The organism is Allobacillus sp. SKP2-8, assembly GCF_007559355.1.
Lineage (GTDB): Bacteria > Bacillota > Bacilli > Bacillales > Alkalibacillaceae > Allobacillus > Allobacillus halotolerans.
This window is the reverse complement of record NZ_VMHF01000011.1, coordinates 34,192-77,289: the sequence shown is the minus strand read 5'-3', so window position 1 is coordinate 77,289 and position 43,098 is coordinate 34,192. Positions and strand designations below refer to the sequence as shown.

The following is a 43,098-nucleotide window of genomic DNA, read 5'->3' as shown; positions in this document are numbered from 1 at the left end:
AGGAGGGCTATTTTTGTGTAATCCCGTATAAGCTTATTTTTAGCTAAATTCTTTTATTACAGGAATGCTCCTTTTATAAATAAAGTATAATATTTGTTTTTTTTTATGTAAATGTCCCAATAATAAAGAAAAGCAACCCTGTAGTTAAACTTGGTTGCTATCTAATAGCTCATCTATGGTTAACTGTTCTACTTGACCTTTTCTATAATCATATTTGTCAGCTGAAAAATATTGTTTTTTTATCTCTTCTGCAATGACTTTTACTAATAATGGAGGAACTGCATTTCCAATTTGCCTCCATTGTATTTTCATATCCCCACTAAATTCATAATCATCATCAAATGTCTGGATTCTTTTTATTTCAGCTATTCGTAAAAATCTGTTTTTCCAGTGAAACGGTCCCATGTTATTGGAAAAACTAGCTTGTATGGTCCAAGAAGGTCTGTTTGGCGATAATTTAAGAAGAAATGACCAGTATCGAGATCTCCATTTAAATTTTGGATTAGGATGGCCTCTCTCTTCTGTGAAGTATAGGTAGTTCTCTCCAGGCGGGACTTCTTTTAATAAATCTTTGTGTTTTGAACCTGCTTGCATTTTTTCATCTTCTGGAAGGTCATAGTCTAAATCACTTAAAACATCTCCACATGTCACCCAAGGATTTTTACCTTTGTCCTTAATAGGATCGTATTTATCTGGAATATAATGCGTTTCTTCTGGAAAAACAAATTTATGTCCTTCTTCATTTTTAACCCCTATACATATAAATCTTTCTCTTGTTTGAGGTATCCCGTATTTAGCCGCGTTAACCACCTTCCATGATATGGTATAACCCAATTCTTCTGCCCTTTCTTTTAGATACGTGAATGCAGCTTGATGTGGCTTATACACAAAACCATGCACATTTTCAAAAAAGAATACTTTAGGTCTTAATTCCTCAACACCTCTAAAGTATTCAAATAATGTAAAAGAGTTTTCATCTTCAAGTGCCCGTTTTTTATCTTTACGATAAAATCTAGATTTAGAATATGCAGGACATGGTGGTCCTCCTACGAAAACATCCAATTGATCAATGTTAAATTTAGATAACAAACCCTTGAAATCTACTTCTCTTATGTCCTTACACTCTACTAGTTGACCTACTTGGTTTTGCTCAAGAGTTTCACAAGCCTCTTTAAAAAAGTCAGTAGAATATAAAATCTCATATCCAGCTTTTTTAAATCCTAAGTCGATACCTCCTCCACCAGAGAAGACACTTACTACACTCAGCATTATATCAAACTCTCCTTAAGAAAATTAATCATTGCTTTAGCCATAAGAGGTGGAACAGCATTTCCGATTTGCTTTTGAATCGATCTTCTACTTCCATAAAATTGATAGTCTTTCGGGAAGGATTGTATTGCAGCAATTTCAGGTACTCGTAGTCTTCTAGAGTTCCAGTGGAAAGGACCAACCCAAGGACCAGGCTGTGCAGTAATAGTCCAAGATGGTTTATCCGGATGTAACTTAAGCAAGAAATTCCAAAAACGCTTATCTGCTACGAATTTCGGGTTAGGGTGACCAGCCCATGCAGTTAAAGCTTTGTAGTTCATACCGGGAGGAACTTCTTTTAAGTCTTCATGATAGGTTCCACCATCTGTCAATTCCTGTTCTTCAAAATATTCATCCGTGTCAAACTCACTAATAACTTCACCAACATTCACAAATGGTTGTAAGTTCTCCTTGCTTGCCTTCTCAGCAGGGAAATGAGTTTTTATTGGTTCATCTGTTTTAAATTCCCCTTTTGTGCCTATAATAAAAAGTCTTTTTCTTTTTTGGGCAACGCCATAGTCTAATGAATTTGCTTTAATAACTTTGGATTTAAATCCTTCTGATTCTACAATTTCTAAGAATGAATCAACTATAATTTTATTCTTAGGATGTAACAAACTTTCTACATTTTCAAAGACGAAGCCATTTGGTTTAAGATCAACGAGAACCCTTAAGAATTCATTTACTAGTTTTGCTCTAGGGTCATCAATTCCCTTTCTTACTTTATGAGTAACCCAATATCCATTTTTTGAAAAAGGCTGACAAGGTGCCCCACCGATTAAAATGGTCTTTCCATTATTGTTATCTTTACCAATCTTATTTTTTATTTCCTCACTACTATACTCGAATAAATCCCCTTGTTCTATTATTGTATCTTTAAATATATCGTTTATTTTTAATGTATTTATTGCATCTTCTTCAATATCAATACTAAAAACTACAGGTATTCCAGCCATTTGGCAACCAATGTCGAATCCGCCTGCACCAGAAAAAAGACTGATAGCTTTAATTTCTTGAGTCATTATTAAACCCCTCTATTCTATTAATCTATTTAAATAATACCAAACATTAGCTCCCTTTAAAAGTAAATAGATTTAATGAGATTTTTAAATAGATTACTTTCGACAATAAATGTCATTATTTCATTGTAATACTTCTTGGATCTTTAATCAATCTCCTTATTTTTACACCGTTTATTACCACCCATCACTTTGCGTGAGACCTCTCTATTTATATAGAATGCCATTATTGAAATTCTATTATGGAACTTTAACAACTAGAAATTAGTGCTGCTTTTTGTTTTAGTGTGAAGTAACTCAATATGTCATCGAAGGTTTTAAGTGGTTTCAATCCCTTGGTTTTTCGATCAAAGTATCTGAGTACTTTCAATTTGGAGTTAATTTTCAATAATTATTTTCGAAAGGTAGATTCATACTTTTCTTTATTGTTTTTCAGATAGTCATTAACACTATCCTCCTCCATTCTGTTATTATACTGATAAACACTATTAAGGTAATATTTCTTCGCACTGTGTGGAGTAACATGACTCATTCCCAGCTTTGCACCAGCTTGACTTACTGCACTTTTAAATTCGCTTATATATAGTAGATATTTTTTTAATTTCATTGTATGACCATTTTTTGTTATCTCTTTTTTAAAATTACCAAATAATTTCCTACCTTTTTTTATCCCAAATAATAATCATCTAGTTTATTTAAGCTAGTGACTATACTTGGAATTCTTAGTGTCTATCACTCGATATGAATTAACCAAACGTGAAGCGAAAAGTCTGAAGAAAAGAATGAAATGGACACGCTTTCCGTTAGATGAGTTTGAGTTGAAAGGACAAAGCGTTTTGATTGCTCGCCAGCTTTCTCAACTGCGAGAACTAAGCTGGCTAGAGCAACAGTACAATTTAATTCTTCTGGGTCCGCCTGGCATTGGAAAAACATATATCACAATTGGGCTAGGACTTGAGGATGTTTACAGAGGATTAAAATGTTTATTCGATGTTAATATGATTGAGCACCGTTCGTATAGGGGATTGATTAAGTGAAGGAATAAGTTTGCCTCACTTTAATCCATGGCCATATACATCAGGTACATTTATGGTAATCAAATCGGCTTCTCGAATACGCTTCAATTTGAGTTGTGATCTTGGAGGTAATCTTCCGATTTCAAAACGAAAATCAATATCGCCTATTGTAATGAATGAAACACACTGTCCTTTATGAATAGCTTCTAACCTAACCCAATTGCTAAATGCGTCTTACCGTTATGTAAAGCTTTACATAACGATAAGACACATATTACAACCGGATTGGGGCGGCAAGCATGTCGAAAAGGCTATGAAGTGCGCTTCTACCGGGTAGCCGATTTAGTGGACCAATTGGAGGAAGCTTGGAACGAGAGTAAACTTCAATGGTTCAGGAACAAGTTCAAGAAGGTGGACCTCATCATTTTGGATGAAATGGGTTATATTCCGTTTAGTAAGGATGGAGTTGAGCTACTGTTCCAGCTAGTTACAGACTGGTACGAGCAGAAGAGCCTTATCATTACTTCCAATCTGGAATTTAGCCAATGGAATCGCATCTTCGTCGATGCAAGACTGACAGCTGCATTGGTGGATCGTGTGATTCACCATGCTCATATACAAATTTTTACCATTGACAGTTATCGTGTTGCACATGCTTTATCGAACTACCCATCATGCTGTCAAAGTTCTCAAATTTTCTCTTGTAAAATACCACAATTAAGTACATCCTTCAGAGATCCAAGTAATCTCGATATGAGAGAAGATATATACCTATTAGTTTTTTAATGGAGAAAAAGTAGTTCAATATTTTGAAGTGGAACGTCAAGGTTCTGACTTCTCAATAGGGGAAAAGAAACACCTTACTCCATCCAATGATGTTATAAGTATTGACAGATATTAAAAACCTTCCTTGTTGTAACGCATTAGATGAACAATACAACTTTACTTGGATATTTAAAATCCAATCGGTTTTGTATATTGTTAATATTATTTTTTACGTTACTAAACATAATGTGCTTTCGTATGTTATCTCATATGTTATTTTTAGATTTTTTGAACGGTATTTGAACTACTTACTACTTAACGAAAGTACTTTTCATAAACAAATCATTTACTAAATATCAAATTTATTAATGATTTATTTAATACTATTGACCTGTTTATTCTCACTTGTTGTACGGTTAATGATAATGGTTTAAAAGCCGAAAACCAGCATTGGAAGTTAAATCTCAATGCTGGCTGGGCTTCTCTATAATACCTATGTTGGGATCGAGATAGATGTTAAAATATTAAACAGAAATCCGGGAGGAAGCAATGTCCAGTATTAAAATCAAAAAGTAGTAAAATAGTAACCATTACGCTATACAAGTTCAATGTGAAAATTTTTGTCTATATCGAATTTTTTAATTAATACTTCTTTTAATATGTCGTCTAATAACAACACGTGTGCAATAAAATCCAATTTAGATGACTATACTCAGAGTAGTCAAATTGAAAAGACTTCATATATTTATCAGCAAACTCATTTGCCTTTTTATTAAAACCTTTAAAATCACCATGACCTATTTTATTTCTCATCTGCCTTAATAATATTGTCGCTTGCTTTGATTCATCACTATAAATTGATTTGATGATAGGAATAATGTATTTATCAATCTCTTTTGTTTCTTGCTTTTTGTGAAGTAAGAGCATCTCAAGTATTGTGAATACCTTTAGAAAATGATAGTGCTTGTAGTCATCATTTTTATTTATAGCTTCGACAATATAATCTAATTTATAGTAATCATCTTCTGTTTGAAGGAAACTATCTAGACATTTGCAGCATTTTCTTAAATCACAAATTGCTTCTTCTTTTGTTCTAAATCCTTTAAATTCAGACCTAATTCTAAAAGATAATGCTGACGTAATCTTCGGGAAAATACTTAAATATTCGTCATTACTTGAATAAACAATATTAAAGTGTGTTCTATCATGCTTTCCAGGATTCATAAAGTTAAAAAGTTTTATTATCTTTTCAGAGTAATCTTCTTCACAAAATCTACCATCAAAACAATTTGTTGTCCAATCAAAAAAAGGCATATCACTATACTCATAATCAAACTCTATACAGATCATATTCTCAACAATACAATCTATACAGTCTTCAAGAGTATTTAAAGGATAATTATTTGTTTCCTCAATAGTCCTTTCCACTGTTCTTTTTGCTGTTGTATAGTCAAAAGCATTAGTGTATGTCTTACCATATTTAATTATTTCTTCATTTCTCTTAAATTCAATTCTATGGATTTCTTCAAAAATATCTTCTTTAATACCTTCTTTCCAATCATCAGGCAGATTATCAATGTATAGTTTTAACTTTTTTGAGATAATTGTTCTTTCAATTTTACCGTAAATATCAAGCACTATTATGGATATCACCTCTTATAAAGTCACTATTTGAATACATAACTGTAGATTCGGTTTGTTATATTTCTAATAGCTATTATTCTCCCTCTAACTCATCCTCGTAACTAACCATATTATCATTCCATAATTTTTCATGATCTGGGAAAATCGAATCATGTGTTTTAAAGTATATTTCTCTAATAACATCAATCCAATTATTAATATACCTCATTGCAACTACATTATCTCCAGATAGATGGATATTAAAAAACATAGCAGTAATTTGCGCAAGGGAAATTGCTGAATGTTCGGCAGCTGTAGTAATGCCAAAATCACTTCTTCCAATCGGAATAATATTTTCAGTTTCTGCATTACTTAAACGAGCAAATGTACCTTGAGGAGAAGCATGAACTATTTTGTTAGCTAGATCATATTGTCGTCGCCAAACTTCAGAATTAATTTCACAATTTTTTTGGAGGTCATTAAAAGTTATGTATCTATTAATGTTTGAAAAAATGCCGCTTGCTTTAGCCCATTCATATCGATCATCCGTTTTAGAAGATTCAATATATTCTCTTGCTACTCTCTCACCATGCAAAGTTATAAAAGAAGATACTATTGTGAGTTCATACAAGGAACGCCATCTAGCAAATGCCCCATCAGCAAATCCATTTTTCATTAATGTGATAATTTCAAGAAATTGCTGTAGCGATCGACCATGTATGTGTAACATCGCGGTAAAGGTGTAATGAGAAGTTTCTAGCACGTCCTGTGGTATTTCATTTACATGCTCAACATACGACTCTGCAGCCTCTGCCACCATAATGTACATAGATTCAGAAGCTACAAATGCTTTACTCCATTTTTGTTCCTGAATGGATAGGAATTCTTGTTCTTTAGCTCGAAATGTCATGACTTGTTCATGCATACTATCTCGCATGAAGCGAGTTGTATCATTTACCATCCTCATGTACATATCTTCAAAAATTCTTGCTAAATCTAACTCGTTAAACTTCTTTGCTATTTCATTAGCTTCTTCTTGAGTCTTAGCCTCTTCCAACTGTTTTTCAAACAACTCCATAAATGTGTCCTGAAGAAATTCACTAGTTTTATCCGCCACTTGATTCACTCCTTAACTGCGCATTCTTATAATATATAAATATTGACACAAAATAACCAAGACATGAATTGTGTTCCCTCATTAATCAGTAAACATTGACTCATTTATTGGGATTATACAGACATTAGCAGAGTCTATGATAGATAATTATTTAAATAAAACGACCTAAAGTTAGCGAGTGTATAAAATAGTTCGTGTAAATGTAATTGTATTTCTTTAACCTTTTATAAGTGTTAGTTTTCTACTCACTTAACTCATAAGACCGAAGACCTTGAATGCTATTACGATTGTTTCTAGTACTTTATCACCTGTACTAAACCAGTTACTTAAAGAGAAAGTTACTCATGCTGAAATATATTTTAGCTTAGTATTATGAGAAAACGAATATATTATATTCATAACAATCACGAAGAAACATATTTATTAATGTTTTATTTAATTAAATTGATCTGTTTAACCTCACTTGTGATAAGGCTCCCCCCGATTAATCCGAAAACCTCGATAAACCTGCTCCAACAACACCAACCGCATTAACTGGTGTGGAAACGTCATTTTTGAAAAGGAGATGGCGAAATCACTTCGTTGCTGGACCGCTTCACTAATCCCTAATGACCCACCGATCACAAAGGCTATCTTGCTCTTCCCGTAGGTCGCAAGCTCGTCCATTTTCTTGGCGAGTTGCTCAGATGAAAGCATCTTCCCTTCAATTTCTAATGTAATGACATATGTATCTGGGGAGATGGCTTGTAGAATTCGCTCTCCCTCTTTATCTTTCACTTGTTTTTCTTCGGCTTCACTTAAGTTTTCTGGCGCTTTTTCATCAGCGACTTCAATGATTTCAACTTTGGCATAGCTACTCAGTCGCTTCAGGTATTCTTGAATGCCTTGCTTTAAGTATTTTTCTTTTAACTTTCCGACAGAAACAATCGTTATTTTCATTTTTAATCACCTAATAAATTATTTTTGGCATGTGTATAACTTAAAGTGTTCTATATCCTGCTTTCATTTTACAACTTGTTGATAATCCGAACAATCACCTCTTTTATCACTGTTTCAAGCTGGCGGTTTATTCACATGTGGATTTGGGTATATGGCGACAGTTTAGTTATTCACACTTATTCACAACGATTTGTGGATACTCGTGCATAAGGTTGTGATTATCTGAATAAGTCTGTGGAATAGTCGAGTTATCCACAGGTTTATCAACATATTAACATATGTTCGTACGTTATTTAGTTAGTTTCACAAAAATGGACTCAATATATGCACATCAGTTATTTTCTTATGCACACTTTGTGGATAAGTAGAGCAATTTTGTGCATAAGCTTTAAAGCGGAACATTGAATGCTTTTTCACCGTTCGTTGTTTGTCTTTCTATAGAAAAAAAGTCCCTGGGAGGATCTATTCCTCAACAGGGACTTCTGCTATTTCATTAAAACTCTTGTGCTGTCAGTGTTGCTTTTGTTGTCTGTTTTTCTCCGTCGCGGTAGAAAGTGATTTCGATTTGTTCGCCCGCTTCAGTCTCGTTGTATAGATATTTGCGTAAGTCTAATGAGTTATTGATCGGTTCACCATCGAATTCGACGATGACGTCATATTGCTCAAGACCTGCTTGTGCTGCTGGTGTGCCATTATCCACATTTGCCACAACGACACCTGCTTCTACATCTTTCGGTAGGTTCAGTGTGTTCTGCCAGTGATATGTCGCAATGTCACTTAAGGAATATGGTGAAATTCCTAAGAAGGCACGAGTGACTGCACCATCTTCTTCTAATTGTTCGATGATCGGGATTGCATGATCAATTGGAATGGCAAAGCCTAATCCTTCTACGTTCGGATTGGAAATTTTCATGGAGTTGATTCCGACTAATTGGCCATCTAAATTGACGAGTGCACCACCGGAGTTCCCTGGGTTGATGGCTGCATCGGTTTGAATGGCTTCTGCTTGCCAGTCGACGACACCGTTTTGGTCAAAATCAACCGGGATGAGTCGTTCTTTCCCACTAATGATTCCTTGAGTGACGGAGCCTGCAAATTGCAGACCGAGTGGGTTCCCGATGGCAATGACGGGCTCTCCGACTTGTAGGCTTTCAGAGCTTCCAAATTCGATTGCGTTTGGTACTTCTCCTGCCGGAACACGTAATACCGCTAGGTCTGTATACATGTCGCTTCCAAGTAGTTCCGCTTCGATTTGTTCCTCGTTGTTCAAGACGATTTCTACATTACTGGCACCTTGGATGACGTGGTGGTTCGTCACGATATAGGCATGGTCACCTTCTTTTTTGTAGATGACACCAGACCCTGTACCGCCTTGCGTCCGTTGGTTGCCGAATATGTTTTGATTTTGGATATTGACGACACCTACGACTGTGTTTTGAACATTACCTACAACTTCGGTCACTTGTGATGTCACATCGACGTTGACGGTTTTGCCTTCGCTGTTTTCGTTTGTACTGTTATTTTCTTCTGAATTTTGTTCTTCACTTGTGTTTTCGGAGTCATCACCAGAGCTTGCGGCGTCATTTCCACCCAGTGGTGAGAATTCAGCAAGCACCAGCCAGGCGATCAAAACACCGATAATAATCCCGATCGCGGCGGGCATGATGACACTTTTTTTGCGCTGCTTATTGTCTACATGCGAGTTATAATACCCCATCTGTCTTCACCTCTTTTTCGATATAATCGATTGGTGTTGGCTTGGTCGGACTGGTATCTTTCAATAGTAAGTCTTCGCCAATCCGATGGCCGTGACTTGTCAGTACTTCTTCTACACTCATCCGGGCCAAATCAACCATGTTGTTATCTTGGCTCAAATGTCCTAAATAAATCCGCTTCGTACGATTTCCGATGACATCACACATGGCAATCGCTGCGTCTTCATTCGAAACGTGACCTAGATCGCTTAGTATCCGTCGTTTTACGTTCCACGGATAACGTCCCATTTGTAACATTCCCACATCATGGTTCGCTTCAAACAAAAATGCATCTGAATTTTCGATTGTTTTTTTCATGCGTTCCGACACATAGCCTGTATCTGTAATCATCGCCACTTTGTTGTTTTGATGACGAAAGACGAAGAACATCGGATCGATCGCATCATGGGACACACCATAGCTTTCGACATCAAGGTCTCCAATTTGTTTGACGGAATGGATTGGAAAGTCGAACTTTTGGTCGAGTGTTATTTTACCAATGGAGTTTTCCATCGCTTTCCATGTTTTTTCATTCGCATAAATCGGCAAGTCGTATTTTCTTGCAGCAATCCCGAGCCCTTTAATGTGATCACTGTGCTCATGGGTGACGAGGATTCCATCCAATTCTGTTGGGTCAACACCGACTTCTTCCAAGCTGCTCGTCAATTTCTTTCCACTTAAACCCGCATCGACCAATAACTTGGTCTGATCGGTTCCTATATAAAAAGCATTCCCCGTACTTCCGGACGCCAGGACACTAAAATGTAAACTCATTCTTCTTTATCACTCCGTATGTGTGTTTCTAGTTGTTGTTCTAACGTTGTTTCGATCTCTTCCATATACACTTCTTCATCTGTTGGAATGGTTTGTCCTTCCATCGCATTCACAAAGGCATAACGCTCTCCATCATTGATTTCAATCACCCATGTCGGTGTAAAGACCTGTTCTTCGCCTTTAAGCGCTAGGAGAGAATGATAAGCGAGCTTCATGTCTGAAATATGATCTTCAGGACGCAAAACTTCATTAGAGTTAAAAACGGATTCGACAGCGTTCATTGGATCGACGACTGTCTGTTCATCTCCTTGTACCCTCACTTCATTCAACAAGGTCTGATAGTAAGAAACCGCTTCTTGATTTTCGTTCAGCTTGACGTATAAAACGCCTGCTTTATTGAATAAAACGGTTCGATCGTTTTGCTTCTGAAAAAATAATAACACATTTTCTTCTTCATCATACTTCCAAAGCTCATACACATCGTCATAAATCACAAACTCGGCTAATGTTTCCATGACTGTTGTTGAATCATCATCCAGCCCAACGGAAACCGGCTCGATGAATTCACTGATGATTGTCTGATTATTGATGATGGCAATATTTTGGTTCGTTAACGACTCCTCAAGTGATTTCTTGTCTTCCTCTGTCAACAAATAGCGCTCTGCCGATACATACGATGCTTTCTTTCCGCTTTCAGGTAGTTCACCGATCGTAATGTCCTCTGCAGCCAGTCCGTCCTCAAAGGTGGTCTGTGACAGTGTCTCGATATTCGTCTCATCTATTTTCTCCAATAGTTGCTGAGCCAAAAAGAAATTCAGGATCATGAAGGCGATGATGAATAACGTTTTGACAGAACCCCATTTCATTATTCATCACCCCTTGTCTGTAACATGTTTTCAAAGTAGCTCATCGGTTGCCATCTGCCGTTATATTTAATATGCCAACTCGGTTTTAAATACATCGCATTGGATGCGTCGCTTATTGTGTTTACTTCATACCCGATCCGCATATCAGAAATGGACTCTGGTAAGAACTGATCGGAGTGCTGCTGGAAAAATTGATAAACGGATAGACCGGAACGGACAGATTCCTGTTCTTCACTTTGAAAATTCGTACTTGTATAGAATAATGGTCGCTCAAACTGATAAATGCGGTTATCTCGCCACGTTTGTTGAATCATCGTATATCCTTCTGTGTCAAATAACGGCATGCCTTCATAATACATCCGAAAAGCGATTTCGTTACTATGTTCATTCAATGAGTCCAAATAGAATGTATCCGTCCATCCAGAATGGTCATTGGTAAATCCGATACTACGATTCATAATGTCATAGCGTGTCATCTCGGGTGCGTTTGTCGAAAATGGATTTATGAATTCCATCGCTTTTTCATTTTGGAGTACACGCTTAATGGTCAATGCCCGTGAACCATCTGTATAATAGCTCTCCTCATTGGAGTTTCCACTTGGCACCTGTCTTCGCACCGTTGTCGGATTGCTGAATAGATTATTGATCAACGGTTGGATATCATAAATTTCTTCCGTCAAGATCGTATAGCCCGGCACATCGAGACGTTCGACAGGGAGATAGAGTGTCGTCTCTTCGTTAATGTCATACGAACCTAGTGAAACATTATTCTCGTTATCAATGAGCTGATTAATTTCATTATAAACGGACGTAGATTGGATCTCGGCATTTAAATAACCTTCATATTCGTCCGATGCAAACGTCACTCGAACAATTTCATTATTGTTTTGGGAAAGTTGGAAATAAACGCGATTAAACGTTTGGTTCCATAGATTGTCCGTTTGATTGACATTCAATAACTGAACGATGTACGCTAGTGGAATTTCTTCCGGAAAAACGACTTCCATATTTCTTGACCAAATCGATACGTCATCGCTCACAAAAGGTTCTACTTCAGCGAATGGCCACTCTTTGATTTCTTCGAATAATTGCTCCATTCCTTTGTAATCCGGAAGCTGGCTATGCTCGTGGAAATTATGAAAATAAATTTGCTTCGGATAAACAACGTCATCGAATTGTCTTGTATCTCCTTCTACTAATCGCGTTTCATCCAAATAAGTTGGTTCACCAAGTTCCTCGTATGCCGGCTGATAGTTCCATAATGCCAGTGTCAGCAATAAGCTTGATACAACCAGAATGAATAAGATTCCTGATTTAATATTTTCGATCATGATTGCCGCCCCCGTTTCTTTCTCATTAACGGCAAACTAAAATGAATGGTCGTTCCTTTTCCTTCGACACTTGAAGCCCAAATGTCCCCATCATGTGCTTCCAGTAACTCTTTTGAAATGGCCAGACCAAGTCCTGTACCACCTAATTTTCTCGTTCTCGCTCGATCGACACGGTAGAAACGATCGAAAATTTGCTCCAAGTTTTCTTGTGGAATTCCCATACCTTGGTCGGAGATTTTCGTGATGACTTGGTTTTTCTCCTGAAGCACTTCGACTTTAATCGTGCCGCCTTCCGGTGAATACTTAATGGCATTGGAAATAATATTATCAATGACTTGTGTTAATTTATCGGTATCGATCCAAACCTCAAACCGCTTGTTCGGCAGGACGCGTTTTAAATCCAATTCTTCTTTTAAATTCAGTTCGAATCGGTCGATAATCGCATTAATGAACTCGATGAATTCTACCCGTTTTTTGTGAATATGGTAATCCTTATTATCCATTTTTGATAATTGCAGCAAGTCATTGACGAGACGAATCATTCGCTCGGTTTCATTTTGTGTGACATTCAGAAACTTCGGTGCGATTTCTTCGTTTTTCAATGTTGACTCATCACTCAACGCTTCAAGGTAGCTACGCATCGTCGTCAGTGGTGTACGAAGCTCATGCGAAACGTTTGCGACAAACTCTCGCCGCTCCCGTTCAATCTTCTCTTGTTCCGTCACATCACTTAAGACGGTTAAGAAACCGTTCATTTCACCCTTTTCATCTTCAATGACCGAAAAGTTTGCTTTTAACAATAAATCTTGTTCTCCTTCAGAGAAATCAATGATCAGACTGTTTTCGTCTTTGATTTCAAAGAGGTCGGAATAGTGTTCGTCCATGCCTAACACAGTCAGTAAGGGTTTGCCATGCAATTCGCTGTAGTCTTTTCGCATCAACTTCATCGCGGGTTCGTTCAATAAAGTGACATCGCCTTTTTTGTCGGTCGCGATAACCCCATCGGTCATATTCCGCAAAACGGAAGAGAGCTTCTTTCGTTCGCCTTCGGTTGCGGCATAGGAAAGTCTTAATTTATCATTCAAATCATTGAACGTGACAGCAAGCTGACCGATTTCATCCGTTCCGTAAACATTAACCTTTTGCGAGAAGTTTCCGGTTGCCATGACCTGCGCTTGTCTTTTCATCTCAGAGATCGGCCTCGTGATTGTCTGTGCCACCAAAATCCCAAGCAAAGCGGAAACCGTAATCGCTAGTATCGTTCCATTGGCGAAAATCCGGTTAATATCTTCCATTTGATCATATACACCTTCAATGGAGGCTTGAAGATAGAGTGCGCCGACGATCTCCGAGTTCGTATTCGATTTAATCGGCTTCGAAATCACCAAAGTTCTGTGACCCGTTTCCCGGTTAAATAAAATGTTCTCTTCCTGATTCCCTGCCGACAAAGCACGCAAAATCCGCAGCTCGGTCGTCCGTTTGCCGACATTCGAGCGATCGAATTGAGCTGTCGTTCCAAGCACACGGCTATTATTGTCCACGACACGAACTTCCGTAAAATCGTCGGAATCAAAGGAGTCAAAGTCATAGATTATTGTACGAATATCACTGGAAAGCGACGTATCATTCTCCGTCCGTTCTTCTGCAAAGGCTTGTTCAAGATTAAATGTCAGTAACTGCACCCGGTCATTCACGGATTCCGTAAAGTTTTCGAGTAGCTGTGTTTCCAACTGCCTTGCGAAGTAAGCTCCAATGATCTGTATCGCAATTAAGATTAATAAAATATATATTAAAATAAATTTTAGGCGGATTGATTTGAAAAATCCCCAAACTTTACTCATCTAATCTACTCCTGCTCAGGGTTTCTCAAGTAATAACCTACTCCTCTTCTTGTCACAATCCAGTTAGGGTTACTTGGATTTTCTTCGATTTTTTCACGGAGACGTCGGACAGTGACATCGACCGTTCGGACATCTCCAAAGTAATCATAGCCCCAAACGGTTTCCAACAAGTGTTCACGCGTCATTACCTGTTCGATATGTTTCGCTAAATAGAGTAGCAATTCAAACTCACGATGTGTCAGATCGACTGGTTCACCGTTTCTCGTGACAGAGTAGTTTTCCCGGTTGATTTCAAGGCCACCAATTTTAATATTGGACAAGCCAGAGCTTGTGCCATTATCTTCGCTTGTTGAGCGGCGTAAATTCGCTTTCACTCGCGCAATCAATTCGCGGTTACTGAATGGCTTTGTGACGTAGTCATCCGCTCCGAGCTCCAGACCTAATACTTTATCGATCTCGGAATCCTTCGCCGTCAGCATAATGATCGGCATCTGGTAGTCCTTTCGAATTTCACGGCACACTTCCATTCCATCTTTCTCCGGAAGCATGATATCAAGAAGCACCAGGTCGGGTTCTTCCGTTCGAACAAGATCGATTGCTTCATTTCCGTCATAAGCGACGAATACATCATAACCTTCTTTATCTAAGTTGAATTCAAGTATATCTGCAATTGGTTTTTCATCATCGACTACTAAAATTTTTGTTTTCATTGCTTTACACCATCCTCTTTCATTTCTTTCATTGTTGAGAATCTGAGGTGCTGTTCGTTTCGTTTTTTTATTCGCTACCTATTTGTTCTATTCACATTTACTTGTTTACATTTTAACGTACATTGCATGAAAAGTCTTATTATAGAAGTGTTCTTCATAGAATTGACAGAATCATCTTTACAATCATCTAACAAGTTACCATCCATTATTGACGGTTCATTCATTTGCTAAAAATGAGCCTAGCCGATTAATATTAGTAGCATTATCTCTACATCTTCCCCCAATCAGACGTCGTAATCCTGAATATCTAATAGATATAGAAAAAAGTAGTTCAATTAGCGTACAAAATATAGCTTTGTACTTCTAAACTGAACTACTTTACATGTAAATCACTTATATTAGCGGCCAACGTAATTAAGTGGGTTGACGAGTCCACCATTTCGGTATACTTCAAAATGTAAATGTACGCCGGTCGATCTTCCTGTCGTTCCCATCTGGCCAATGGATTGTCCCTTTTTAACCGTTTGGCCAGGGCTTACGCTCATACTGCTAAGATGAGAATAAGTTGTTTTGAATCCGTTGTTATGGTTAATGACAACGCGGTTTCCGTACGCACCGTCCCAGCTAGCCTGTACAACCGTTCCGTTGTCTGCCGATTTAATCGTGCGGTTGCCTACACCGGCAATGTCAATTCCTTTATGATATGAACCCCAACGCGAGCCCATTTTACTTGTAATATGTCCACCAACAGCTGGCCATCCGAGCTGCCCAGAACCACGGTTGGAAACTCGCTTTGTTCCTTTTAAGATGATTTTATCTTTCGGTTCTTTAACGACTTCTTCATCCACTTTTTCTTCTTTGATGACTTTTCCGTTTTTCGTCGTCACTTTATACGTAAGTACTTTCTTGCCTTTTTCACCTTGTTGTTGAACTTTCTCATTTCCTTGGTAGATCTCATTTGAATTCTTCGTGATTGTTTCATAATCAATGGATTCTTCTTCTGTCTTTTCTGCAGTATAAACGACATCGATAAATTTCTTCTCTTGTTTTACCTTGACCGTCTCACCTGCTTGGATGATTTCGACGTCATCTAAATCAGGATTCAAGTCGATTAACTCTTTTTTTGAAAGGTTGTTTGTTTTTGCAATCGTTTCGATATCACTTTCATCTTTGACCGGTTTTTCTTTTGCGATGGAAATTCCTCGTTCAATCAATTTCGTCAATTGCTCAACCTCTAGTAATTTTGTTGGGTTGACACGATCTTTTGAGACAACGACGTTCTCTGTAAAACTGACATCAATTTTCGCTGAGTCATTTTCTACGGAAACTGTCTCAGGAAGGATAACCGTTCCCTCTTCTTGTTCCGATTGTTCTAACTCTTCCTTGTTCATATCCTTTAAGATCGGCTTTGGTAAGATCAATTCGTCTTCCTCTTGTTTGACAAAGGTAAACAAATCAGATTGTAGTTCTTTAGGCAATGATTCATTGATCACACCGTTCAACGCTTTGTTGGCCATGTCGATGTTTTTCACATAACCGATGGATTGGTCGTTGACTAACAACTCAACCGCTTGCGTTGCGAACGCCAAGTTTTCTTCCAAATTCGTAACGACTTTTTCAGATTCGACATCTGAATTAAATACAAGTTCACGGACATAATTGATCTCTTCACTCGTTACGAGCTCAATGTCATTATGACGTGCTTGTGCTTCATTCTTTTTGTCTTCTATATATTGGTCGATCTCATCTGGGTCTTCGACAGAACCAATATGATCTTCCCCGTAATAAACATGATAGATTTCATCCAAGCCTAAGCTTTCGGCACTCGTATTCGACGCAGCTAAAGCTACACCGGTAGTTGTACCGGCAACAGCTACCGTCATACCGACAGCAAGCTTACTGGTTCGTTTTATATTTATGATTTGGTTTGATACGTTCCTTGTGAATTTTTTTAAATTATCGAATATATTCCCCAAAATCTACATCCTCCATATAAAAAAGCAGTTTGTGTTCTCTCTCTCTATTTTCTAGTTAGCTAGCAATCTATTTCTCACGATAACAAATCTACCATAAGTCCTACTTGAAAATAAACCCTTTTAATCGATTTGTAACGAACTTGTATCATTCCTTCAAAAATATGGTAATTTAGTCGTGAGCATGATTACGTCTACATCGTTACCTGTTCAATGTGTGAGATTTCATTGGTATCTTCATTAATAAAATCGTTTGGTAATTACCTTTAAGATGGTTTTCCTGTTGAAATAAAATTTTTTGACGAAATGAGATGTTAGGAAGTTCTTTTGGGTGTTTGGATGGGTTCTCGATGACAGTTTGAGTGGATCGTGTACTCATTTGCGTATCAAGACACGCTATCGATGACAATTTGAATGAAGTGAATGCTCATTTACGTGTCGAGACGCGCTGTCGATGACATCTCGAGTGCGTTACGAACTTATTCGGGCGTCGAGAAGCAATCGAGCTGTACATCAACAAACAAAAAAAGTGACTTCAACGAATTGAAGTCACTTTTTTGAGATGGCTTGGGACGGAATCGAACCGCCGACACAAGGATTTTCAGTCCTTTGCTCTACCGACTGAGCTACCAAGCCATAATTTAATTTAAGTTTTCATCCACATCAATATAAAAATTTGGTCGACCCCTGCATCTACTAGCCTATTCAATGATGTTAATGCTTCGGGGTTACTCGTAGCTGATTCGGAAGAAGTAATGCTCGTTGCTCTACCGACTGAGCTACCAAGCCGTCATTTATATTTAATGAATCGGACAGCGTTTATCATAGCACATAAATTTGTGAATTGGAAGTGTGTTGTTAATTAGACGTAATTTTTTAAATAGAAGCAATTTTATTCAACCAACAACATATAATCAAAGTACAATTTACATTAATAGTTTAATGAGGAGGTTTCGTATGGGACCATGGTGGATTCGTATAGCCGCACTATATTTAATTTTTGGTATCTCGGTAGGTATTTTCATGTCTTCTACACTGGCGTTAAATTGGGCAAGTGCTCATGCCCACGTGAATTTAGCAGGTTGGGCAACAACGGGTTTAATTGGGGTGATCTATTCAGTTTTCCCAAATGCAGGCAATAACCGTTTAGGCAAGATTCATTTTTGGTTGCATCAGATTGGATTGCCACTTTTCCTTTTAAGTACGTTTTTAGTTCAAGTACCAAACATGTTAGAAACAGCTCATTTGCTGACCTTTACTGGTGCTGGGTTGTTCGGTCTAGGATTAATCCTCTTCTTGATCAATCTCTTTGTTAATGTCCGGGAAGCAGATGCTGTTACGAAAAATTAATTGTTCTATTTAGAAAGCAAGAGGCTGGAACAAATCTAAGTTATAAACCCAGAAACACGAATGACAATCTAATTTAGCGTAGGAAATATACGGAGACTTCTGCGGGAGCAAAAGCCTAGGTGAGACCCCGCAGTGCGAAGCACGAGGAGGCTCAACAGCTGCCCGCGAAAAGCGCAGTATATTTCCGAAGCGGGTATTTCCGGCACACTAAATTAGATTGTTCGTATCTGAGTCAACTTTAAAGATTTTTTCCCAGGCTCTTTTTAAATAATCGTCTCTCTAATAATTGTCTGTTCACGATCTGGACCAACAGAGAAAATAGCTACTTTCGTTTTCGTCAATTGTTCAATTCGCTCAAGATATGTTTGTGCGTTTTGTGGAAGTTCTTCGAAAGAAGTCACGTTTGTAATATCTTCCTTCCAACCTGGTAGCTCTTCATACACTGGTTGGCATTTCTCAAGCTGTCGTAAGTTTGCTGGGTAATAATTGATTCTTTCACCTTCATAGTCATAACCCACACAAATCTTCAATGTGTCGATACCTGTTAGGACGTCAAGACAATTCAATGAAATCGCCGTCATACCACTTGTTCTGCGTGAATGATTGACAACAACAGCATCAAACCAGCCGACTCTACGTGGACGTCCTGTTGTCGTACCGTACTCACGACCGACCTCACGAATTTGGTGAGCGATATCTCCGCTGAGTTCTGTTGGAAATGGACCGTCTCCTACGCGTGTCGTATAGGCTTTTGAGACACCGATAACCTGTTCAATCATGTTTGGTCCAATACCGCTACCTGTCGCAACACCTGCAGCTGATGTGCTGGAAGAAGTGACATACGGATACGTACCATGATCGATGTCTAACATGACGCCTTGAGCACCTTCAAATAATATTTTATTACCCTTCTCCACTTCTTCTTCTAAAACAATCGAAGTGTCTGTTACATAAGGAGCAAGTGTTTCTCCGTACGCTTTATATTCTTCATAAATCGCATCAATATCTAATGGCTCTCCACCAAAGTGTTTCATCCAATGATTTTTCTCTTCAACGATATCTTCTAGCTTCTCTTTTAAAGTTTCAGGGTCGATCAATTCAGCCATACGGATTCCGATACGGTTAACTTTATCCGCATAAGCAGGACCGATTCCTTTTTTCGTCGTTCCGATTTGTTTGTCGGCACCTTTGCTCTCTTCTTGCAAGCGATCCAGTTCCATATGATAAGGCAATATGACATGCGCGCGGTTACTAATTTTCAAATGTGAAAGGTCGGCACCGTGGCTTTTAACATAATCCATTTCTTTTAGTAATGATTTTGGATTAATCACCATGCCGTTTCCTAAAATACAAATCTTATCATCGTTAAAAATCCCTGAAGGAATTAAGTGTAGTTTATATGTTTGGCCTGCAAATTGAATGGTATGGCCAGCATTGTCGCCTCCTTGGAATCGAGCAACCACATCAGATTGCTGCGCAAGAAAGTCCGTAATTTTTCCTTTTCCTTCGTCTCCCCATTGAGTACCTACTACAACAGTCGTTGCCATATAGACAACCTCCTAAAGTTAAGATATTAAACAACCATTGATTATTCTAGCAGTATTTATCAATTAAAACAATGATAATACGAATATTGTTATGTAAAATCGTTTAAATGTACGCTTTTTGCCACTTTTCGTCATGAGTTAACTTTCCCTTAAAAAATATATTTCCTGGGAAATAACGAATTTTGTCGAAGAAAAATAATTATCAAACATGAGTGGTAACTAAAATATCTTAACCTATGAAAGCGATAATATAATTAAAAAAAGCCCCTAAAGAAAATCGCAGTATTCAGCACGATTCTTCTTTAGGGACTTTCATATAAAAAATTAATTATCTGTACTAACCTTTTTCAAACAGATGAATGTAAATATGGCAGCAGCGATTACCCATATGGCAACGATACCGATTGCCGTCCATGAATTCGTTTCATGCATATCAATCATCTGCATAATCGGAAAGTAGTCGGCAATCTTGATGGCGATACTATCGTCTCCCAGATTCAAAAATTCGATCATTGGTGTGAAACCAAACAAAAACATAACCGGCATTATATATGCTGAAGTGTTGGCTACTGACTTCGTAAACAATCCTATGCCAATCCCCAATAGCAGGAAGAAAAGAAACAAAAGAATTAGTCCAATAATCGGTTGAACGGCTAAAAATGTGTCATTGCCTAAAATAGCTAAAGATATAACTAACGAGATTAAGGTGAATAGCCCGACGACTAAACTCTTTCCAATGAGAATATCAGCGAGAGAAGCAGGTGACTGGATGAGTCCACGTAATGTTTTCTTTTCATTTTCTTCAGCCATCATCGTCATCATCCCACTCGTCGTTACAGCAGAATAGGCAGCTCCAACAATAAGGTATAGCAATGGAATAGGAAGCTCCCCTTCACCCATTCGGCTATACATGAAAGCGAGGAAAATCGGAATGATCGGCATCATCAATAACATCATATTCTTTCTAAATTCCTTTAGATCCTTTTCGAAAATAGCACCAATCCGTTGTGTATTCATTAGACGAGCTCCTTTCCGGTAAGCTTTAAAAATACATCTCCGAGTGTCGGTTTATCTGACTGTATGGATTTAACCTTTCCAGCGGCAATTAAATCTCTAATTTGATCAGCATTTTTTGAATCATTTCCTAAGACGAACTTTTCATTCGTAGTTGTTTCGATATGAAAATCATGTGATGAATATTTAAATCTAAGTTCATCTGGATTTCCTAACTCTTGTATTTTGCCGTTATCCAAGAAGGCTACACGATCACATAACTTTGTTGCTTCTTCCATATCGTGCGTCGTTAGAAAAATTGTCGTACCCGCTTCGTTCAACTTTTGTAGGCCCCGATGAATGTGTATGACATTCCCAGGGTCCAATGCTGATGTAGGCTCATCCAGAAACACAAGGTCTGGTTGATGAACCAAAGCTTTAGCAAGCAATATTCGTTGCTTCATTCCTTTTGATAGTTTAGATACGACTTTATTGCGGTCATTTTTCAAGTTTACATCATCTAAAATGACATCAATTCGCTCTAATGGTGCTCCGTATAATTTACAAAATAATTTCAGATTATCGTATACCGTTAAACGTTCATAGAGTGCACTGTTATCTGATAAAATCCCGATTTTTGACTTGAATTGAGTTGAGTCAAACGACGATGCATCTGTATCTAGTACACAGACATCACCGGTTGTTTGTTCGAGCTCTCCCGTTAAAATTTTAATTGTTGTTGTTTTACCCGATCCACTCGGTCCCAACAAACCGAATATTTCCCCTTTTTTTACATGGAAACTTACGTCTTCAATGGCAACTTGTTGGTCAAATGCCTTTCTTAGACCAGAAACTTGAATTGCGTTTTCCAATTGAACCCCTCCTTTGGCGATCTACTCATATCGTACATGGCATCCGTTATGAATGCAGTAGTTCCACGGTGAGATGTACCAAACGAAACGTAAATCGTACCTTTCACTTACTGAATTGGATTCCCAAAAGAGGTTCACACCGTCCAAAAGGGATGAACGGTACCTATTTCAGATCGAATGTATCCTGAATATGCTGTATTTTTGTGCGAGATAACGGAATGGTAGACTTCGGTTTATTATCGATACGAAGTGAGTATGTATTTTTTGACCATGTTATGATTTCTCGTACTTTTTGCAAGTTGACGATATAAGATCGGTGGCAACGGTAAAATCCGTATGGTTCAATTTTTTTCTCGATTTCAGCTAACGTCGAATCTAATGAAAAAGATTCATGGTTTACAACAATCTGTGCCTTCCCATCCTGACTTTCAATATAATCGATTTCCGTCGGGTCGAATAAAATAATTTTGTCTTCTACTTTAGCCGGAACTTTATATAATTTGGATGTCGTTAATGTAGCTGAATTTTGTTCAGTTTCGGTAGTAGTTTCACTCAATTCCTCTTGAGCAACTTCGATTTCTTGCAGACCATTTTCTTTTAGTTTATACGTCAGATCACTAAGAAGTAGCGCATGTTCGAGGTTGGAAACTAGGATGAGCACTGGTGTTTTGTTCTCTTTCAATTTTTGCAGCATATTCATGAATGTATTCATTGTATGTAAATCGACACCTTGGATTGGCTCATGAAAGACCACAGGATAATGATCCATCATAAAATATTTTGCATAATAAACACGAGCGAGTTCCGATGGTGTACATTTACTCAACGGTTTGTCAGCACATGTTTGTAAGCCAAACATTACAAGAATCTCGGGAAAAGTCATTGAACACCCAAACCACTTATGGAAAAATTTAGTGTTATCAGCTACGGTTAAACGGTCGTAAAGTCCTTCCTGTCGATCGAAAACGCTCATCTTCCCCTCGCGAAGAATCGCTTCAATTAACTCTGCTTGCAGATCCGTGTCGCTGTATATTGCTGTCGTAATTGATTCATTCAGATCGAGAGATACCGATGGAAGTTTTTCATCTTTCGCAGCTTCATAGTTTAATGTGTAATCTGACACCTTACAACCTCCCTTTTGTTCGGATTATTCTATCTATTAACCATAATATAATACTATCAAAAAAACCGCCGTATAACCGGCGGTTCATTTATTTTCGTTCAAAAACTTATGCAGGTGGTATTTCCGCTTCAGAATACCTGCGATCGAGATCGACGAATTTGTTGTATTCTTTGACGAAAGCGAGCTCCACGGTTCCAACAGGACCATTTCTTTGCTTCGCGATAATGATTTCGATAATATTTTCTTTTTCTGATTCTTGATCGTAATAATCGTCCCTATATAAGAAACCAACGATATCCGCATCCTGCTCAATACTTCCGGATTCACGGATGTCAGACATAATCGGGCGCTTGTCTTGTCGCTGTTCAACTCCACGAGAAAGCTGAGACAGAGCGATGACAGGCACTTCCAATTCCCGTGCCAATGCTTTTAGTTGACGAGAAATTTCGGAAACTTCTTGTTGCCTGCTTTCCCGGCTATTTGCGTTTCCTTGAATTAATTGCAGGTAATCAATGAGAACCATTCCAAGACCACTCTCTTGTTTCAGACGACGACATTTGGAGCGAATCTCGTTTACTTTAATTCCTGGTGTGTCATCAATATATATTCCTGCATTGGACAAGCTACCCATCGCCATCGTTAGCTTTCTCCAATCTTCCTCTTGCAGTTTACCTGTACGTAAGCGTTGAGCATCAATATTTCCTTCCGCACAAAGCATACGCATGACAAGCTGGTCAGCTCCCATCTCCAAACTGAAGATCGCCACGTTCTCATCTGAGTTCACGGCCACGTTTTGTGCAATGTTCAATGCGAATGCCGTCTTACCTACGGAAGGACGTGCAGCTACAATAATGAGATCGTTCTTCTGAAAACCCGATGTAATATAATCTAAATCGCGGAATCCAGTGGCAATGCCGGTGACTTCTTCATCCATATTATGCAGTTGTTCGATATTATCATAGACGCCAACCAAAACATCCTGGATATTTTGAAAACGTCCGGATGATTTATTTTGAGAAATATCCAAAATGGTTTTCTCAGCGTGATCAAGCAAATCGGTTACTTCATCACCTTCATCATATGTCTTGGTGACGATATCGGTTGCTGCATGAATAATTTTCCGTAAGGTTGATTTCTCTTCAACAATGCGCGCATAGTATTCGATATTGGCAGCTGTCGGAACTGAATTAGCGATATCCGTTAAATACGATACACCGCCGACTTCATCCAACATTTTCAAATCGTCTAGTTCGGTCGTTATGGTTACCAGATCGATGGGTTCTCCTTTATCGGTCAGACGAATCATCATTGAAAAAATACGTTGATGACTTACACGGTAGAAGTCCTCTGGCTCTAATATTTCAGTTGCTGTCACAATCATATCCGGAACAAGAAAAATAGCACCTAGTACAGCTTGTTCCGCTTCGATATTATGAGGCAATGTTCGGTCTTGTGAGATGTCTGACACTTCGTTCCCCCCTTTTCCATCTGGATGATGTTATTGTTCAACAACATGCACTCGAAGTGTTGCTGTCACATCTTGGTGCAGTTTCACCGGTACATTCGTAAAACCAAGTGAACGAATTGGATCGTCCAATTCGATCTTCCGTTTATCTACTTTGATTTGATGTGTCTTTTTCAATTCTTCAGCAATTTGCTTACTCGTAATCGATCCGAATAAGCGGCCTGAATCACCTGATTTAGCTGATAGCTCAACGGTAAGGTTCTCAACCGTTTCTTTTAATTTCTTTGCTTCTTCTAACTCTTGTTTGGCTTTCTCTTTCTGTTTCTCTTTTTGTGCTTCCAACTGTTTGAGATTACCGGGTGTCGCTTCAACTGCTAGGTTATTTTTCAATAAATAGTTATTCGCATATCCGATTGCTACGTCCTTTACTTCGCCTTTTTTTCCTTTACCTTTAACGTCTTTTGTGAAAATTACTTTCATTCGTTCTCATCCTCCCCTAAATATTCATCGATGATCCCTTGAAGTTGCTCAACCACTTGTTCAATGGTTGTATCTTCTAATTGAGTAGCAGCGTTCGTCAAGTGACCACCCCCGTTCATACTTTCCATGATCACTTGCACATTCACTTCACCAAGTGACCGGGCGCTGACCCCGACTTTTCCATCCGAACGCTCTGACACGACGAAGGCCGCACGCACATCTGTCATGGTCAGCAAGGTGTCTGCTGCTTGAGCAATGATGACTGCACTATATGGTTCGCCTTCATCAGCACGAGAGATGGCAATCCCTTGTTTATAAATCTCAGCATTTTTAATCAGCTCACTACGCCTGATATACACGTCGATATCTTCTTTCAACAGCTCTTGGACAAATACGGTATCTGCCCCTTTTGATCTTAAATAGGATGCTGCATCAAATGTCCTTGAACCTGTACGTAAAGCAAATGATTTTGTATCGACAATAATTCCAGAGAGTAGTGAAGATGCTTCTAGAACATTGAATTTCAATGGACCATCCTGGTATTGAAGTAACTCTGTCACCAATTCAGCTGTAGAAGAGGCGTATGGTTCCATGTAAACCAATGTCGGGTCCTCGATAAATTCCTGTGCACGACGATGGTGGTCGATGACGACGACATGATCCGTCCGGTTCAACAATTTCTCTTCCATGACCATGGATGGTTTATGCGTATCTACGACAATGACGAGTGTATCCTTCGTCAACATTTCCAGAGAATCTTCCGGCGTAATGAACCATCTGGAGAGTTCTTCGTCTTGATTGATACGGTCCATTAATCGATTCACACCCGTATTATTACCATCAGGGTCGAACACGACATAGCCATTTTTATCATTCTGTTGAGCCAGCTTTAAAATTCCGATACACGAACCGATTGAATCCATATCTGGCATTTGATGGCCCATAACGAGAACTTGGTCACTTGCTTTCACCAATTCACGCAATGCATGGGAAATAACTCGCGCCCGAACGCGTGTGCGCTTCTCCATTGGATTCGTTTTTCCGCCGAAGAATTTTACTTTTCCAGATTCATCCTTCACTGCAACTTGGTCACCGCCTCGCCCGAGAGCAAGATCTAAACTCGATTGTGCCAAGGTGCCGAGTTCAGGTAAACTTTCCGTGTTTTTTCCGACTCCAATACTTAAAGTCAAGCTCACATTTTGATCAGAGATCAATTCACGTACCTCATCCAAAATTTCAAACTTCGTCTTTTCGAGTTGTGATAAAATTTCTTGGTTCATGACTGCAAGGAAACGGTCGGAAGAAGTCCGCTTTAAAAAGATTCCATGGTTTTTCGACCAATTATTTAGCAATGACGTCACTTGTGAGTTCAACTGACTCTTCAGCGTATCATCCATTGCCTGTGTCAGTTCATCGTAGTTATCCAAGTATATAATCGCCAAGACAGTTTCTTCGTCTTGATGCTTTTTCTCAATCTCAATTTGTTCTGTACGATCGAATAGATAGATCAATCGGTGATCTCTTTTGTGAATTAAATGGAATTTCCGGTCATGAATCGCAACCCACTCTTCATCCATTTCACTGTTTGCCATCGATAATAGTGTTTCGGACACATGTGACAGCGATTGACCAATAATGGATTGATCCTTATCAATGAAGTCATTTAAATACGGATTTGCCCATTCAATTTCCCGATCTTCACTATATAAAATAATGCCCACTGGCATTTCCAATAATGCTTCCTCACCGACTTTTTTCACTCGGTAAGACAACGTCGAAACATATTGTTCCGTCCGTCTTCTGAGCCGGTCTTCTGCACGCAAGGATAGAATGATAATAATGATGAGAACTGCTGTTAACGCAATTCCAATAAACCATTCATAAAAAATGGTCACAATAGCTAACGCTGTAGCTAAAATGTATAAGGACCAAAGGTATTTATTAATAATCAGTTTCTTGATATCTTTCATGATAACGTCATCTCCTAATGGACTGACATCAGACTCTATTTATTGGTTTCCGTTATTCGATAAGCGACTGCGTAACTGGAAACCTAAGTCAATTATACCTAAAATCCGTAAAGGATACAGGAGTAAAAATGGAAATAATACTAAACCAGCAACGACCGCAAACGGAACGAATTTTGGCCATTTTTTATGATGGACATAAAATACAATAAATGAAATTCCTTGAACGACCAATAACAAACCGATCATGGAATATAAATTCACACCGGCTAAATATAGCATGTCACTTGGATCGGTGTAAATCCAGGTCAAAATAATGGCAATTAAGTAATACCAAATTAATGATGTTGGAAAACTTAAGTAACGAAGCTTTGGAAACCGGTAAGATGTTTTTTCTGTCCGATTGATCCACCGATAACTCACCCATTGTGCAATCAAAGCAAACACGATGGAGATAACCATCATAAAGGTTGGGATGAGATAAACGAGGCTTTTTGCTTGTTCCTTTGCTAATTCTAATGTTTCTTCATCTAAGTCAACTTCCATTGTTCGCATGAAATTCTCAGAAGTTGAGAAAGAATCTTCTATCCCCTGGTAGATCGTGTCCATCCAATTGATTTGGAAAACAAACTGCGTCACTAAAAACAATAAGCCAAATCCGACAGCAAAACCTGCCGCTCCTGCCGCCCATGTTTCATAAGGACCGCTTCCTGCTCTTATGGAAGCTCCAATGACAATGCCCCCGATAGCTACCAATAGAACAAGTGGAACAGATATATAGGTTAGTAACAGCCCACAGATGACGCCGATAATCACAAACAGAACGGCTCCTGCTTTCCACCCATGCTTTTTCGTCATTAAGACGAATGGTACCGGCAACAAGAAGACTGCCACCAAATTAACAATAGGAAAGAAAATCGAAATTAGCATAAGTAATAAAAATACAAGGCCATTAACGGCCCCATCTTTAAATATATCCGATTGATTCATAAACGCTTCTACACCTCTTTTATTAACGCTTGATGACTTCATAATCACCAAGAATAAAACAAACACCTACTTCCATTATTTTAGCAGGGAATCCATTGCATTGAAAGACTTCATGCTTGGTAACTAATTCAATAGATGAATTCCGAATCTTTTCTACCCGACTCGGTCTCCAATTCACATCAAAGGATCATATTTATTGATTTAGGGAACATATAATCTCTGTTTGGGAGCATAAAAAAGTCATTCGGGAGCATATCTTCTGACAATGGGATCATATGTGTCTCGCTTGGCTCATATATTTCCAACAAAGACCCATATCCAAGCTTGGCAAAGTCACACGTTCCCTCTCAAGTTCAAGAAGATGAAAAAAGCGACTTACCTTTTCGATAGATAAGTCGCTTCTTTATTATTCGCCACTTACAAATGGTAGTAATGCCATTTGTCTAGCGCGCTTAATTGCTTTAGTCAATTTACGCTGATATTTTGCAGATGTTCCTGTTACACGACGAGGTAAAATTTTACCGCGTTCGGAAACGAAACGTCTTAGCAAGTCAACATCTTTATAGTCGATGTGTGTAATTCCATTCGCTTTGAAATAACACACCTTTCTACGCTTACGTCCACGACGTGCCATGCAAATCCCTCCTCATTAAAATGGTAAATCGTCATCTGAAAGGTCGACTGGTTCGCCTTCTCTTTCAAATGGATTATTACTTTTCGGAGCAGACTGTTCTTGTGTCTGTCTCTGAAAGTTTTGATTGTTATTCGATGAGTTTGCCATGGTTGAACCTTGCCCACTTTGACCGGAGCTTCCTTTTGTTTCAAGGAACTGAATGCTCTCAGCCATAACTTCTGTTATATATACACGCTTCCCGTCTTGTCCTTCAAAATTACGCGTTTGGATTCGACCATCGACACCGATCATACTACCTTTTTTCATGTAGTTTGCTAAGTTTTCAGCCTGTCTACGCCAAGCGACACAATTAATAAAGTCCGCTTCACGCTCTCCTTGCTGATTCGAAAACGGTCTGTTTACGGCAATATTGAAGTTTGCTACTGCTACACCGTTTGGGGTATAACGCAAGTCTGGGTCACGTGTAAGTCTTCCTACTAAAACGACTCGATTCAACACATACAACACTCCTTATTGGTCATCTTCACGAATAGCCATATGACGAATAATGTTGTCTGAGAACTTCGCTAAACGATCAAATTCGTTAATAGCTTCTGGTTCAGCTTGGAAATTCAACAAAACATAGTAACCTTCACGATGGTCGTTGATTTCATAAGCTAAACGTTTCATACCCATTTCGTCAACGTTTTCAAGTTCCGCGCCATTGTCAGTAAGCACTTTGTTGAAGTATTCGACAACTTCTTTACGTGCTTCTTCTTCTAGATCTGGGCGGATGATGTACATGATTTCGTATTTATTCATCCGTCTGCACCTCCTTTTGGACTTAGCGGCTCTATTGCATATTGAATAGAGCAAGGAGTAATTTGATTAGATTAATTACTCACATCAACGTATTATACCAAACAAATCTCATCGAAACAACCAAAAATCATTGGATTTACACATTAAAACGGAAATGAATGACGTCACCATCTTGGACGATATATTCTTTACCCTCTAGACGTACTTGTCCTCTTTCTTTCGCAACAGCCATGGACCCAGCATCCGCCAAATCTTCATAAGAAACGATTTCTGCACGGATAAAACCTCTCTGAAAGTCTGTGTGGATAATTCCAGCAGCTTCCGGAGCTGTCATGCCGGTACGGAATGTCCATGCACGTACTTCTTGTTCCCCTGCCGTAAAATAAGTTGCTAAGCCTAGCATATTATAAGAAGCTTTGATTAATTGATCTAATCCTGATTCCTCAATACCCAGTTCTTGTAAAAATTCAGTTTTCTCTTCGCCTTCTAACTCGGCGATTTCTGCTTCAACTTTCGCACAGATGACAATCACTTCTGCATCTTCAGCAGCGGCGAATTCTTTTACGCGCTGGACATGCTCATTTTGCTCAATATCCAACAGCTCGTCTTCCCCGACGTTTGCTGCGTATAACATTGGTTTCACGGTCAGTAAATGAAGCTGTTTTACATATTTCTGTTGTTCTTTTGTAAATTCAACCGCTCTAGCCGGTGTTTCATTTTCAAATGCTTCGCGAAGTTTCTTTAACACTTCAAATTCGAACATTGATTCTTTATCTTTTTGTTTCGCCATTTTCTCTACTTTGTCATAGCGTTTCATGACGGTTTCCAAATCTGCAAGAATCAATTCCAAATTGATCGTCTCGATGTCTTCGATTGGATCGACTTTTCCAGATACATGCGTTACATTTTCATCGTCAAAACAACGAACGACCTGACAAATCGCATCCACTTGCCGGATGTGTGATAAAAATTGGTTACCTAGTCCTTCTCCTTTGCTGGCACCCTTAACAATTCCAGCGATGTCTGTAAATTCAAATGCCGTTGGTATTGTTTTTTTCGGTTTTACCAATTCAGTCAATTTATTCAAACGATCGTCTGGAACCTCCACAATTCCCACATTCGGATCGATGGTTGCAAATGGATAGTTTGCTGATAAAGCTCCTGCTTGTGTGATTGCATTAAATAATGTCGATTTACCAACGTTCGGCAAGCCGACAATTCCTGCTGTTAAAGACATTGTGACGTCCACTCCTTCAATTGATCTACTACCGAATCCTACGTTCAAGATTAGTCATAACAATTATAGTGATTCAACGATAAAAACACAAGTAACTGAAAATAAAAAAACAAGAGCACTATAGCCCTTGTTTGGTATGCAAGATGTTGAAATAAGTCATTTAATTCAAGAAAATTCGTTTTTGTTTCACGTGAAACAATTATTCTTCGGATTTTACGAGCACCTTTTTCAACTTCTTTTCAAATTGTTTTCTAGGAATCATGACACTGTGATCACAGCCTTGACACTTAATACGAATATCCATGCCCATCCGGACAATTTTCCATTCATTCGTCCCACATGGGTGCTGTTTCTTCATTTCGACGATGTCATTTAATCCAAAATCCTTATCTGCCATCTGAGCATCTTCCTTTCTATGTCCATTGCCAAATGTTTACCTCAAGACTATTCTGGGAAACAGATAAGCACTTAACGTGCACAATCTATGTTTATTTTATCAAATTTTATAGGCTGCTGCTCGTTTAACGATAGGAAACAATAGAATCGCACCAAGGACATATAAATTCAACACACCATAAAGAGGATATAAGTAACTAATTAGATGAGAAAATGAGAAGAACGAAAACGGTAGTGCAATTAGTAAGACATATAGACCGACTCTACCTGTTGAATGTTGTTTAAAGAATTCTTTAAGTCGAGAAATGATTCCAAATAAACTCGTCAACGCAGTTGTATAGATTGCAAACCATAATAATACAGCCATCAACAGAAATATTTCAAACGGATAACCATTCAAAATGGCAAACAACGGTATTTCATAGAAGTATAATTGTTCGGCGACGGAGATCAAACTCATATTGTAAACCATGGAGATTGATCCTAGAATTAGCCCGCTGCCAATACTAGCAACATAAATTTCTTTTTTACTTTTTATTTCTTTTCCAACTGCACTTAATACCGCAATTAACGGTAACACATTGAGTGAAGTAAATGGGATGGCTTGTACCCAATTTGATTGATCGCTAATGCCATAAAAAAAGGAAACACGTTCTTGAAAGACGAAAATCATCAGTACGAGAAACAGTCCTACAATGAGTAACGGCAATAAAAATCGATTAATGGATAGTACGCCGTCCATCCCTCTGGGAATAATGACAAGTAGCAAAAGAACCATTAATAGAATACCAACAACATTTGACCATTCAAATATCGTGACTGTAGCACCACTGCCGGCAATCATGACAAAGAGTGTCGTGAATAAATAAATCATAACTAATAAATCATAAACTTTTGCAGATTTGACACCTAAAAATTGCTCCAATACCGGCATATAGTGCTCTGATTTTTTTAAATAGCTTACTTCCAAGATTACATGACAACTAATGATAAACATAATCGTAAATAAAACAATGGCCAGACTGCTACCAAGACCAAAGAACTCCCAAATTTCTCTGCCAGAAGCATAACCAGCACCTACCATCGTTGCAATTATTAAACCAATCCATTTGAATCCATTAATCATAGTCGGCCTCCAACGTATAAATGAATCGTAAAATCCGTATACTAATAGAAATATGTACAAGGAGTAAAAACTATGTCTAAATCAATGATATTGAAAAAATCTACTTATCATATGAATGATTCATTCGTTAGTTTAAAGCTATCTCGGTTTTTAACGAATCATTTGCCGACTGACCAACCAATCATTCTATTATGTATTGGTACCGATCGTTCAACGGGTGATAGCCTTGGCCCACTCGTTGGTTCGTTTTTGAAAGAATCCCTAATCAAAAATATTCATGTGTTCGGAACACTGGATGAACCCGTACATGCCAAGAACCTTCCTGAAACGATTCAGCAAGTTGAAGAAACCTTTCATAACCCTTATATCATCGCAGTTGACGCTGCATTAGGTTCTATCAGAAAGGTAAAAACAATGGATATTGGACTGGGATCCCTCCAACCAGGAGCTGCAGTGAAGAAGAAAATTTCTTCGATCGGAAACCTCTACATTAAAGGTTATGTCAATGTCGGTGGATTTTTGGAATATACGGTGTTGCAATGTACGCGACTCAGTGATGTAATGAGCATGGCTCAAATCATTACAAAAGCAATCCAATATGCAGATACAAGATTATCGGTTAATGGGATTGATTAATCTTTGATGGTCGGATGACTAAAAGCGTTTAAACGGATAACAAATGGTTTTTACAGCATAAAATCCCGTAAAAAAGAGTTGTCCAAAGTCTTTCAAAAGACCCCGACAACTCTTTTTATATGATAAGAGCTATAATTACGAAAACCAATTTGGAACCTGAAGGTAAATAAACAGTACAAATCCGACAATTACTAAACTCGGAAGTAAGTTAGCGACACGGATTCGAGTGACATTCAATAAATTCAATCCAATAGCAACAATTAATAATCCACCCGTTGCAGTCATATCTTCAATAAATAAGTTGAAGAAAGACTCGGGGAAAAACTGATCGATTTGAGTAGCAAATAATGCAATGACACCTTCGTAAATGACTACAGGAATCAATGAGAAAATGACGCCGAAACCTAATGTTGTCGTAAGTACTAATGCAGTAAATCCATCCAGTATGGACTTGGTATAAAGTATCTCATGGTTGCCATGGATCCCACTATCCAAAGGACCGATCACCGCAAGTGCTCCGACGCAAAAGATTAGCGATGCTGTCACAAATCCTTCTGCTATATTGGACTCTTTACCCTCTTTTTTAAAACGCACTTCTAAGTGTGCACCTACTCTGTTCAATTTTTCATCTAAGTCAATTCCTTCACCGATTACTGCACCAAATAGCAGACTAAGGAGTATAACAATGGTTCTGTCCGATTCCAGTCCCATCGTAAACCCCAACGCGATTACCGTCAGACCGATTCCCGCCATGATGGTTTCTTTAATTCTTTCATTTATTTTATTAAAAAACAGACCGAATACTGTTCCTAATGCAATTCCTAATCCATTAACAATAACACCGACTAATTCTATATCAACCACCTACTCCCTTTTGTTTCACGTGAAACAATAGAAAAAGAAATGTCTTCCTAGATGAAATGAAAGTCGCCCATGAGAACGCCATTTCAACCGGTTAGACATTTCTTTACTATTCATTCCTTTATCACTGGTGCATATTATTTTCCTTGATTCATTAAATCAAGTATTCTCTCAAGATCTTCTTTACTAAAATACTCAATTTCGATTTTGCCTTTTCTTTTACCTTGTTGAATGGTAACAGACGTACCGAAAAGATCTCTTAATTCTGTTTCCTTTGAAGCAATGAAGATATCTTTTTTCTCTGGTCTCTTTTTTGGTTTTTGATTGTTTTCATTCAAGCGGGTAATTAATTGCTCCACTTGTCTAACATTCAATCCTTCTTTGCGAATCTTATCTGCAACCATTAGTATTTCTTCTTCTTTTTTCAATGCTAATAATGCCCGTCCGTGGCCCATCGTGAGCTCTTTACTGTTAATCATCGCACGTACTTTTGTCGGCAAGGAAAGCAGACGAATCATATTTGCGATGTGTGGACGACTTTTCCCAAGTCGTTTTGCCAATTCATCATGTGTTATATTCAGCTCATTAATCAATCGGTCGTAAGCTTCAGCTTCTTCCATCGGATTAAGGTCTTCTCTTTGCAAGTTTTCAAGTAATGCTAATTCCATCATGTCTTGGTCATCTAAATCACGAATGACAGCTGGTATGGTCTCAAGACCGGCTTCCTTTGATGCGCGGAACCTACGCTCGCCTACGACGATTTCATACCCTTTGATGGATTGACGAACGATGATGGGCTGTAAAACGCCGTATTGTAAGATGGAGTCCTTCAATTCCTCAATTGCATCAGCCTCGAAAACCTTACGTGGTTGATAAGGGTTTGCCCGAATTTCATTGATCGTTACTTCTCGTACCGTCTCTTCATCAAAATTAACATCTTGAAATAAAGCATTCACACCTTTACCCAACCCTCTGGCCATTTGCCATCACTTCCTTCGCTAAATCACTATACACTTCAGCACCTCTTGAGCGGGGGTCATATTTAATGATAGGTTCCCCGTGACTTGGTGCTTCACCTAAGCGAACGTTTCTAGGAATAATCGATTGAAATACTTTCTCTTGAAAGTACTTTTTCACTTCTTCAATGACTTGAATACCAAGATTTGTTCTTGCATCCAGCATTGTCAGTAAAACACCTTCAATTGCTAAATTATGATTCAATCTTTTCTGGACCAATCGAATTGTATTCAGCAATTGACTTAATCCCTCAAGTGCATAATATTCGCATTGAACTGGTATAAGCACGCTATCAGCTGCTGTCAAAGCATTCAACGTTAACAATCCAAGCGATGGAGGGCAATCGATAATAATATAATCATAGTTGTCACGTGTTTCTTCTATCGCTTTTCGTAATCTTAACTCTCTAGAAATGGTAGGAACCAATTCTATTTCTGAACCAGCCAATTGAATCGTTGCTGGTACTGCATCAAGATTAGGTATGTTCGAAGGCATGAGTGCATGATTGATATTTTCTTCTTCAATTAATACATCATAAATACATGTAGATGTTTCTCCTTTATTGATTCCAATCCCACTTGTGGCATTCCCTTGTGGATCGATATCAATGAGAAGGACTTTATTCCCCATATCAGCTAAACATGCACTCAAATTCACTGCTGTAGTTGTTTTGCCAACGCCGCCTTTTTGGTTTGCAATGGCAATTACTTTTCCCATCTATGTCACCTGCCTACTTCTTTCACAATTTACTATTATAATGAACAATTTTATAGCTATAAATTATATTTTATCATGAACGAACCCGTTATGTTAGTTAAATATATAGTTTAATAGAGTGTTTACGAAAAAAAGAATAAAAAAAAGCCCATCTTATTCATAAAGACAGGCTTAAAGAAGGTGATGAATCTAATTACTTGTTTTTCGGGATTTTTATCGTAATTTTATAGTGATCTTCCTCTTCAGATTCCTCTGATTCCACGTTTAATCCTGAATCGGAGACCATGCTCAATGATTGACGAATTGTATTTAAAGCAATGCGAAGATCTCTACTGACGCCTTTCATTTTCGGTTTTTGCTTTGGTTTCTCTTCAGATGGATCTTCTGGATGGAGTAACGCATCGATTTGTTCTTCCGTTTGCTTCACATTGAGGTGATTTTCAATAACCAAGCCTAAAACTTCTTCTTGAAGTGACTCGTCTTTTAATGAAATTAATGCTCGTGCATGTCTTTCTGTAATCTCTTTATTTAATATGGCTTGTTGAACAACGCTTGGCAGCTTCAACAACCGAAGCTTATTGGCAATGGTTGATTGACTTTTACCAAGACGTTGAGCTAGCGCTTCTTGTGTCAATCCGTGCTGCGATAGCAATTGTTCATAAGCAATCGCTTCTTCAATGACTGTCAGCTCTTCTCGTTGAAGGTTTTCAATCAATGCAACGGATGCTGTTTCTGTATCCGTCATATTTTTGACGATTGCTGGGATTGTTTCCCACTCTAACGATTGAACTGCTCGCCACCTTCTCTCACCGGCAATTAATTCATATCGTTCTTCTTCTTCTATTTTACGGATAACGATTGGTTGAATCATTCCATGTGTGTGAATCGTTTGTGCGAGTTCATTAATTTTTTCTTCATCAAAAATCGAACGAGGCTGATATTGATTGGGGCTTATTTTATCCACTTCAATTTGCACAACTTCATTACTTACCTCTGATGAAACATCCTTGTCGGAATTGGAAGCATTTTTACCGAACAACTTACTAATTGTACCCATTTTTATGGCACCTTCCTTATCAAGAATACGAACTCTATTATGTAAATAAAACTCGTCAATCGACGAGCTTTTGACAACATCATAAAAAATTGTGTAACAATCTAGTAGTCAATTTTAATTATAAAATAATCTATGTTTCACGTGAAACATTTCAAATCTACCTTTACTGCTATCTTACCACAATTTACTTATCTGGAGAAGGTTTAAATTGTGCTTCACTCGATTGGTTCCTTATTTGGAAGTCCTGCTTTACGAGGATATTTAGCTGGCGTCTTTCGTTTCTTATGGATGATCGCAATGTTTCTCTCGCTATTTTCAATCGGTAAAAGAAATTCATTAATGATACTCCAGTCTCCTCCAAGCACTTCTACTGCTGCTTCGCTTGCCTTCTTTTCTTCTTGGAAGTTTGCACCTTTCATCATGATTAAGTCGCCACCAACCTTTACTAACGGAAGGCACAACTCATTTAAGACCGAACTTCTCGCAACTGCACGTGAAAGCACGACATCGAAACTCTCTCTGAATTTCTTATTTTTACCGAAATTTTCAGCACGATCATGGTAAAATGCAATTTCTGTAAGGTTTAGCTCATCCGCCAAGTGATTTAAGAAAGTGACACGTTTTTTTAGTGAATCAACAATAGTCATTTGCAGATGTGGGTATACGATTTTTAAAGGAATCGAAGGAAAGCCCGCTCCGGCACCTACATCGCAAACCGTTAATGGTTGTGAGAAATCGTAATGAAAAGAAGCAGTCAATGAATCGAAGAAGTGTTTTAAATAAACCTCTTCTTGGTCCGTAATTGCCGTTAAATTCATTTTTTCATTCCATTCGACCAATAGCTCATAATACAATTTGAACTGAGCGAGCTGATGCTCACTCAGTTCAATGCCATGTTCAATTAAGTTTGCTTGAAATAACGATTCATCCATTACTTAACCCTCTATTCATTGGATACTTTTGAACGAACGCCCTGTTCAATATAGACGAGTAAGATCGATATATCAGATGGATTCACTCCAGAAATTCGTGATGCTTGTCCAACTGACAATGGTCGAACTTGTTTCAGTTTCTCTCTAGCTTCTGAAGCTATACCGGAAATATCGTCATAATCAATATGCTCAGGAATATATTTGTTGTCCATCTTTCTCATTTTCTCGACTTGTTGATTGGATTTCTTAATATATCCTTCATATTTCACTTGAATCTCGACTTGCTCTTCTACTTCAGCTGGCAAGTTTGTTTCACGTGGAACAAATGGCTTCAACAGTTCATATTTCATTTCGGGACGACGTAATAAATCCGTCGCTCGAACTGCTTCTTTAAGTGGCGTACCATTTTGTTCTTCAATCACTTGTTGAATGGCTTCATCCGGTTTAATAATAATTTTTTCAATTCGTTTGATTTCATCCTGAATCTGTTGCTTTTTATGAGTGAAGCGTTCATAACGTTCTTCTGGGATTAATCCGTACTCGTAACCAATATCAGTCAAACGTAAATCAGCATTGTCATGACGAAGCAATAGACGATATTCTGCTCTTGAAGTTAACAAACGGTATGGTTCATCGGTACCTTTTGTCACTAAATCATCAATCAAGACACCGATATACGCTTGAGATCGATCTAAAATCAACGATTCTTTATTCAAAGCTTTTCCAGCTGCGTTAATTCCTGCCATTATTCCTTGGGCTGCAGCTTCTTCATATCCAGATGTGCCATTGATTTGGCCTGCAGTAAACAATCCATTCACTGTTTTCAATTCTAACGTAGGCCACAATTGAGTCGGTACGACAGCATCGTATTCAATGGCGTAACCAGCACGCATCATTTCTGCTTTTTCAAGACCAGGAATTGTTTCCAGTAATTTCTTTTGAACGTCTTCAGGGAGAGAAGTCGATAACCCTTGTACATATACTTCTTCTGTATTTCGCCCTTCAGGTTCCAAAAAGATTTGGTGACGTGGTTTATCAGAGAAGCGGACAATTTTGTCTTCTACGGAAGGACAATAACGTGGGCCTGTTCCTCTTTCCGCTCCTGAGTACATCGCTGATTTTGTTAAGTTATCCATGATGATCTCATGGGTCACTTCTCCTGTATACGTCAACCAGCAAGGTATTTGGTCGGTAATAAATTCTGTCGTTTCATAAGAGAAGGCGCGTGGCTCTTCGTCTCCTGGTTGAATTTCTGTTTTTGAATAATCGATTGTATGGCTATTTACGCGAGGTGGTGTTCCTGTTTTAAAACGAACAAGATCGATTCCAAGTTCTTCTAACTGCTTGGAAAGCTTAATCGTCGGACGCTGGTTGTTTGGTCCGCTTTCATACTCAATATCGCCGATCAATACCTTACCTCTCATAAACGTACCTGTCGTAACAATTACCTGGTCTGCGTAATAGCAGGCTTTCGTTTCTGTAACGACACCTTTTACTTGGTTGTCTTCGATCAGTAGTCGATCGACCATCCCTTGTCTTAAGGTTAGGTTTTCTTGATTTTCAATAACGTGCTTCATTTCTTGTTGGTAAAGGACTTTGTCTGCTTGCGCACGTAATGCTCGAACAGCAGGTCCTTTACTCGTATTCAACAGTCGCATTTGAATATGCGTTTTATCAATCACTTTTGCCATCGCACCGCCGAGCGCGTCAATTTCCCGAACAACGACACCTTTAGCGGGACCACCGAGGGATGGATTACACGGCATAAAGGCGATTAAATCCAGGTTCAATGTCAACATCAATGTTTTCGCGCCTCGTTTCGCTGAAGCGAGTCCCGCTTCCACACCCGCATGTCCTGCGCCGATGACAATTACATCATAATGTCCTGCATCGTACATACGTAAAGACCTCCTTTTTTTATTTTCCTAAACAGAATTGGGAGAATAACTGATCGATTAGTGATTCATGAACATTATCACCAATGATTTCGCCAAGAAGCTCCCATGTTCGTGTGATATCTATTTGAACTAAGTCAAGTGGCATACCGTCGTCTACCGCTTGAAGTGCATCATCTAATGCTTGTTCCGATTGCTCAAGCAACTGGATGTGGCGTACATTGGATACATAGGTCAAGTCGCCAGAATCCAACTCGCCTTCGAAAAATGTTTCCGCAATTGCCGACTCTAATTGGTCGATTCCTTGTTCTTCTACCAATGAGGTCGAAATGATCGGCACATCACCTGCTATGGCTTTCACTTCATCCAAGTCGATTTGTTGCTCCAGGTCTGTCTTGTTGATGACAGCAATGATGTCATGTTCTCTTGCTGCTTCAAAGAGTGCTGCATCTTCTTTGGTGAATGGTTCATTCCCATTTAGTACAAGTAGAATCAAATCGGCATCTTTAAGAGCCTTTCGAGAGCGTTCAACACCGATTCTTTCCACAATATCTTCAGTTTCCCGAATCCCTGCTGTATCGATCAACCGCAGTGGAACACCACGCACATTCACGTATTCCTCAACGACGTCACGAGTCGTACCTGGAATATCAGTAACGATTGCTTTGTTTTCTTGAGCCAATATATTTAGTAAAGACGATTTACCGACGTTCGGCTTGCCGATAATCGCCGTAGCAATTCCTTCTCGTAAGATTTTCCCTTGCTTGGCCGTCATCAACAACCGCTGAACCTCTTCTTTCACAGCTGTTGCCCGTTCAACAAGCATCTGATGTGTCATTTCTTCCACATCATCATATTCCGGATAGTCAATATTCACTTCGACGTGAGCAACCGTTTCGATCAACTGCTGTCGCAAAGAACGAATTAAGTTAGATAATCGACCATCCATTTGATTTAATGCTTGCGACATTGCTTTATCTGTCTTGGAACGGATTAAATCCATGACAGCTTCTGCTTGAGATAAATCAATACGGCCATTCAGGAATGCACGTTTTGTAAACTCTCCTGGTTCAGCCAACCGTGCGCCTTCCCTTAAAATTAACTGAAGCACGCGATTGACTGAAACCATTCCGCCGTGACAGTTAATTTCGATTATATCTTCACGAGTGAAGGTTCGAGGAGCTTTCATCACTGAAACCATCACTTCTTCGACCTTTTCATCTGTTTTTGGATCGATCAAACTCCCATAATGGATCGTATGGGAATCTACTTTCGTCAAATCCTTCGTTGGAAAAATTCGATTGGCGATGGCAAACGATTCCTCCCCACTAATTCGGACAATCGCAATGGCACCTTCGCCAATCGGTGTTGAAATTGCTGTAATTGTGTCTTGCTCCATGAACCTCACTCCTTTCGATGAGCAAATTCTCAACTAAAAACATTAACATAAATAGGGATAAAAAGAAAGATATACAGCTTACCTCATATTGGTAAGAAGTAAGCTTTATGTACGTCTAAAGCCAATTAAAAAACCGATATAAAGCAGTTAAGCCTTACATCGGTCGTTTTTTGATATCCTTTATTTCACGCCTGGTTATTCAGGCTTGATCACAACGTATCGGTTCGGATCTCTTCCGTCTGAGTAAGTAGAAACTTTGCTGTGGTCTTGCAATGCTGTATGAATGATTTTTCGTTCAAAAGAAGGCATTGGTTCCAATCGAACTTCTTTGTTTAGCTTCATCGCTTTATTTGCAAGCTTATTTGCCAAATCTTCAAGTGTCTCTTTTCTTCGTGCTCGGTAATTCTCTGCATCAACAACAACGGTTACATACTCATCCTTGTTTTTATTGACAACAAGATGGGTTAAATATTGCAACGCATTGATTGTTTGTCCTCGCTTACCGATTAGCAACCCCAGTTTTTCACCAACGAGGTCATACACAACCCCATGTTGATCTTCCTTCACTTGAACATCGACAGAAACATTCATATCTCTTGATATATCGACTAAAAATTGTTTCCCTTCATCCACGGCGCTTTTCATCTCAGTTACTTTTACATAAGCACGCTTCGAACCAAAGACTCCGAGAAGTCCTTTTTTTCCTTCATCAATCACATCGACCTTCACTTGACTTTCATCTAAGGCAAGTTGACTAAGAGCATTTTCTTTTGCTTCTTCAATCGTACGACCACTAGCAGTTATTTCTCTCACTTTTTAGATCCTCCATTGTCTTTTTCTAATTGTTTCATCATCGGACGACGAACTAACAATGTTTGAGCAATCATAAAGAGGTTACCTACTACCCAGTATAACGCAAGGGCTGATGGGAAGAACAATGCAAACGCACCGATCATCACTGGCATTAAGTATAACATAACCTGCATTTGTGGGTTAGCAGCAGCTGGTGAACCTGCCATCATCAATTTCTGTTGAATAAATGTTGTCGTGAATGTGATTACTGCCATGATGATACTTGGCTCCCCAAGTGAAAACCATAAGAACGTATAATTTTCAATTGCTTCTGTACGCACAATGGCATGATAGAAAGCAATTAAAATCGGCATCTGTACAATAATCGGCAGACACCCTGCAAGTGGGTTGACCCCATGACGCTGGAATAGTGCCATCGTTTCTTGCTGTAATTTCTGCTGTGTTTGCTGATCTTTTGACGAGTACTTTTCTCTTAAAGCCTGTAGCTCAGGCTGGATCATTTGCATCGCTTGAGAAGACTTCAACTGTTTGATATTTAGTGGCAAAATTAATGTACGCAACAAAAGTGTTACAATAATGATTGCCAAACCAAAGCCGTGATTGAAAATATCCTCAGCTATGTAAGTAATCAAAAAAGATAATGGATAGACAAAGAATGAATTCCAAAATCCTTCACTGTCTTCGGTAATTGGTTGATCGATCTGTGTACAACCACTAAGGAATAGAGCAATTGCGATCATTGCTCCAACTACGAACAATCGTTTATACACCTGTTTTCCTCCTAACATTGCTAACGCGGAAATTCTTTATACATTCTACCATTATATATAAGAGGTTTACCATAAAAAATGTGAAATATTTATTGACGATACAAGCTTGTTCGTTTCAAAACATGCTTTAAGCTGTTTTTGATCTCATCAACCTTCATAGATGTCGTTGGCTTTCTGGCAATGATAATGATATCAACATCTGGTTGAATATGCGATTCCAACTGTCGCAAACTTTCGCGTATATATCGTTTAATTTGATTACGCATAACAGCATTCCCAAGTTTTTTTCCTACCGAAATTCCTACACGAAAATGGTGTTGATCCTTTTTTGGTACATAATAAATGACAAGCTGTTTGTTGGCGAATGATTCACCCTGTTTAAAAATTTGTTGGAACTCCTCATTTTTTTTGACACGGTATTTTTTCTTCAAAAGGATCATCCAATCTCTCTCGATGTTCGAAATAAACTCATCCGTTTATTGCGTTGATCAAAATCTTCTTTTTTATATACGAATTATCTGCTAGAAAAAAGACCACTGAGTGGATCTTCCAGTGGTCTAAGCAGAAAGTACTTTTCTTCCTTTTTTACGACGGCGTGCTAGAACTTTACGTCCGTTTTTCGTCTTCATTCTAGCTCGGAATCCGTGCACCTTACTGTGCTTTCTCTTTTTTGGTTGGTATGTTCTTTTCATTTATCTACACCTCCTAAAAGGAAATCAAACCTCTACCATTTAAAAACAGTCCAAATTAGTATATAAAATTTGTTCCCCATATGTCAATAGTAAAACAGCCGAACTACATTTAAATTCGGTAATTTTATGATCCACATTCCGATCAGTAAAGAAATTCACTTTACATTTTAATCGGATATCCATCTGGAAGCAATGGATATGGTCATTTTTCGAATGATTGATTACCCGATTTTTAATCATTTGGCTTTGTTAACGTCTGGTGGAGGTGATCAACTATCGGTTTTTTCCACGA

39 protein-coding genes, 1 tRNA gene and 2 pseudogenes are annotated in these 43,098 nt (G+C 38.5%); 4 read left to right on the top strand and 38 right to left on the bottom strand.

Annotation, left to right across the window (positions count from 1 at the left end; all coding sequences use genetic code 11):
- Nucleotides 1-144: 144 nt before the first annotated feature.
- Nucleotides 145-1,269: a DNA cytosine methyltransferase gene (locus tag FPQ10_RS09490; protein ID WP_144163275.1), complete on the bottom strand. Its 1,125-nt coding sequence runs from the start codon at nt 1,267-1,269 to the stop codon at nt 145-147.
- Nucleotides 1,269-2,330, bottom strand: coding sequence for a DNA cytosine methyltransferase (locus FPQ10_RS09485; RefSeq protein WP_144163274.1), 1,062 nt, complete (start codon nt 2,328-2,330; stop codon nt 1,269-1,271). The genes FPQ10_RS09490 and FPQ10_RS09485 overlap by 1 nt, the downstream gene beginning before the upstream one ends.
- Nucleotides 2,331-3,037: 707 nt before the next feature.
- Between FPQ10_RS09485 and FPQ10_RS09480 the strand changes: the two are divergent.
- Both FPQ10_RS09480 and FPQ10_RS09475 read left to right on the top strand, forming a co-directional pair.
- Nucleotides 3,038-3,316: pseudogene (locus FPQ10_RS09480) on the top strand (ATP-binding protein); the annotation flags it as partial.
- A 291-nt stretch (nt 3,317-3,607) separates the two neighbouring features.
- Nucleotides 3,608-4,006, top strand: a pseudogene (locus FPQ10_RS09475) (ATP-binding protein); the annotation flags it as partial.
- 768 nt (nt 4,007-4,774) lie between these two features.
- Here the strand turns inward: FPQ10_RS09475 and FPQ10_RS09470 are convergent.
- The 11 genes from FPQ10_RS09470 to FPQ10_RS09420 all read right to left on the bottom strand — a co-directional run bounded on the left by FPQ10_RS09470 (nt 4,775) and on the right by FPQ10_RS09420 (nt 17,672).
- The gene (locus tag FPQ10_RS09470; protein WP_255439858.1) at nt 4,775-5,746 is read right to left on the bottom strand and encodes a hypothetical protein; all 972 of its coding nucleotides are present in this window, start codon (nt 5,744-5,746) and stop codon (nt 4,775-4,777) included.
- 79 nt (nt 5,747-5,825) lie between these two features.
- Nucleotides 5,826-6,848 carry a DUF5677 domain-containing protein gene (locus FPQ10_RS09465; protein ID WP_144163272.1) on the bottom strand — a complete coding sequence of 341 codons (1,023 nt, stop codon included), beginning with the start codon at nt 6,846-6,848 and terminating at the stop codon, nt 5,826-5,828.
- A gap of 459 nt (nt 6,849-7,307) precedes the next feature.
- Nucleotides 7,308-7,787 carry a 23S rRNA (pseudouridine(1915)-N(3))-methyltransferase RlmH gene (gene rlmH / locus FPQ10_RS09460; RefSeq protein ID WP_144163271.1) on the bottom strand — a complete coding sequence of 160 codons (480 nt, stop codon included), beginning with the start codon at nt 7,785-7,787 and terminating at the stop codon, nt 7,308-7,310.
- 493 nt (nt 7,788-8,280) lie between these two features.
- Complete coding sequence (locus tag FPQ10_RS09455) at nt 8,281-9,504, bottom strand: S1C family serine protease (RefSeq protein ID WP_144163270.1); 1,224 nt, start codon at nt 9,502-9,504, stop codon at nt 8,281-8,283.
- Nucleotides 9,491-10,315 carry an MBL fold metallo-hydrolase gene (locus FPQ10_RS09450; protein WP_144163269.1) on the bottom strand — a complete coding sequence of 275 codons (825 nt, stop codon included), beginning with the start codon at nt 10,313-10,315 and terminating at the stop codon, nt 9,491-9,493. The genes FPQ10_RS09455 and FPQ10_RS09450 overlap by 14 nt, the downstream gene beginning before the upstream one ends.
- The gene (locus tag FPQ10_RS09445; protein WP_144163268.1) at nt 10,312-11,181 is read right to left on the bottom strand and encodes a two-component system regulatory protein YycI; all 870 of its coding nucleotides are present in this window, start codon (nt 11,179-11,181) and stop codon (nt 10,312-10,314) included. The genes FPQ10_RS09450 and FPQ10_RS09445 overlap by 4 nt, the downstream gene beginning before the upstream one ends.
- Nucleotides 11,181-12,512, bottom strand: a complete 1,332-nt coding sequence (locus FPQ10_RS09440; RefSeq protein ID WP_144163267.1) for a YycH family regulatory protein — start codon at nt 12,510-12,512, stop codon at nt 11,181-11,183. The genes FPQ10_RS09445 and FPQ10_RS09440 overlap by 1 nt, the downstream gene beginning before the upstream one ends.
- Nucleotides 12,509-14,353 carry a cell wall metabolism sensor histidine kinase WalK gene (walK, locus tag FPQ10_RS09435; RefSeq protein ID WP_144163266.1) on the bottom strand — a complete coding sequence of 615 codons (1,845 nt, stop codon included), beginning with the start codon at nt 14,351-14,353 and terminating at the stop codon, nt 12,509-12,511. The genes FPQ10_RS09440 and walK overlap by 4 nt, the downstream gene beginning before the upstream one ends.
- 5 nt (nt 14,354-14,358) lie before the next feature.
- On the bottom strand, nt 14,359-15,063 hold the full coding sequence (gene yycF / locus FPQ10_RS09430) for a response regulator YycF (protein ID WP_144089081.1): 705 nt from the start codon (nt 15,061-15,063) through the stop codon (nt 14,359-14,361).
- Nucleotides 15,064-15,461: 398 nt separating this feature from the next.
- Nucleotides 15,462-17,039, bottom strand: a complete 1,578-nt coding sequence (locus tag FPQ10_RS09425; RefSeq protein WP_144163265.1) for a M23 family metallopeptidase — start codon at nt 17,037-17,039, stop codon at nt 15,462-15,464.
- A gap of 560 nt (nt 17,040-17,599) precedes the next feature.
- Nucleotides 17,600-17,672, bottom strand: a tRNA-Phe gene (locus FPQ10_RS09420).
- Nucleotides 17,673-17,993: 321 nt separating this feature from the next.
- Between FPQ10_RS09420 and FPQ10_RS09415 the strand changes: the two genes are divergently transcribed.
- Nucleotides 17,994-18,386 carry a cbb3-type cytochrome c oxidase subunit I gene (locus tag FPQ10_RS09415; protein WP_144163264.1) on the top strand — a complete coding sequence of 131 codons (393 nt, stop codon included), beginning with the start codon at nt 17,994-17,996 and terminating at the stop codon, nt 18,384-18,386.
- A gap of 263 nt (nt 18,387-18,649) precedes the next feature.
- On the opposite strand, the gene FPQ10_RS09410 is transcribed toward FPQ10_RS09415, so the two are convergent.
- The 14 genes from FPQ10_RS09410 to FPQ10_RS09345 all read right to left on the bottom strand — a co-directional run bounded on the left by FPQ10_RS09410 (nt 18,650) and on the right by FPQ10_RS09345 (nt 32,017).
- On the bottom strand, nt 18,650-19,933 hold the full coding sequence (locus tag FPQ10_RS09410; RefSeq protein ID WP_144163263.1) for an adenylosuccinate synthase: 1,284 nt from the start codon (nt 19,931-19,933) through the stop codon (nt 18,650-18,652).
- A gap of 324 nt (nt 19,934-20,257) precedes the next feature.
- A complete protein-coding gene (locus tag FPQ10_RS09405; protein WP_144163262.1) occupies nt 20,258-20,950 on the bottom strand; it encodes an ABC transporter permease in 693 nt (230 codons plus the stop codon).
- On the bottom strand, nt 20,950-21,798 hold the full coding sequence (locus FPQ10_RS09400) for an ABC transporter ATP-binding protein (RefSeq protein WP_144163261.1): 849 nt from the start codon (nt 21,796-21,798) through the stop codon (nt 20,950-20,952). Before FPQ10_RS09400 ends, FPQ10_RS09405 begins: the two co-directional genes overlap by 1 nt.
- 163 nt (nt 21,799-21,961) lie before the next feature.
- Nucleotides 21,962-22,921 carry a LytTR family transcriptional regulator DNA-binding domain-containing protein gene (locus FPQ10_RS09395; RefSeq protein WP_144163260.1) on the bottom strand — a complete coding sequence of 320 codons (960 nt, stop codon included), beginning with the start codon at nt 22,919-22,921 and terminating at the stop codon, nt 21,962-21,964.
- Nucleotides 22,922-23,027: 106 nt separating this feature from the next.
- Nucleotides 23,028-24,389, bottom strand: a complete 1,362-nt coding sequence (dnaB, locus tag FPQ10_RS09390; protein ID WP_144163259.1) for a replicative DNA helicase — start codon at nt 24,387-24,389, stop codon at nt 23,028-23,030.
- A gap of 30 nt (nt 24,390-24,419) precedes the next feature.
- Nucleotides 24,420-24,866, bottom strand: coding sequence for a 50S ribosomal protein L9 (gene rplI, locus FPQ10_RS09385; RefSeq protein WP_144163258.1), 447 nt, complete (start codon nt 24,864-24,866; stop codon nt 24,420-24,422).
- Nucleotides 24,863-26,836 carry a DHH family phosphoesterase gene (locus FPQ10_RS09380; protein ID WP_144163257.1) on the bottom strand — a complete coding sequence of 658 codons (1,974 nt, stop codon included), beginning with the start codon at nt 26,834-26,836 and terminating at the stop codon, nt 24,863-24,865. Before FPQ10_RS09380 ends, rplI begins: the two co-directional genes overlap by 4 nt.
- A 39-nt stretch (nt 26,837-26,875) precedes the next feature.
- Nucleotides 26,876-27,823, bottom strand: coding sequence for a YybS family protein (locus tag FPQ10_RS09375; protein ID WP_222103063.1), 948 nt, complete (start codon nt 27,821-27,823; stop codon nt 26,876-26,878).
- Between the two features lie 406 nt (nt 27,824-28,229).
- Nucleotides 28,230-28,457, bottom strand: a complete 228-nt coding sequence (gene rpsR, locus FPQ10_RS09370; RefSeq protein WP_236782619.1) for a 30S ribosomal protein S18 — start codon at nt 28,455-28,457, stop codon at nt 28,230-28,232.
- Between the two features lie 15 nt (nt 28,458-28,472).
- On the bottom strand, nt 28,473-28,955 hold the full coding sequence (gene ssb, locus FPQ10_RS09365; RefSeq protein ID WP_144163254.1) for a single-stranded DNA-binding protein: 483 nt from the start codon (nt 28,953-28,955) through the stop codon (nt 28,473-28,475).
- A gap of 12 nt (nt 28,956-28,967) precedes the next feature.
- Nucleotides 28,968-29,258: a 30S ribosomal protein S6 gene (rpsF, locus tag FPQ10_RS09360; protein WP_144163253.1), complete on the bottom strand. Its 291-nt coding sequence runs from the start codon at nt 29,256-29,258 to the stop codon at nt 28,968-28,970.
- A gap of 136 nt (nt 29,259-29,394) precedes the next feature.
- Entirely contained in the window at nt 29,395-30,495 is a 1,101-nt protein-coding gene (gene ychF / locus FPQ10_RS09355) for a redox-regulated ATPase YchF (RefSeq protein WP_144163252.1), read from the bottom strand.
- A gap of 199 nt (nt 30,496-30,694) precedes the next feature.
- Nucleotides 30,695-30,892 (bottom strand): DUF951 domain-containing protein, encoded by a 198-nt coding sequence (locus FPQ10_RS09350; protein WP_144163251.1) that lies wholly within the window; start codon nt 30,890-30,892, stop codon nt 30,695-30,697.
- Between the two features lie 99 nt (nt 30,893-30,991).
- Nucleotides 30,992-32,017 (bottom strand): YkvI family membrane protein, encoded by a 1,026-nt coding sequence (locus FPQ10_RS09345; RefSeq protein ID WP_144163250.1) that lies wholly within the window; start codon nt 32,015-32,017, stop codon nt 30,992-30,994.
- Nucleotides 32,018-32,089: 72 nt separating this feature from the next.
- Here FPQ10_RS09345 and yyaC point away from each other — a divergent pair, with 72 nt between their 5' ends.
- The gene (yyaC, locus tag FPQ10_RS09340) at nt 32,090-32,653 is read left to right on the top strand and encodes a spore protease YyaC (protein ID WP_144163249.1); all 564 of its coding nucleotides are present in this window, start codon (nt 32,090-32,092) and stop codon (nt 32,651-32,653) included.
- A 135-nt stretch (nt 32,654-32,788) separates the two neighbouring features.
- On the opposite strand, the gene FPQ10_RS09335 is transcribed toward yyaC, so the two are convergent.
- The 11 genes from FPQ10_RS09335 to rpmH all read right to left on the bottom strand — a co-directional run bounded on the left by FPQ10_RS09335 (nt 32,789) and on the right by rpmH (nt 42,806).
- Nucleotides 32,789-33,508, bottom strand: coding sequence for a DUF554 domain-containing protein (locus FPQ10_RS09335; RefSeq protein WP_144163279.1), 720 nt, complete (start codon nt 33,506-33,508; stop codon nt 32,789-32,791).
- A gap of 143 nt (nt 33,509-33,651) precedes the next feature.
- Nucleotides 33,652-34,494 carry a ParB/RepB/Spo0J family partition protein gene (locus tag FPQ10_RS09330; RefSeq protein WP_144163248.1) on the bottom strand — a complete coding sequence of 281 codons (843 nt, stop codon included), beginning with the start codon at nt 34,492-34,494 and terminating at the stop codon, nt 33,652-33,654.
- Nucleotides 34,475-35,248, bottom strand: a complete 774-nt coding sequence (locus FPQ10_RS09325) for a ParA family protein (protein WP_144163247.1) — start codon at nt 35,246-35,248, stop codon at nt 34,475-34,477. Before FPQ10_RS09325 ends, FPQ10_RS09330 begins: the two co-directional genes overlap by 20 nt.
- A 193-nt stretch (nt 35,249-35,441) precedes the next feature.
- On the bottom strand, nt 35,442-36,305 hold the full coding sequence (gene noc, locus FPQ10_RS09320; RefSeq protein ID WP_144163246.1) for a nucleoid occlusion protein: 864 nt from the start codon (nt 36,303-36,305) through the stop codon (nt 35,442-35,444).
- 215 nt (nt 36,306-36,520) lie between these two features.
- On the bottom strand, nt 36,521-37,237 hold the full coding sequence (gene rsmG / locus FPQ10_RS09315) for a 16S rRNA (guanine(527)-N(7))-methyltransferase RsmG (RefSeq protein WP_144163245.1): 717 nt from the start codon (nt 37,235-37,237) through the stop codon (nt 36,521-36,523).
- Between the two features lie 11 nt (nt 37,238-37,248).
- Nucleotides 37,249-39,135, bottom strand: a complete 1,887-nt coding sequence (mnmG, locus tag FPQ10_RS09310) for a tRNA uridine-5-carboxymethylaminomethyl(34) synthesis enzyme MnmG (RefSeq protein WP_144163244.1) — start codon at nt 39,133-39,135, stop codon at nt 37,249-37,251.
- A gap of 19 nt (nt 39,136-39,154) precedes the next feature.
- The gene (mnmE, locus tag FPQ10_RS09305; RefSeq protein ID WP_144163243.1) at nt 39,155-40,531 is read right to left on the bottom strand and encodes a tRNA uridine-5-carboxymethylaminomethyl(34) synthesis GTPase MnmE; all 1,377 of its coding nucleotides are present in this window, start codon (nt 40,529-40,531) and stop codon (nt 39,155-39,157) included.
- 195 nt (nt 40,532-40,726) lie between these two features.
- Nucleotides 40,727-41,344 carry an RNA-binding cell elongation regulator Jag/EloR gene (gene jag / locus FPQ10_RS09300; RefSeq protein ID WP_144163242.1) on the bottom strand — a complete coding sequence of 206 codons (618 nt, stop codon included), beginning with the start codon at nt 41,342-41,344 and terminating at the stop codon, nt 40,727-40,729.
- On the bottom strand, nt 41,341-42,114 hold the full coding sequence (spoIIIJ, locus tag FPQ10_RS09295; RefSeq protein ID WP_186278633.1) for a YidC family membrane integrase SpoIIIJ: 774 nt from the start codon (nt 42,112-42,114) through the stop codon (nt 41,341-41,343). The genes jag and spoIIIJ overlap by 4 nt, the downstream gene beginning before the upstream one ends.
- A gap of 89 nt (nt 42,115-42,203) precedes the next feature.
- Nucleotides 42,204-42,545 carry a ribonuclease P protein component gene (rnpA, locus tag FPQ10_RS09290; RefSeq protein ID WP_144163240.1) on the bottom strand — a complete coding sequence of 114 codons (342 nt, stop codon included), beginning with the start codon at nt 42,543-42,545 and terminating at the stop codon, nt 42,204-42,206.
- A gap of 126 nt (nt 42,546-42,671) precedes the next feature.
- Complete coding sequence (gene rpmH / locus FPQ10_RS09285) at nt 42,672-42,806, bottom strand: 50S ribosomal protein L34 (RefSeq protein WP_144163239.1); 135 nt, start codon at nt 42,804-42,806, stop codon at nt 42,672-42,674.
- Between the last annotated feature and the right edge of the window lie 292 nt (nt 42,807-43,098).

Bases quoted from the DNA above. Each gene is read 5' to 3' on its own strand.
- FPQ10_RS09490 (WP_144163275.1), bottom strand. From the start codon at position 1,269: ATGCTGAGTGTAGTAAGTGTCTTCTCTGGTGGAGGAGGTATCGACTTA.
- FPQ10_RS09485 (WP_144163274.1), bottom strand. From the start codon at position 2,330: ATGACTCAAGAAATTAAAGCTATCAGTCTTTTTTCTGGTGCAGGCGGA.
- rlmH (WP_144163271.1), bottom strand. From the start codon at position 7,787: ATGAAAATAACGATTGTTTCTGTCGGAAAGTTAAAAGAAAAATACTTA.
- FPQ10_RS09455 (WP_144163270.1), bottom strand. From the start codon at position 9,504: ATGGGGTATTATAACTCGCATGTAGACAATAAGCAGCGCAAAAAAAGT.
- FPQ10_RS09450 (WP_144163269.1), bottom strand. From the start codon at position 10,315: ATGAGTTTACATTTTAGTGTCCTGGCGTCCGGAAGTACGGGGAATGCT.
- FPQ10_RS09445 (WP_144163268.1), bottom strand. From the start codon at position 11,181: ATGAAATGGGGTTCTGTCAAAACGTTATTCATCATCGCCTTCATGATC.
- FPQ10_RS09440 (WP_144163267.1), bottom strand. From the start codon at position 12,512: ATGATCGAAAATATTAAATCAGGAATCTTATTCATTCTGGTTGTATCA.
- walK (WP_144163266.1), bottom strand. From the start codon at position 14,353: ATGAGTAAAGTTTGGGGATTTTTCAAATCAATCCGCCTAAAATTTATT.
- yycF (WP_144089081.1), bottom strand. From the start codon at position 15,063: ATGAAAACAAAAATTTTAGTAGTCGATGATGAAAAACCAATTGCAGAT.
- FPQ10_RS09415 (WP_144163264.1), top strand. From the start codon at position 17,994: ATGGGACCATGGTGGATTCGTATAGCCGCACTATATTTAATTTTTGGT.
- FPQ10_RS09410 (WP_144163263.1), bottom strand. From the start codon at position 19,933: ATGGCAACGACTGTTGTAGTAGGTACTCAATGGGGAGACGAAGGAAAA.
- FPQ10_RS09405 (WP_144163262.1), bottom strand. From the start codon at position 20,950: ATGAATACACAACGGATTGGTGCTATTTTCGAAAAGGATCTAAAGGAA.
- rplI (WP_144163258.1), bottom strand. From the start codon at position 24,866: ATGAAAGTAATTTTCACAAAAGACGTTAAAGGTAAAGGAAAAAAAGGC.
- FPQ10_RS09380 (WP_144163257.1), bottom strand. From the start codon at position 26,836: ATGAAAGATATCAAGAAACTGATTATTAATAAATACCTTTGGTCCTTA.
- FPQ10_RS09375 (WP_222103063.1), bottom strand. From the start codon at position 27,823: ATGAATCAATCGGATATATTTAAAGATGGGGCCGTTAATGGCCTTGTA.
- rpsR (WP_236782619.1), bottom strand. From the start codon at position 28,457: ATGGCACGTCGTGGACGTAAGCGTAGAAAGGTGTGTTATTTCAAAGCG.
- rpsF (WP_144163253.1), bottom strand. From the start codon at position 29,258: ATGAATAAATACGAAATCATGTACATCATCCGCCCAGATCTAGAAGAA.
- ychF (WP_144163252.1), bottom strand. From the start codon at position 30,495: ATGTCTTTAACAGCAGGAATTGTCGGCTTGCCGAACGTTGGTAAATCG.
- FPQ10_RS09350 (WP_144163251.1), bottom strand. From the start codon at position 30,892: ATGGCAGATAAGGATTTTGGATTAAATGACATCGTCGAAATGAAGAAA.
- FPQ10_RS09345 (WP_144163250.1), bottom strand. From the start codon at position 32,017: ATGATTAATGGATTCAAATGGATTGGTTTAATAATTGCAACGATGGTA.
- yyaC (WP_144163249.1), top strand. From the start codon at position 32,090: ATGTCTAAATCAATGATATTGAAAAAATCTACTTATCATATGAATGAT.
- FPQ10_RS09330 (WP_144163248.1), bottom strand. From the start codon at position 34,494: ATGGCCAGAGGGTTGGGTAAAGGTGTGAATGCTTTATTTCAAGATGTT.
- FPQ10_RS09325 (WP_144163247.1), bottom strand. From the start codon at position 35,248: ATGGGAAAAGTAATTGCCATTGCAAACCAAAAAGGCGGCGTTGGCAAA.
- noc (WP_144163246.1), bottom strand. From the start codon at position 36,305: ATGGGTACAATTAGTAAGTTGTTCGGTAAAAATGCTTCCAATTCCGAC.
- rsmG (WP_144163245.1), bottom strand. From the start codon at position 37,237: ATGGATGAATCGTTATTTCAAGCAAACTTAATTGAACATGGCATTGAA.
- mnmG (WP_144163244.1), bottom strand. From the start codon at position 39,135: ATGTACGATGCAGGACATTATGATGTAATTGTCATCGGCGCAGGACAT.
- mnmE (WP_144163243.1), bottom strand. From the start codon at position 40,531: ATGGAGCAAGACACAATTACAGCAATTTCAACACCGATTGGCGAAGGT.
- rpmH (WP_144163239.1), bottom strand. From the start codon at position 42,806: ATGAAAAGAACATACCAACCAAAAAAGAGAAAGCACAGTAAGGTGCAC.